The sequence below is a fragment of the Streptomyces sp. NPDC001204 genome (assembly GCF_053598035.1).
Window position 1 is genome coordinate 1 of record NZ_JBSFJL010000046.1, and the last position, 55,532, is coordinate 55,532.

A 55,532-nucleotide genomic window follows, 5' to 3' on the forward strand; every position below is an offset into this window, starting at 1 on the left:
GCAGGCCGAGGGGTGCGGAGGCGGTGACCAGGTCGCGCAGCGGATGCCGGGCGAGGACCGCGTCCACCTCCGGCGTCAACGCCCCCGCCAGCCGGGTCATCACCGGCAGCGAGTCGTCCTCGAGCGCCGCCGCGGCGGCGAGCACGGTGTCCCGCTCCGGCCCCTGCGGCGCTCCGGCCGCCGCCCGGGCGTGCAGAGCGGCCCCCTCCTCCAGCACCAGCCCGGCGTCGATGCCGGCCGGAACCTTGACGGAGGCGACGTGGCGCCAGGTGGCGACCGGATCCGCCCAGGCCTCCACGTGGTACGTCCAGCGGCCGGCCGCACCCGGAGTGACCTCGGCGCCCCAGCGGTCGGTGCCGGGCGCCAGCTCGCGCATCGGCGTCCACGGGCCGGGCCGGCCCTCGGGGTCCGTCAGCACCACGTTCGCGGCCACCGCGTCGTGGCCCTCGCGGAACACGGTGGCGGTGACAGGGAACGTCTCTCCCGCGACCGCCTTGGCCGCTCGCCTGCCGCCCTCCACGGCCGGACGGACGTCCCGCACCGGGATGCGGCCGATCAGCGGGGCCGTACTCGAGGCCGTACCGGCGGCCTGGCTCGGGGTCGAACTCATGGGTGTCACCTCCACCGTGCTCAAGGCCGGGCTCGCGCCCGGCCGGGGAATCGGGTCGTGCCGGGCGGAACCTACCTCCCGGCGCGGGAACGTCTCTGGGCCGCCTTCGGCGGGCCCCGGCGGGGGACGGAGCTCCGGTGGGGCCGGCCGCTCTGCTCCCGCAGGTAGGTGCCGAGGCTGGTGCACAGGTAGCGCTCGGCGGCGTCCGCGGCCTCCCGCGCGCAGCGTTTCCCCATCAGTACGCACAGGGTGTAGCCCGAGTCCTCGAAGGTGGACCGCACCCGGCGGTCGTCGGGCGACGCGAGCATCGCGCGTTCCCACGCCCGGTAGCGGCGCAGATGCCGGGCGACTTCGGCTTTGGCGGGTAGCAGCATGGCGCCGTTCACCTTTCGGATGCGCTCGATGGGCTCGTTTCCCCGACAACCGGGGCGGCGACCGCGCACGCGTGGGCAGCGGTCCCGTTTACGGCGCTCGAGACTTCACTCATGGTGCACGTTCAACGACACAGCGTCCTGTTGGATCTTCAACAAGCGCGGTGACCTGCTCCTGTTGCACGAATGGCGTAGCGCGCGCACATTGGATCTGACTCAGAGGCAACACATGCTCACGTTTCGTGATTTCGGGGCTCCTCGCACCTGCGGGAGCGGAGCGTGGGCCTCGCCGGTGAGGAGCCAACGACGATGAAGACCGCAGTGCCCTGTTACTACCACCTCGACGTGGAAGTCAGCCCGGAACGGGTCGGGCAGGTCAGGCGCATCCTGGCCGCGCACCTGCGTTTCTGGGACCTGGAGGACCTCGTCGACCCCGTGTGCGGGGGTGCCGAGATGCTGCTGAAGGCCATCGACGAGCACGCCACCGACAAGCACACCTCCATCGAGATGTGGTGGACCGGCCAGCACCTGATCACCGCCGTCGGGGAGAACAACCACGACCTGCGCCCCGACCAGGACCTGCGCGGCTGCCTGGCCCGTATCGCGGCGACCAGCGACGGCTGGGGCTGCTGCGCCGCCCGGACCGGCAGCAAGATCATCTGGTTCTCGCAGCGGGCCCGCGCCGGGGTGCGCGTCCCGCTGGTCCCGACGGCCCCGGACCCGACCCTGCGCGAGGGCCTGCAGACGCCGCGCGAGATGCCGGTCACGGCACTGGCCTCTCCGCTCAGCGAGCCGCAGGCCGTGCTGGAAGCGGCCCTGTGACCGGGCGAAGACGACGGAAAGGGGTACCCGTGTGGAGCGGGTACCCCTACCCGCTGGGGGCGGCGTACGACGGGAAAGGCACCAACTTCGCCCTGTTCAGCGAGGTGGCCGAGCGCGTCGACCTGGTTCTGGTGGACGACGCCGGCACCCGTCGCGACGTGCCGCTGACCGAGGCCGACGGCTTCGTGTGGCACGGCTACCTGCCCGGTGTCGGGCCGGGGCAGCGCTACGGATACCGGGTGCACGGGCCGTGGCACCCGTCCGCCGGCCACCGGTGCAACCCGAGGAAACTGCTCCTCGACCCCTATGCCACGGCGGTGGACGGGCAGATCGACGACCACCCCTCGCTGTACGAGCGGGCCGCGCACGGCCCGGACCCGGCCGACAGCGCCGGGCACACCATGCTGGGCGTGGTGACCGATCCGGCCTTCGACTGGGGCGACGACCGTCCGCCGCGGCGGGCGTACTCCGACACCGTGATCTACGAGGCGCACGTACGCGGCCTGACCCGCACCCATCCCGAGGTGCCGCCCGAACTGCGCGGCACCTACGCGGGGTTGGCGCACCCCGCGGTGATCGAGCACCTGACCTCGCTGGGTGTGACGGCGATCGAGCTGATGCCGGTCCACCAGTTCGTGCACGACGGCGTGCTCCAGGGCCGGGGACTTTCCAACTACTGGGGCTACAACACCATCGGCTTCTTCGCACCGCACAACGGCTACGCCGCCGGCGGGATGCGCGGGCAGCAGGTCGCCGAGTTCAAGTCGATGGTCAAGGCGCTGCACGCGGCCGGGCTCGAGGTGATCCTCGACGTGGTCTACAACCACACCGCCGAGGGCAACGAGAAGGGCCCGACGCTGTCTTTCCGGGGCATCGACAACGCCTCGTACTACCGCCTGGTCGACGGCGACTGGGCGCATTACTACGACACCACGGGCACCGGCAACAGCCTGCTGATGCGCCACCCCTACGTGTTGCAGCTGATCATGGACTCGCTGCGGTACTGGATCACCGGGATGCACGTCGACGGCTTCCGTTTCGACCTCGCGGCCACGCTGGCCCGGCAGTTCCACGAGGTGGACCGGCTGTCGGCGTTCTTCGACCTGATCCAGCAGGACCCGGTGATCAGCCGTGTGAAGCTGATCGCGGAGCCGTGGGACCTCGGCGAGGGCGGCTACCAGGTGGGCAACTTCCCGCCGCTGTGGTCGGAGTGGAACGGCCTCTACCGGGACGCGGTACGGGACTTCTGGCGCGGCGAGGAGCACACGCTCGGGGAGTTCGCCTCCCGGCTGACCGGATCCGCCGACCTGTACGCCCACAACCGGCGCAGGCCGCGCGCCAGCGTCAACTTCGTGACCGCGCACGACGGGTTCACGCTGCTCGACCTGGTGTCGTACAACGACAAGCACAACGAGGCCAACGGTGAGGGCAACCGCGACGGCGAGAGCGCCAACCGGTCCTGGAACTGCGGGGCGGAGGGGGCCACCGACGACCCGGCCGTCCTGGAACTGAGGGCCCGCCAGCAGCGCAACTTCCTTGCCACACTGCTGCTTTCGCAGGGAATCCCGATGCTGTGCCACGGCGACGAACTGGGGCGTACCCAAGGCGGCAACAACAACGCCTACTGCCAGGACAACGAGGTCTCCTGGATCGACTGGCGGCTGACCCGCGAGGAGCGGGAGCTCGCGGACTTCACGCGCTACCTGATCGGTCTGCGCAGCGCTCACCCCGTGCTGCGCCGGCGCCGCTTCTTCCAGGGGAGGGCCGCGACCCGCAACGACCAGCCCCTGCCCGACCTGGTGTGGCTGCTGCCGGACGGCCGCGCGATGGCGGAAGAGGACTGGCAGCGCTCCGACGCGCACTCCGTCACGGTCTTCCTCAACGGCGACGCCATCGCCGAACCCGACCGGCAGGGCCGTCCCTTGGTGGACGACTCCTTCCTCCTGCTGCTGAACGGCTACTGGGAACCGGTCGACTTCCGCCTGCCCGGCCGTGCCTACGGCGACCGCTGGACCACGCTCCTCGACACCGCCGAGCCCCTGGGCCCCCCGGACGAGGCCGAGCACAAACCCGGCGGCACCCTCCGCGCCGACCCCCGCAGCCTGATCCTCCTGTCCCGGCCCCCGAAAACCCCCCGCTGACCACAGCCGGGGGTGCGTGGGTTCCGCGGGGGTGCGTGGGTTCCGCGGCCGGTGACCGGTGCCGGTGAGCGGGGCCGGGGTCTTCCGTCCCGTGTGCCGTACCTGGCGGCGGCCGAGGCCTGTCGCCGTGCCGGGGCCGGCGCCATGGGTCCCGAAGCACCCGCACGTCCTCCGACCCGTGCCGCGCACGGGATCTCCGGCTCCGGACCGGAACTCCGTCCGGCCGCCCCGACACGTCGCCCCCCGTCGACCCGAACCGGGATCTGCGGCCTACGCCCGCGCTACGGGTTGCGCGCGGCGGGCTTCGGCGTTGTGCGTGCCGCGATGCCAGGCGCCTGCTCCGGTGCGCCTGACCGCGCGGCACCGCTCGGGCGCTTGCAGCGGCCCGCAGCCTGTGGCCGGTGGTGGGATGGCCCGCCGTTCAGGCTTCGCGGCGGGACGTCACCGTGAACTGGGCGCCGTCCCGGTCGCGGAGTACGGCCTCGTCGGGGCCCTCCCGCAGGACGCTGCCGCCGTGGACCTCGGCGGCGCGGGCGCAGGCGGCCACGTCGGCCACGCGGAAGTGGATCTGCCAGTGCGGGCGGATCGTGGGGTCCGGCGCCGCCTCCAGCGCGCCGGACTCGATGCGTGCCACGACCTGGCCGTGGCTGCGCAGCACCACCTCGTCGCCCTCGTAGCGGACCTCGCAGCAGCCGGGCCGCCGTGAGGCCCAGTCCAGGACCTCGCCGTAGAAGATCGCGGCGTCGAAGGCGTCGCGCGTGTGCAGCCGGATGAAGGCCGGCGCGGCCTTGCGCCAGGTCTCCCAGTCCGTGAAGAGGTCACCCTCCCAGATCCCGAAGGTCGCGCCGTCCCGGTCGGCCAGCAGCGCCGCGCGCCCCGGCGGGAAGGAGATCGGGCCGACCGCGGCCGTGCCGCCGCGTTCCTGCACCCGCGCGACGGCCTGGTCGGCGCTGGGCACGGCGAAGTACGGCGTCCAGGCGACCGCCATCTGCCACATCGCGGCCACCGCGCCGATCCCCGCGACCGGGGCACCCTCCGCGAGCGCGATGCGGAAGTGGTCGCCGAGTCTGGCCGGACGCCACTCCCAGCCCAGCACTGCCCGGTAGAACTCCTCCGTGGCCTGGAGGTCCCGGCTGGTCAGGCTCACCCAGCAGGGCGCGCCGCACACCGAGTGCGTGGAGACGACGTCGGGAGAACTGCCGGAAGGTGTCCTGTCGTGGTTCATGTCCCGTCCTGGTCGTGTCAGACCGGTTTCCACCAGCCTGACACCAGTGTCCGACCGGCGTGCGGAAGACGCCTGCCGAGTACCCGCCGGACGCCGCCGAAACGGCGCGGGACACGGCTGCCCCCGCTCGGCGGGTGAGCCGCGGCGCGGCTCACCCGGCCTCCGCGAGCAGCTCCTCGCGCAGATGGGCGAAACACCCGCTGAGCAGGCGCGAGACATGCATCTGCGAGATGCCCAGCTGTTGCGCGATCCGGCTCTGCGTCATGCCCCCGAAGAACCTGAGGTACAGGATGGTGCGCTCGCGTTCGGGCAGCGCCTCCAGACAGGGCCTGACCGCCACGCGGTCCACGACCAGGTCGAACCGCGCGTCGGCCTCGCCCAGCCCGTCGCCGAGCGCGTAGCCGTCCGTACCGGGGACCTCCGCCTCCAGCGACAGCGCGGCGAAGCAGTCCAGGGCCTCCATCCCCGTGTGCACGTCGCTCACGCTCAGGTGCGCGTACTCGGCGATCTCGGCCACGGTCGGCGTCCGGCCGGGCGTGGTCTGCGCCAGCTCCTTCGTGGCGCGCCGTACCCGGTTGCGCAGGTCCTGGACCCGGCGCGGCACGTGCAGCGTCCACATGTGGTCGCGGAAGTGCCGCTTGATCTCCCCGGTGACCGTCGGCACGGCGTACGCCTCGAACGCGTAGCCACGCGCCGGGTCGTAGTGGTCGACGGCCTTGACCAGGCCCAGCGCCGCCACCTGGTACAGATCCTCCAGGGCCTCGCCCCGACCGCGGAACCGTACGGCGATCCGCTCGGCCATGGGCAGCCACACCTGTACCAGCTCGTCCCTCAGCGCCTTGCGCTCGGCGCCGTCGGGCATGCAAGCGAGCCGCTCGAACGCCTCGGCGGTGTCGGGGGCGTCGTCGTGCGGATGGGCCTTCGTTCTGCCGGTGGTACGCATGAGCTGCGCCTCCCTCAGCAGGTGCTGGATGGACGGACACCTTGGGAGGGGCGGGGCTCGGACCGAACGGAAATGAGCATCGGGGCCCGGCGCGCCGGCTCCCACGGACGTGCCTCCTGTCCGAAGCACTGGACTCGGGATTCCCGAAGTCGGCGATTTCAGAACTGTTCCGGGAATGCGGTGACGATATGCGACCGCACGAATCTCAATTGTTGTCCAGACTCCGGAGAATCGCCACCGGAGGAAATGCGCGCATTTCCATGGCGGTGCGAATGCGGACGCGCCCGCCGGTTCCGTGCCGTGCCGGAGCCGCCTCCGCAACCGCCTCCCGCCCGCCCGCCGCCGCGCCCGGGGCATCCTTGACCGGTTCTTGGGATGCTTACCTCTGCTACAGAGATAATCTGAGGACGTGACCCCGGAGACCTTCCCCGAAGAGCTGGCCGACGCCCTCGTCGGCGTCCAGCGGCTGATCCGCCGACGGCTGCGCGCCGGGATGACCGTGCCCCGGCTGCGCGGCGCCGAGAACGAGCTGCTGCGTCTGGTCGAGGGCCGCCCCGGCATAGGCGTCTCGGAGGCCGCCAAGGAGCTGCACCTGGCGGGCAACTCCGTCTCGACACTGGTCAACCAGCTCGTCCGGGACGGTCAGTTGATCCGTGAGACGGACCCCGGCGACCGGCGGGCCGCGCGCCTGCTGCTGACGGAGGCCGCCAGGACCCGCCTGCGCGACTGGCGGGAACGCCGCGCGGCCCTCGTACGCCATCAGGTGGACCGGCTCGACCAGACGGACCGGGAAGCGCTGCGCGCGGCGGTCCCCGCCCTGCGCAGACTGGCCGAGAACCTGCACGAGGAGGCCGATCGCCCATGACCCGGAACGCTGCCGCCGAGCCGGCCGACGACGCCGTCGCCTGCACCGGACTCGCCTACGCCTTCGGTGACACCAACGCCGTCGACGGTGTGGACCTGTCCGTGCGCCCGGGCGAGGTGTTCGGACTGCTCGGCCCGAACGGCGCCGGGAAGACCACGGCGATCCGCTGCATCACGACCCTTCTGCCGGTCCCCTCCGGCATGGTCCGCGTCTTCGGCCACGACGCCGCCTCCGACCGCATGGCGGTACGCCGCCTGCTGGGCTACGTCCCGCAGCAGTTGTCCGCCGACGCCGCCCTCACCGGCCGGGAGAACGTCACCCTGTTCGCCCGCGTCTTCGACGTCCCGCGCCGCGAACGCGCCGAACGGGTCGCCCAGGCGCTGGCCGCGGTCGGCCTGGCCGACGCCGCCGACCGGCTGGCGAACACCTACTCCGGCGGCATGGTCCGCCGCCTCGAACTCGCCCAGGCCCTGGTCAGCTCACCCCGCCTGCTGATCCTCGACGAGCCGACGATCGGCCTGGACCCGATCGCCCGCACCGGGGTGTGGGAGCACATCGGCGCGGTCCGCGCCGCCACCGGCATGACGGTCCTGGTGACCACCCACTACATGGACGAGGCCGACACGTACTGCGACCGGGTCGCCCTGATGCACCGCGGCCGCATCCGGGCCCTCGGCACCCCGGCCGAGCTGCGCGACGGACTCGGCGAGCGCCGCCGCGCCCGGGGCGCCCCGGCCACGGACCCGCTGCCCACGCTGGAGGACGTCTTCCGCGACGTGGCCGGCAGCGGCCTCGACGACACCTCAGGAGACTTCCGCGATGTCCGAAGCACCCGCCGAACCGCGCACCGCGTCGGCTGACGCCGTCAGCGCCGACGACATCGGGCTGCTGCTGCGGCCCCCGCAGCCCCGCGCCGGCTGGCGGCTGCTGCCCGCCCGGGTCGTCGCCATGTGCGCGGTGGAGCTGCAGAAGCTCCGCCACGACCGCACCGAGCTGTACACGCGCGCGGTGCAGCCCGCCCTGTGGCTGCTGATCTTCGGTCAGACCTTCACCCGCATCCGGGCGATCCCCACCGGCGGCATCCCGTACATCGACTTCATGGCACCGGGCATCATCGCCCAGTCCGCCATGTTCATCGCGATCTTCTACGGCATCCAGATCATCTGGGAGCGCGACGCGGGCGTCCTCAACAAGCTCCTGGTCACTCCGACCCCGCGCTCCGCCCTGGTCACCGGCAAGGCGTTCGCGGCCGGGGTGAAGGCGCTGATCCAGGCGATCGTCGTGATCGCCATCGCCGCCCTGCTCGGCGTGGCGCTGACCTGGAACCCGCTGAGGCTGCTGGGCGTCGCCGCGGCCGTCGTCCTCGGCTCGGCGTTCTTCGCCTGCCTGTCGATGACCATCGCCGGCATCGTGCTCAGCCGCGACCGGCTGATGGGCATCGGGCAGGCGATCACGATGCCGCTGTTCTTCGGTTCCAACGCCCTCTACCCGGTCGCCGTCATGCCCGGCTGGCTCCAGGCCGTCAGCAAGGCCAACCCGCTCAGCTATCAGGTCGACGCCCTGCGCGGGCTGCTGCTCGGCACCCCCGCGCACCTCGCCACCGACTTCGCCGTCCTCGTGGTGGCCGCCGCGCTGGGCATCACCGCGGCCTCCGCGCTGCTCGGCCGCCTGGCCCGCTGACGGCTCCCTGCGGACCGCCCGTCGGAGTGATGTGCGGCACGCCCCGGAGACCGCTTCGAGGGCCCGTCGGTGAATTCCTCCTGTCCACGGCTTGATCAGCGATCAAAGACGGCGAATTCCCCGGCCACGGCGCATTCCTCACATTTGACAGTGCGCTGAGCGCGCGGATAGGAAGCAGCTCTTGGAAGTCGAGAGGTGCATTGTGTACGAGCCGAACGTGGTCGGGGACTGGCAGGAGTACGAGGAGCATGCCGGTCTGCGCGTCCGCGTCCACCGCCTGGAGCGGTCGGAGCCGCCGCGGGGGCGCGACGAGGCCGCCGAGGGACTGACGTACTTCCGCCTCCGCGTCACCGTGGAGAACCGCGGCACGCGGCGCTTCGGCGTCCACCTGGAGGACGGGCAGATCGACGTGCGGATCGGCCCGGACGGGGACGGAGCGTTCGTCGACTGGCGCAACTCGCAGTTCATCGAAGGCTACGACGTCTATCCGCTGCGCCGGGTCACGGCGGTGCTGTACGCGGCGGGGCCGGAGGCCGCCCTGTCCCAGATCGACGCGCAGATCCAGCTGCGGGTCGACGAGGAGTGGACCTCGCGCGCACTGTGGACCGGCTGCGTCGACGGGCACGAGGAGACCGCCGGGACCGGCACGCCCGCGGCCGGCGGACCGGGCGGGCTGGCGCACCAGATCAGCACCTTCCTGCGCGACCAGGCGGGACCGGGAACCGCGGGCTGATCCCGCCGCACTCCGCCGAACCCCGCCGTGCCCCTGTAGCACTCAGCCGCGCCCGCGCTGCACCCCACGGCCCCCGTACCTCGGAGCGTCTCCGCCGTATTCAGCCGCCTCGCCGTACCCTCGGAGCGTCTCCGCCGTATTCAGCCGCCTCGCCGTACCCCCGGAGCGCCCCCGTCGTACTCCGCCGTACCCCCGGAGCGCCTCCGCCGTACCCCGCCGCGCCCGCGTCGTCAGTGCGGGATGCCGTCGATGATCTCCCGGGCGCCCTGGCGGAGCAGGGCGACGGCGACAGACGTGCCGAGTGTGGCCGCGTCCAGCCGGCCCGCCCACTCGTGGGCGTTCAGCCGGATCTTGCCGTCGGGGGTGAACACACAGGCCCGCAGCGAGAGCTCCCCGGCGCGGTCGACGTGCGCGTACCCGGCGATCGGGCTGTTGCAGTGTCCCTGGAGCACATGCAGGAACATGCGTTCCGCTGTGGCCGCGCGATGGGTGCCGGGGTCGCCGAGCGGGCCGACCGCCTCGATGAGTTCGCTGTCGCCCTCCCGGCACTGGAGGGCGAGGATGCCCGCGCCGATGGGCGGCATCATCGCCTCCGGGGACAGCACCTCGCTGATGACGTCCGCGCGCCCGATGCGCTCCAGACCGGACGCGGCGAGCAGGAGCGCGTCCGCCTCGCCCGCGGCCAGCTTCTCCAGCCGCCGGTTGGCGTTGCCGCGGAACGGCACGCAGTCGAGGTGCGGGTGGCCGGCCGCGAGCTGGGCGACACGGCGGATCGAGGACGTGCCGACGCGGGTGCCGGCCGGGAGCTCGTCCAGGGTGAGCCCGCCGGGGTGGACGAGGGCGTCGCGGATGTCGTCCCGCTTCAGGAACGCGGCGAACGTCGTGCCGGCCGGTAGCGGCCGGTCGGCGGGCACGTCCTTCAGACAGTGCACCGCGAGGTCCGCCTCGCCGGCCAGCAGCGCTGCGTCGACCTCCTTGGTGAAGGCGCCCTTGCCCTCGACCGCGGACAGATCGCCCAGCCACTTGTCGCCGGTGGTGCGCACCGGGACCACCTCGGTGCGCACACCGGAGTGCGCGGCGGCCAGTTCGGCGCGGACGCGTTCCACCTGGGCCAGCGCCATGGGGGAGTCGCGGGAGACGATACGGATCAGTTCGGGGACGGACATGCGGGACACCATAGACCTCGCTGCGGGCGACCCGTGCGGTTCAAGACGTTCCGGCATACGGAAGTTGACATGCCGTCACACCATCGGATCGTCGGGCGGGTCCGCCACCGCCGCCTCCTCCGGTGTGAGGTCGGGGCGCAGCCGCAGCCAGGAGGGCTGGCGCAGCATCCCGGCCCGGGTGCGCACGCTGTAGCGGACCTCGCCGACCAGCCGCGGCAGCACCCAGTGCGCCCCGCGCACCGCCGGTACGGGGTCGAAGGGGCACACGTCGGTCGCCAGGGCCGCGAGCAGCGCGGCGAGCTCGGACCGCTCCGCCTCGCTCCAGCCGGTGCCCACACTGCCGACGTAGCGCAGCCGCCCGCCCGCGAACCGGCCCATCAGGACGGCGCCCGGCAGGCCCGTCAGCCGCCCCTTGCCGGGCAGCCAGCCGCCCACGAGGACGTCCTCGCTGCGCATGTTGCGGATCTTGATCCAGGCCCGGGAGCGCACCCCCGGTTCGTACACCGAGTTCAGCCGCTTGCACACCAGGCCCTCGAGACCGTGCTCGCGGGTGGCGGCCAGGGCCTCGGCGCCGTGGCCGACGACCGCCGAGGGCGTCGACCAGTACGGACCCGTCAGGCCGAGGTCCTCCAGGCGCTCGCGGCGCCGGACGTAGGGGAGGGCGAGCAGCGGGCGCGCGCCCAGGTGCATCACGTCGAACAGGACGAGGTGGACGGGGACCCGGGCGGCCCTGCGCGCCGCCCGGCCGGGGGCGTGGGCCAGCCCCATGCGCCCCTGGAGCAACTGGAAGCTCGCCCGGCCCTGCTCGTCCAGCGCCAGCACCTCCCCGTCCAGGATCGCGGGCGTGGCGCCGAGCACCCGGCCGAGGGGCCGCAGTTCGGGGTAGGCGGCGGTGATGTCCTCACCGGAGCGGGCCCGCAGCAGCAGCCCGCCGTCACCGGGCAGGTACGCCACCACGCGCTGGCCGTCCTGCTTCGTCTCGTACGCCCACCGCTCGTCCTGAGCGGCCGGCGGGAGCGGGCCGGTCGTGGCGAGCATGGGCGGGATCAGCGGCAGGGTCACGGCAGAGATGTCGACGAACCGGCATGCCGCCACGCGCGCCCGGCGGCACATTCCCCTGAAAGGGTCCCCGCGGCGGCCTGTGCGCGGATTCGTCGCGAACGGGGGAGTGGAGGCCCTGTCGCCCGGGGCGGAAAACGCTGTCACGATCGGTGGGGACCGTCAAGACGACCATCGGAGCGCGCGGATGACGACGGACACGGGCACAGCGGGCGGGCGCGGGGCCGGCGGGATCGAGGTGAGGCCGGTCGCCGGGTCCATCGGGGCCGAGGTCACCGGAGTGGATCTGGCCGGGGGGTTCGACGACGCCGTGGCCGCGGAGATCCGTGCGGCGGTGCTGCGCTGGAAGGTGGTGTTCTTCCGCGGGCAGCGGCTGGACCACGCCTCGCACGTGGCCCTCGCCCGCCGCTTCGGCGAGCCGGTGGTCCTGCGGCGGCGCGGCGGCGCGTCACCGCAGGACGTCCCCGAGGTGGAGACCACCGCGGACCGGCCGGAGCTGGGCGGGCGGTTCGGCATGGACCACGAGGAGTGGCTGCGGCGCCGCCGGCACACGCTGCTGCGCGGCTGGCACTGCGACCACGGAGCCCGCGTCGACCCGCCGGCCGCGACCATCCTGCGCGCCGAGACCGTCCCGCCGTACGGCGGCGACACCACCTGGTCCAACCTGGCCGCCGCGTACGCCGGGCTGTCGGAGCCGGTACGCGCCTTCGTCGACGGGCTGCGCGCCGAGCACCGGCTCGGGGTCGGCTACCAGCCGCGGCCCGGGGACGACGCGTATGCCCGTCACCTGATGGACCATCAGATCGCCACGGTGCACCCGCTGGTACGTGTCCATCCCGAGACGGGCGAGCGGCTGCTGTTCGTCAACGGCTACTACGTCGAACAGATCGAGGGCCTCTCCCGGGCGGAGAGCGCGGCGATCCTGGAGATGCTGCTGGAGCAGGCGGTCCGGCCCGAGTACACGGTCCGGTTCCGCTGGGAGCCGGGCAGCGTGGCCTTCTGGGACAACCGGGCCACCATCCACCTGGCGCCCGGCGACAGCGCCCACCTCGGCTTCCCGCGCATCATGCACCGGGTGATGCTCGCCGGTGACGTACCACTGGGAGTGGACGGCAAGCCGTCCGAGCCGATCACCGGCAGCGAGCCGGGCCGCTGGTGACCGGCCGGGGCGCGGCCGGTACGCCGGCGGTCAGGTCAGGGGGATCGTGACCTCGTCCTCGACGGGCGGTGCCACCTCCTGGGCGCGTCCGCCGGTCGCCGCGAAGCAGCGCAGCCGGACCGCCTCCCCTGTGACGTCCAGACGCAGGAACGACTTGAAGAACGGCGGGCTGTACGTGGCCGAACTCGGCGAGAACAGCTGGGTGTAGAGCTTGCGCACCGGAAGGCGGAAGCGGGCCCGGCGTTCCGGGCGGCGGCCGGCGCCGAGCAGGCTCGCCACCAGGCGGACGCGCCGGGTGACCCGTACCGGCGCGCCCCCGGGGCGGACGGACGGGACGCCGAGCCGCTCGGCGACGACGGCCATCGCCTCGGCCTCGCTGAGCGTGAGGAAGCGGCGCAGTCGCAGCCGGCGGGCGTACACCCTGCTGTAGAAGGCCAGGGAGTCGCCGCGCAGCGGATAGCAGCGGAAGTCCGACTCGGTGACGTTCGCGACGGAAACGCGCGGGATGGTGTGGGTGGCGTGCATGAAAGCGCCCCCGCCGCCGGAGACGACGTACTGGACGGTGCGGCCGTCCACGTCGACCGGATAGCGCTGGTAGTTGTGGATGTCGCCGCCGATCGCCGCCACATAGCGGTGCACGGGGTCGCGCACGATGTCGTCGACGGTGCCGCCGCCCTCGATGGGGCAGGGATGGTGCTCGCCGTCCACGTACAGCGGTGATCCGGTGAGGAGGATCTTCGGGCGGGGTCCTCGCGAGACCTCCCGCAGCCAGGCGCCCTGCTCGGCGTCGATCGTGCCGAGCAGGCCGGTGTCGATGCCGACGATCCGCACCGGACCCGCGTCGATCGCCCAGTACGGGCCCGGCTGGACGGCCTGTTGACCCGGTTGGGACCTCAACTTCCTGGCCTCGGTCAAGCTTTGCTCGTCCGTGGGGCGTGGCTGGTGCCACAGCAGCGCACGCCACCAGGAACGGCCGAGCGGGCGGGGCTTCGGCTCGGGCGGCAGCGGCGGGGCGTCGTCGCAGAAGACGCGCATGAAACCGCCGAGGTCCTCGTACCAGTCGTGGTTCCCCGGTATGGCGTAGATCGGCGCGGGATAGTCCTGGTACGGGCGGAAGAACTTGGTGCCGTAGTCGTCGGTGCTCCCGACGGGATAGATCACGTCACTGGTGATCACGGCGAACGACGTTTCCCGACCGGCCTCCAGAAGGCCGGGTACGACGGCGTACTGCGAGTCGTCGCCCGCACCGGTGTCCCCGATGACGAGGAAGGAGAAGCGGTCCCCCTCCGGTCGCCGTATCACCTTGTCCGCCGGGGCTCCGGCCGCCGTCCGCTGCGCCACCCACCGGTCCCGGGTGCGGCCCGTGGGGTCCCCGAACCAGGAGGCGACCACCCCGTTGCGGGCGGCCCACAGGACGCGCGGGTCGAGCCAGGACAGCTTCCGCACCCTGGCGGGGAGTAACTGCCGGTACGAGCCTGGTTCGGTGGCCGTCCAGCCGGCGCCTTCGACGGTATCGCGTGAGGAGTTGGACACGCGGTGCACCGTAACAATGATCAAGCCCTGCGCACGAGAGGGGTCCGGCGATCGGGCGCCGGACCCCTCCGTGGCCAACTCGCGTGCTAGTCCAGGGGGTCGAGGGTGAGGTAGGCCCGCTGCGGATCGCCGTCGTGGACCAGGGACTCCTGGTTGCCGACGTCGTCGAAGGCGAACGCGTAGGCCTTGGAGTCGGCCATCCGGTCATGGATGATCCGCGCGTAGTGGTTGGTCACCGGGTCCTGGTAGAAGTTCGCGGCCGTGGCGTCCGGCTGGTCGGGGTTCACCAGGAGCGTGGACCGGTTGAACGCGGCGCACAGCGTGCGGGAGATGGGACCGCGTACCGCGTCGTTCGGGGCGTCCAGCAGTTTGTGGCAGCCGAAGACGCTGTCGGCGTCCGGCTTCTGGAAGCTGGTGACGACGGCGCCCGAGGCGTCGGTGAAGTTCATGACGTCGCCCGAGACCCGGCCGTAGTAGCGGGTGCCGGGCTGGTCCCCGAACGGGGTGACGGTGAGCGTGGTGCCGGCGTACTTCTGCCAGACCCGGTTGACGTAGTCGTCCATCACGCCGCCCGGCAGGGCGCCGTTCTCCATGCCGTGCCCGGGTGAGAGCGCTCGCAGCACGGTGCCGTCGGACCGGGTCTGGACCAGACCGCCCCAGCCGCCGGGCTGCGCGCGCAGGGCGTCGAACACGGCGTGGTAGCCGCCCGGCTTGAGGCGGCCGATACTGACGGTGCTTCCGTCGGCGCGCCGGACACCCACCGAGTACGGCACCGAGAACATGTCCACCTGGGTGCTGTTGAGCCACAGACCGGCGTCGTTCAGTGTGTACTCGGACCAGTTGAAGAGGATGTCGTGGTTGGGGTCGCTCGGGTTCTGCACGGCGGGCTGGACCAGTCCGCCCGTGGTCAGCCTGAAGTCGAGTTTCCGGCCGTAGGAGAAGTAGATCCGCCCGGAGAACTTGGGGATCCGGATGGTCGCCGACTGCCCGGCGGCCGGCCCGGGGATCGAGGCGTCGGGGGCGGGAGTCGGCGGGTTCCCGCCCGCGGGCCACGGGTGGAAGGCGCCGTTCGCGTCGGCCCAGCCCTGCTGACCGGTCGTCAGGGACGTGCCGATGTCGTAGATGTACAGCTGCTCGCCGCGGGCGGAGTCGTTGGTCACCTCCAGCGGGATCGTGTCGGGCACCGCCGCCTCGGCCGGGGCGGGGGCACCGAATCCGAGCAGCGCGCCGACGAGGGCCGTCGCCCCTGTCGCCGCGAGCACCTTGAGTCTGCTGAGCATGCTCCACCTCCGTGGGGGTTGGGGGATACGGAGTTGGTTGGTCCGTACCTGAAGTGAGAGCGCTCTCAGAATCCCGTCCAGGGTGCGTACATGTCAATCAGGGCCTCGTTGTGCGGCACGCCCGGGGCGTCTCGCGGCGGTGGCGGACCCCCGTCGCCCTCCGGCCGCCCGCCGTTCGCGCCGGGTCCCTCACTCGAACCGTGAGGTGTCGCCCGCTCCCCGCCGTACGATCTCCGCCTCGCCGCCGGAGAAGTCGATGACCGTGGTCGGCTCGGTGCCGCAGTCGCCGGAGTCGACCACCGCGTCCAGCACGTGGTCGAGCCGGTCCTTGATCTCCCAGCCCTGCGTCATCGGCTCCTCCTCGTCGGGCAGCAGCAGCGTGCTGGACAGCAGCGGCTCGCCGAGTTCCGTGAGCAGGGCCTGGGTGACGACGTGGTCGGGGATGCGCACTCCGACAGTCTTCTTCTTGGGGTGCTGCAACATGCGCGGCACCTCCCTCGTGGCGGGGAGGATGAAGGTGTAACTGCCGGGCGTGGACGCCTTGATGGCGCGGAAGACGTCATTGTCGATCCGCACGAACTGGCCGAGTTGCGCGAAGTCCTGGCACATCAGGGTGAAGTGGTGCCGGTCGTCCAGCTGCCGGATCGTCCGGATCCGCTCGATACCGTCCCGGCTGCCCAGCCGGCAGCCCAGGGCGTAGCACGAGTCGGTCGGATACGCGATCAGCGCGCCGTCGCGCACACTGTCCGCGACCTGACGGATCGCGCGCGGCTGCGGATTGTCGGGGTGCACGTCGAAATACTTCGCCATCCGCCGAGCTTATGCCGAACCCCACCCACCACGTCGCAGGCCCCTGCCAACACCCCCTGCGCGCCGCCCCACCGCTCCGCGACCCACCCGCACCCGACACGCCCCGGCCGCAGGCCGGCCGAGACCGAGCCGTCGGCGCCGCTTGCTCCGCGCCGGTGCCGCTCGCGCGGGCCGCGGGGGCTGTGCCGCGCCCGCCGCGCCCGGCGGCGTTGCATCGTGCAGGCGGTGGTCGGCTGCGCGCGCCGCGGGTGCCCCCTTGCGCGGGCCGCTCGCGCCTTGGCGCTCGCATCGCGCCAGGGCGGCGGGCCGGTGTCCGCCCTGTGCTCCGTCGCTGGTGCTGCGGTGTCAGCCGCGGCTGTGCTTCTTGGGCAGCGCCGCCTGCGCCGAGCTGTCTGCACGGTGCTGCTCCGTCCCGCTCCTCCCCGCGGGCTGCGGTGGGCGGCACCGGCCGGGCTGGGCTCTCCGTGCCGTGGCCGGCCCCGGGCCGTGTCGCTGTGCCGCTCGCACAGGCTGAGCGGTCCGCTCCGTGCCGTGCGCGCCGCACCGAGCCTCACCTACCGGAGCTGAGCTGCCCGCCTATCGGCGCCCCGGCGCTCGCATCGCGTCCAACTGCGTCGTTTTGCGCGCCGCTGTGACGTGTCGTTGGCGGCGGATGCGCCTCTTGTGCAGAGCCGCCTGCGCCGAGCGCCTGTGCTGTCTGCATGGCGCTGCTCTGTCCCGCCGCCCCGCGCGGGCCGCTGGGCGCCGCCGGCCGGGCTGGGCTCTCCGTGCCGTGGCCCGCGCCGGGCCGTGTCGCTGTGCGTGCTGTGCCGCTCGCGCGGGTCGGGCCGCGCCGGTGGGCTGAGTAGCCCCCACTGTGCCACCCGCCGAGCCGTGCCCGGCGTTCGCCCGCCTCGTGTCCGTTACCTCGGCGTCCCGTCAAGCTGCCCCGTGCCGGTGGAGTCGTATCCGCTTCGAAATCGTGGGCGTACTTCCCGGGAACGGGGGAAGCAGGCTTCACGTGGCGCTCGGGAGCTGTCCCCCCGGCCTCGGGCGCGTGGCTTCGCCGGTTGTTCGCCACCCCCCCCTCGTGAACAACCGGTGAAGCCGCCCTCCTGACCGCTCGTCCGATCGTGCGCGTGCCCGGGGCCGGAGTGAAGAGGCACCGCCTGGTAACGTCCAAGACCGAAAACGCCGAGGTCAAGGCCACGGACAGGCGACGGATGAGGAGAGGGCCGACATGGCCGGGCGAGAGGACGGGTCCGCCGGAGCACCGGGACGGGACGACCGGGCGTCCTGGGCCGAGGAACTCCTCGACCAACTGCGACCGACCGGACGGGACGTGCGCAAGGTCGTCGCCTGGCTCGCCGCGTCCGTGCACGGGACCGGCTGCCTGCTGGACGGCACCGGCACCCTGCTCGCAGGGGAGCCGGTCGCCCTGGACGAGAACGTGGTCGAGGACGTCGTCACCGGCCGGTTCGCCTCCGCCGCGCTGGAGGGCCGGGGACACCACGTCCGCTTGGTGCGCGTGGGAGGCCCGCGTCCCCAGTCGGCCCGCGTCCTGGCCGTCTCCCGCGCCGAGCCCTTCGACCGGCAGGCCGCCGAGATGGTCACCCACACCGCCGGAGTGCTCGAACTGCTGCTGCGGGCCCACGAGTCGACCGTCGCCGGGCACCGGCTCGAAAAGGCGACGGCGGCCCTGCGGCTGGCCATCCTGCAACTGCTGATGGTGGAGGACACCGTCTCGGCCCGCCGGGTGGCCGCGGGCCTGTGGCCCGGACTCCTCGACACGGACGCCGCCTGGGTCTACGTCGTCGAAACCCGCCGCGACGAACGGCACCGGCTGGCCGCCGAATGCCTGGACGCCACCGGGGAACGAGCCCTGGTGGTGCTCTGCCCGGCGGTGGACGAGCACGTGATCGTGCTCGCGCCGCTGGAGACCGACGGCCGCAACCTGCGCTCGCTGGTCGGCGCGCGCGAGCGCACCTTCCTCGGTGGCAGCACCCGGCACGGCCTGGCCCGGACCGCCACCGCGTACGGGCAGGCCGTGAGCGCCCTCGCGGTCGCCCGGTTCCGTCCGGAGGGGGCCGCCGTGTACGCCGAACGCAGCCACCCCGAGCGCCTGATGGACCCCGAGGCACTGCGCGCCTGGTCCGCCCGGCTGCTGCGGCCGCTGGACACACTGGCGCATCACACACGCGCCGAACTGCTCGCCACCACCCGGCTGGGCCTGGAGTTCACCGCCGTGAGCGCGGCGAAGGTCCTCGGGGTGAGCCGCAACACGGTACGGGCCCGTATGGAGCGGGTGGAGGGACTGGTCGGCGCGGACTTCGGCAGCCTGACGGACCGGGCCGCCGTCCACCTCGCCCTGAACACCCAGGCCGGCCTGGACGACCAGCCGGCCGTCGGCCCGGCGCCGCGGACGGGCTCGGTACGCCTCGGCGACCTGCTGACCGGCCCGGCGCTGCACACCTGGGCACGCGAGCTCCTCGGCCGTCTGGCGGCGGACGCGCGAGACCTGCGCGGCACCCTGCGCACCTGGATCACCGCCGGCGGAAACGCCGAGCGCGCCGCGCAACTGCTCGGCATGCACGCGCAGACCGTCCGCGAGCACGTCCGCGGGGTGGAGCCCGTCCTGGAACGCCAGCTCCTCGCCGCCGGCAGCGACCTGTACGAGGTCGTCCTGGCCCATGTGGCGGTGGGCGACCTCCAACCGCCCGCCCTCGGCGCGGAGTGAACGCGGGCATTCCGGACTCACTTGTGCACGGGTGAGCCCTCCGCCGGGCCGAAGGGGCACCGGCGCGGTACCCAACGCCTGTCCTGTACACATAGGTTCGACGAGCCGCGGACACGGGACCGGAACGGGGGACCGGTCCCGTGCCGTCGGGCGCCCGGGCGCGGGTCAGCGCACCGCACGGCGCCCGCACACGGCGAACTCCGCGCCGCGGGCCGCCCCAGGACTCCTGGGGCGGCCCGCCGTCGAGCACCGCGCCCCGCCGCCGCGGGAACGCCGGGCACTCAGCCGTCCAGTCGCACCGGCACCTCCTGCCAGCCGAAGGCGATGAAGGACGGCACCTGGCGCAGTTCTTCCGCGCCGACGGCCAGACGCAGACCGGGGAAGCGGTCGAAGAGCGCGGGCAGCGCGGTCAGGGCCTCCATACGGGCCAGTGGCGCCCCGATGCACCGGTGCACGCCGATGCCGAAGCCGAGGTGGTCGTCGGCACTCCGCGCGGCGTCAAAGACGCCGGCGTCCGGGCCGTAGTGCGCCGGGTCCAGCCCGGCGGCGGCGTAGGTCGTGATGATCGCGTCCCCCGCCGGGACGGTGACGTCGCCGACGGTCAGGTCGCTCACCGCGAACCGCAGGGGCAGGGACGCGATGGACGGGTGCACGCGCAGCGTCTCGTCGACGACCGCGTCCCAGCCGGTCTTCCCGCCGCGCACCGCCTCCGCCTGCCCGGGGCGGGTGAGCAGCGCGACGATCGCGTTGCCGATGAGGTTGACGGTGGTCTCGAAACCGGCGCCGATCACCAGCAGCAGCGTGTAGAGCAGTTCCTCGTCGCTGAGCCGGTCCCCGTCCTCGTCCCGGACCCGGATCAGCTCGGTGGTCATGTCGTCGCCCGGGTGCTCGCGCTTGTGGGCGATCAGCCCGCCCAGCACCGCACCGATCTGCCCCTGCACGAACGCGGTGTGCTCCGGGCTCGGATCGGAGGTGTCCATGATGGCCGTGACCAGCCGCGAGGTGTCCTCCCGCAGTTCGTTCGGTACACCGAACAGCTCGCAGATCATCCGCATCGGCAGCGGATGCGCGAACTCCTGCCGGAGATCCACCGTCTCACCCCGCGCCCCGGCGGCCGCCAGCTCCTCCAGCAGCTCCGCCGTGATCGCCTCCACCCGCGACCGCATCGCCTCGGTGCGCCGGTGCGTGAAGCTCGGCGCCACCAGCTTGCGCAGCCGCGCGTGGTCGGGGCCGTACGTCGACAGCATGTTCACCACGCCCACCCAGCCGAGGATCCAGCCCCACGAGGGGTTCTGGCCGACCTCCGCCCACTGCCTCCAGTGCTTGCGCGGGTCCTTGCTCACCCGCGGGTCGAGGATCAGCTCCTTGAGGGTGTCGTAGCCCGTGGGCGCCCAGGCGGGGATGCCGCCGGGCAGTTCGACGGGCACGATCGGGCCCAGGGCGCGCAGACGGGCGCTCTCGGCGGCGATGTCGGCCCCGAACGGGTCGAGGGCGATACGGTCGGTCACGGTCACGTCGGCTCTCCAGGCTGGTCGGGGGAACGGGGGCTGAACCGCACGGGCAGGGACGTCAGCGAACGGTGGAACGGGCCGGGCCGCCAGGTCAGCCGCTCGCGGGGCAGGACCGGCTCCAGGTCGGGCAGCCACTGGGTGAGCCGCTCGATCGCCTCGGTCGCGATGAGCAGCGTGGGCTGCTTGACCGGGCAGGCGTGCGGGCCGGCCGACCACGAGAGGTGCGAGGCGTCCTTCGGGTGGCGGCCACCGGTGGCCTCCCGCTCGGCGAAGTGGGCGAGCGCCCCGTACGAGATCACGACCGGTACGGCGGCCCGGATCCAGACCCCGTGGAAGGTCATGGACCGGCGCGCGAAGTGGATGCCGTAGTTGGCCAGCGGGGTCTCGTGGTGCAGCACCTCCACCACGGCGTCCATCACCGGACGGGCCCCGCTGGTCAGGGTGGAGTAGTAGTCGGGGTTGCCGAGGATCCGGGACAGCGCGTTGGACACCAGGTTCGCGGTCGGCTCGTGGCCGGCGCCGAGGGTGAGGAAGACCTGCCAGGTGACCTCCTCCGGGCTGAGCCCCGCCGGGTGGTCGAGCAGCAGGCTCGGCAGGTCGTCGCCGCGCCGTTCGGTCTTCGCGGCGATCAGCTCCAGGACGTACCCGGCGTACTCGGCCTCGCCCTCGGCCGCCTGGTCGCCGCCCTCCATCATCTTGCCCAGCGCCTCGTTCAGGCGGTCGCTCGCGTCTTCCGGCAGCCCGAACAGGCTGTTGAACACGAGCGCCATCAGCGGGCGCGCGAAGTCGGACACCAGGTCGGCCTCGCCGCGCGGCCCGATCCGGCCCACCAGCAGGCGCACCGCCCGGTGCACCCGCGCCCGCAGGTCGTGCGGTTCGAGGCGGTCGAAGGTGTCCATCAGCGAGCTGCGGTAGCGGACATGGGCGGCGCCGTCGGCGAACAGGGTGTTCGGCCGCCAGCGCATCATGCCGAGCACCGGCGAGTCGTCGGGGACGGTCGCCTCCCACGGCCGCGGGTCGTGCGAGAACGACTCGGTGTCGTGCAGCACATCCAGGGCGGCCCGCCGGTCCGTGACGACGTACGCGGGTACGCCGGGCGCGAGTTCGGCCCAGCCCACCGGGCCCTGGGCGCGCAGGGCGGCGTAGTAGCGGTGGGGGTCCAGGGCGAAACCGTCCTCCCACAGCCGTACCGGAGCCGAGTGCGAGAAGGCCCGCCGGCCGGGGGAGTGGGTGGTCACCGGCGCTCCGAGGGATGGTCGATCAGATACTGGACCAGAGCGAGCAGCGCGTCGATCGAGGAGTCGGCGTCCCGGGCGTCGCACGTCACCATCGGGGTGGTGGGCTCCAGGTCCAGGGCCGCGCGCAACTCCTCGTCGCTGTAGTGGCTCGGCGAGTCGGGAAACGCGTTGAAGGCCACCGCGTACGGCAGCCCGCTCTCCTCCACCAGCCCGAGCACGTCGAACGATGCGTCGATACGGCGGCTGTCCACGAGCACGAGCGCCCCCAGGGCGCCGTGGGTGATGTCGTCCCACAGCGGGCGGAACCGTTCCTGTCCGGGCGTGCCGAACAGGTACAGCACGATCCCGCCGGGCAGGCTGATCCGCCCGAAGTCGATGGCGACCGTGGTGGTCGCCTTCTCCCGGACCCCGGCGAGGTCGTCCACCCGCGCGGACGCCTCGGACAGGGTCTCCTCGGTGTGCAGCGGGCGGATCTCGGAGACGGAGTCGATGAGGGTCGTCTTGCCCACTCCGAACGGGCCCGCGACGATGATCTTCACCAGGTCGCGGGCGGTGTCGGGCAGGTGGATGCCGCTAGTGCTTGAGGGCGCGGAGGCCATCGGCCACTCTCTTCAGCAGGTCGGGGTCGAACCGTTCGGCGGGCGGGATCGGCGCGCGCGCCAGCACCAGGTTCCGGTCGATCAGGTCGCCGGCCAGGACGCGGAGGGCGGAGACCGGCAGTTCGAGCAGCGCCGCCGCCTCCACCACCGTCAGCGAACCGTCGTCCAGGACGTCCAGCAGGGCCAGTTGGGCGGCCGGCAGGCCCGCCGGCGCGGACCTGCCGACAGCGGTGAGCACCGAGAGCCGCTCCAGGTGCGGCCGGCTGGGCCGGGCCACGCCGCCGGTCGACAGGTACGCGGGAACCAGGGGACGGCCGCCACGGCGGCCGGTCATGCCGGCGCGCCGCCGTCGGATCCCCGGGTCGCGGCGGCCATCGCCTTCTCGCCCATCCGCGCCACCTGGGAGTGGACGCGGTGCGCCAGAAGGTCCAGGCGGACCTCCGGATCCCCGTACGCGGCGACACACGTGCCGTGGTCGGTGGGGACGATCAGGACGTAGCCGTGGTCGGACTCGACGACCACCTGTCGCACCTCGGCCCGGTCCTGGTCCGCGAACGCAGCCGCCGCGGTGCGGCACGCGCCCTGCACGGTGCTGGTGATGGCGGCCACCCGCTCCGCCGAGGGCTGCGAGAGCGCGTCCGTGTACCCGGTGGCGAGTCCGTCGCGGGTGAGCAGGACGGCGGCCACGACATGCGGCACCTCGAGGATCGGGTCCAGCACCCATGCCGTGTCGCCTGCCTGACGGCTGGTCATCGAGCCGCTCCCTTTTCATGGTCGTTGTGTTCGTTCTCCACTGCGCCCGCGTCGCGCGGGCCCCCTGCCGAGCCTGAGCCGCCCCGGCGTTTCGGCCCGGCCTCCCCCGCCCCGTCCCGGGCCGAGTCCGTCCCGGCGGACGGAGTGCGGGAGTCCGTCGTCTTCGCCGTGGCGGACCAGCGCTCGGCTTCCCCGGGTTCCCGTGGGGCGGTTCCGCCGCCGGTGCCGGGGCGATCGTGTGCGGCGGGCCCGACCGCCTCGGGCGCCGGCCGCCCTCCGGAGGCTCGGCTCCCGGTACTCGCGGGCGTTGTCCCGGCATTCGCGGGCTTTTCCCCGGCGTTCGCGGGCTTTTCCCCGGTGTTCGAGGGCGCTCCCCCGGCGTTCGCGGGCGTTCCCCCGGCGGGTCCGCCGTCGTCGGCCGCCCGTGTCCGTGCCGCGGGTCCGGTCCCGGCGCGCGCGGCCGCCGGGTCGGTGGCGCCGCGGGCCGCCGCCGTGGCGGACTGAAGACCGCCGAGCACGGCCGCGGCCTCCTCCGGCGTGCGCGCCGAGAGGTGTGGTCCGGACGCCGTCGCGGGCGCAGCGGTACGGCGGGAGCGGCGGCGTCGCTGCGGCAGACCTCCGCCCGTGTCGCGCGGAGCCCCACCGGCCGGAGCGGCGGGCCGCGGCTCGCCGCCCTGTTCCGTGCCGTGGGAGTGCCCGGTGCCGGCACCGTCCGGCGCCGGGGCCTGGCGGTGCTCCGGCGCGGCCTCCCGCGGCGCGGTCCGGCCGTGCGGGAGAGGGGACGCGGGCCGCGGGGTCGCGTCGTGGTGCGGATCCGTGGCCCGGTCCGGCGCTACGGGTTTCAGGGTCGAGCGGGGCGCGCTGGCCGCCGGCGGCCTCTCGACCGGGTCGATACGGGTGAGCAGATGGCTCGCGACCCGCAGGACCGCGCGCACTCCTCCGTAGGGCGAGGGCGAGGACACGTCGACGCCCAGGTCGAACTGCCGGGTGAGCTGCCCGATCGCGGCGAGCCCCATGCGCGGCGGGTCCCCGAGATCGGTCAGCAGGATCGGCTCGCCGCCGGCCACCAGCCGTTGCGCGCGGGCCCGTTCGTCCCGCGTCATGCCCAGGCCCGCGTCGTCGACGGTGACGCAGACCCCGTGGTGGACGTGTTCCAGGTTGACCAGGACGTCGGTGTCCGGCGCCGAGTGGCGCAGGGCGTTGTCCAGGAGTTCGGCCACGATGAGGGCGACCGGCTCGACGGCGTGCGAGACGAGCGCGGTGCCCTCCTGGAGATGGTTGTGCACCCGCACCCGGTGGTAGCCGGCGAGCCGTGCCTGGCCGCCGGTCACCGCGTCGACCAGGTGCGACTCCTCACGCGCCAGCCCGACCCAGGCCCCGCACACCACCGCGGCGACCTGGGCCCGGCGCAGCGACTGCTCGTTCTCGTGGTCGAGCGTGAACAGGGTCTGCGCCAACTCGGGGTCGTCGTAACGCTGTTGCAGACCGCGCAGGGCGTCCTGCAACCGGTACAGGGCGGCCTGGATCTCCCGGGTGGCGCCGCGCATCCCGGCCTGGGCGGCGGAGTCGATCCGGGTGCGCTGAGCGAGCAGTTCGGTGCGCAGGGCGCTCAGCACGCCCTCCAGCGCGACGCCCAACGGCGTCCCGGTGGTTCCCGGCTCCAGCGGACCGGGCACGACGACGTGCGGATGCGCCGTCCGCCGGGCCGCGGCGGGGATCCGCTCCGCCGCCAGATGGTCCACCTCGGCGGTCAACGTCCCTTGTACGTCCTCCAGTTGCTGGAGCAGGGAGGCGATCCGGTCGCGCTGGACGGCCTGCCTGCGCCGGGACCGCAGCAGGCCGCCGCCGAGGGCGAGGGCGGACAGTGTCCCGGCGGCGAGACCACCGGCCACCAGGCCCGGCATTTCGATCATGGGAGGCGGTTCCAGGAGACGTCGGGAAGGGCCGGGTCCGTGACCCTGCCCCTAGGCGTTCGGAGCACCGTACACGCTGTCATCGACCGAACTCACACGGTGGGCGACAACTTCTCCACAAAACTGCCCAGTTACTGTTCGTTTCCAGGTCAAGTGTCTGAATTGCCCATACAGAAAAAGATAGTTGATGGACCGTCAAGTAACTTGAGTCTCAGGCGCGAACAGTCTCCCGGTCTCAATCGGGCCTCAGGTCAATCGCGTCTCAGGTCGCTAGGGCCGAGGGCAGGACCGCCTCGACGGCCTCCGCCGGTGTCGCCGCCTCGGCCGGCCCGTGGATCCCGCCCGTGGCGGACGGCGCGCCCGGCAGGGCCCAGCTCTCCAGCAGTACGACCGGCTTGCCCGCCCGCAGAGCCAGCGCCACCTCGCTGAGCGTGCCCCAGCCGCCGCCCACGGCGACGAGCGCGTCGCAGGTGTTCACGAGCAGCCCGTTGCGCAGCTCGCCCAGGCCGGTCGCCACCGCGAGGCTCAGGTGCGGGTTCCCCGCGGCCCGGTCCCGACCCGGCAGCAGGCCGACGACGGTACCGCCCGCCGACGTCACGCCCCGCGCGCACGCCTCCATGACCCCGCCCAGGCCCCCGCACACCACGACCGCTCCCCGCCGGGCCAGAAGGACTCCCACCTGCCGGGCGAGTTCCGCCTCCCGCTCGGAGGCCTCTCCGGGCCCGGCGACGGCTACACAGGGACGCATACGCCCATGGAACGGCCCCCGAACCCCGTCGGCAAGGCGGGCACCGGCCATACGACCTGCTCGCCCGCGAGAGCACCGAGGCCGAGCGGCGCAACCCGCGTTCCAAGGCCGCCTACGACCGCGCCGACCACTTCTTCGGCCGGGTGCCGATGACCTGGATGAACAAGACCGCCGGCGCCTGCCCCCCGCTACCTGGAGCTGCACCGCAACCCGGGACCCGGAGCCCGAACCGCTGACCATCGGCAGGGCGATCGGCCGCGGCATCCCGGCCGACGCCTACGGGCTCCCCGCCGACCTCGCCGACCGGCTCCTCGGTCGTGCCCACCTGCACCTGGTGGACATGGGCGGCGTCGGCGCCCAGACCGGGATCGACACCCACCGGTTGCCCTGGTCGGCCAGCCGCCTCGGCGCCCGCTCCGAGTACCGCTTCGCCGCCCCGCCGCCCCGGCGCCCCGGTGACCCGCCGCCCCGGCGCCCCGGTGCCCCGGTGCCCCGCACCGGCATCGAGTCGGCGGCCGCCGCGGACGCCGAGCTGAAGGATCTTCCTCCACCTCTACCTGGCCAACCGGGGCATCCTGCTCACCCCGTTCCACCCGTTCCACGACATGGCGCTGATGTGCCCCGACACCACCGAGGAGGACGCCGACGCGCACACCCGATCTTCGCCGCCGCCCTGGCCGAACTGCACGGCCGACCGCAGGGCCTACGCTGGTGCGATCCGGCCGGAGAGGGAGAGCGACGCACGTGGACGACATCGACCGGGCCATCCTGCGCGAGTTGCAGACCGACGGACGTATCGCGTACGCGGACCTCGGCCCCAAGGTCGGTCTGTCCGCGTCCGCCGCCCGCCAGCGGCTCCAGCGCCTGCTGGACTCCAAGACCGTCCAGGTGGTCGGCGTGACCGATCCGATGGCCATGGGCGGACAGGCCATGGCGCTGCTCGGCATCGGCGTGGACGGCGACCCGCGGGCGGTCGCCGACGAACTGGCCGGGCGCCCCGAGGTGGTCTACTCGGTGCTGACCTCCGGCGGCTTCGACCTGTTCGCCGAGGTGGTCGCGCCCGGCCCGAGGGATCTGCTGGACTTCGTCAACGACGTGGTCCGTCCCATCGAGGGCGTCCGGCAGGTCCAGTCGTTCCCGTACTTCGGCATCCACACCCACCGGTTCCTGTGGGACGTGGGCTGAGCGGTCCGCCCCCGGTCGGGGGTCAGCCGTCCTCCGGCGGGTGGGGCACGAGCACGAGCATCGTCACGTCGTCACTGAGGGTGCCGCAGTGCGCGAGGAGGTCGGCCATGACGTGGTCGGCGAGTTCGGCCGGGTCGACGGCGGCGAGCCGGGGCAGCCGGTCGAGCAGGGGGTAGAACACTCCGGCCGCGTCCCTGGCCTCGGTGACGCCGTCGGAGGCGAGGAACAGCACATCACCGCGGCGCAGGGGCAGGACGTGCCCGCCGCGCCGCGGGACGCCGTCGGACAGGCCGAGGCCGAGGGGCGTCCACGGCACGAGGCAGACCTCCTCGGCGTGCCCGTCGCGCAGCAGCACCGGCGGGGGATGGCCGCAGGTGACCAGCCGCACCGACCGCGCGTCCCCGTCGAACTCCAGCAGCACGGCCGTCGCGAACAGCTCCGCGTGCCGCACCTCCAGCGAGTCCACCACCAGCCGGCGGTCCAGGGCTGCGGCCACCCCCGGCAGATCCGTCCGGTCGAGCACCGCCTCCCGGAAGCTGCCGAGCAGCGAGGCGACGGTGGACACGGCGGCCAGGCCGTGCCCCTGCACATCGCCCATGACCGCCCGCACCCCCTGGGGCCCCCGGCGCACGTCGAAGAAGTCCCCGCCGACCAGAGTGCCGCGCTGCGCGGCCCGGTACAGGCCCGCGCACCGCACCGGACCGACCCGCGCGGGAAGCGGCGGGACGAGGGCACGCTGCGCGGCCTCCGCGACCGTGCGCTCCAGGTCGAGCTGCGCGTCCCGGCGGCTGCGCACATAGGACAGGAACACGCTCAGCACGGCGACGAAGGTGACGGTCTCCAGGTCGGTGTTGCCCGGCCGGTTCAGCTGGAAGGCCGGCACGCTCAGCAGGGTCACCACCGTGGTGCCCAGCAGCGCGGTCGCCACCGGCCCGTACGACAGCACGGCCAGCGGCGGTATCGCGCCGAGCAGGAAGCCGATGTCGAGCGGGTTCGGGCTCAGCAGCGTGACCGCGCACACGAAGAGGACCAGCACGACCGGCAGCACACGTATCCAGCGGGGCGGCGGGGCGCCGTGCAGCCAGCCACGCCGGTGCGGGTCCCGGCGCCGGACCGGGGCAAGCAGCTTCACCACATGACCACGCTGCTACGCCGGACCCGGTACCGCACGCCGGAAGCCCGGCCCGCCGGGAAGTCAGTCCGCGTCGCGCGCCAACTCGGCCTCCGCCGCCGCGAGTATCTCGGTGACCCGCAGGCCGAACGCGGCGTCGCACGGGTGCGGGCGCCCGGTGCGCGCGGCGGCGAGCAGCGCGTCCGCCGCCCGGCCGTAGGCGGCGACGGCGTCCTCGGAGCTCTCCGGGAGCAGGGTCACCCCGGCCTCGCCCCGCAGCTCCACGGTGGCCCCGGCCGCCGCCGGGGGAGCGGTCAGGCTCAGGGTGAGGGTGCTGGACGCGCCGCCCACGTGGTCGAGGACCGCGTGCACCGTGTCCCCGGGGCCGTGCGCGGCGGCCGTCACACGCCGTACGTCGCCGAGGACCGGCAGCAGCACCGACAGCGCGTGCGGGCCGACGTCCCACAGCGCGCCCTTCTCCCGCCGCCACGGCGAGGCGGCGAACGGGTTGTCGCCGGTGAACACGGCGCCCAGCCACCGTGCGCGTGCCGTGAACCAGTCCCCCCGGGCCGCCTGCTCGGCGATCCAGGCCCCCGGTTCGGGCTGGAAGCGGGTGGTGAAGAAGACCACCGAGGCCACGCCGGTCTCCCGGACGGCCCCGACCACCGCGCGGCCCTGTTCCACCGTCGCGGCGAGCGGCTTGTCGAGCAGCAGATGGCAGTGGGACCGCGCGGCCCGCACCGCGAGGTCGGCCTGCACGTGCGGGGGCAGCGCGACGGCGACCGCGTCCACCTCCGCCAGCAGGGCGTCGAGGTCGTCGTAGGCGTGCGTGCCGTGTCGTTCGGCAAGATCCTTGGCAGCGGCCGTGCGCCGCCCCCATACGCCGGCGAAGTCCAGCTCGCCGTGTTCGCTCAGGGCGGGAGCGTGGACCATCCGTGCCCAGGGGCCGGTGCCGAGCAGTCCGATGCGCATACCGGTGCCTCTCCACTGTGCCGGACAGAGTGACGGCCGGCCGTACGGGCCGGTCGTCACCGAGCGTGTCACAGGAACCGGGTGCCCGAGCAAGCCCGCGGACGAAAGCGGGCATGGATCGGGCCTGGCGGGCGCGGCCCGGCGTACGCCCGCCGGGCCGGGGCGCACGCCGGCTCAGGCGGCCCGCCGCCGCTCGTCGGCGGCGGCCGGGTCCGGTGCGGGCGCGACCGGGCCGGCATCGGACCCGGTGCCGCGGCGGCCACGCGGGAGCAGCCGCAGATGTGCGCGGCGCCCGGCATGGCGGCCCCGCGTCGGAGCCGGATCCAGCATCCGCTCCTCCACGCGGTCCATGACCACCAGCAGCACGGACACGAGCGGCAGCAGCAGAACGGCGACGAAGACCATGACACCCCCTTGTCCGACAGAGGATCCGGGTGCTCGATCCGGGTGCTCCGAACCGGGCGGATGATGAGTGCCGTCCGGTGAAGAGTTCGTGAGGATCGGGACAGACCGTGATGCCCTCCCGGGCTGTCGTTCGTCCCCGGGCTGGTATGGGAAGACGCGGCTTCCCTAGGATGTACTCTCAGTCGGACCGGCCCAGTTGGCGCGGTGGAATCGGCGAATCTGGGGGACTGATGCCTGCGGAGAACCAGCTGTCCACGAACATTGACGAGAACGTGCCGACGGCTGCGCGTATGTACGACCACTACCTGGGCGGCAAGGACAACTACGCGGCCGACCGGTCCGCGTGCGAGGAACTCGACAAGGTCGTCCCCAGCACCCGCCGGCTCGCCCTGAACAACAGGCGCTTCCTGCAACGGGCCGTCCGCACGCTCGCCGAGGAGCACGGGATCCGGCAGTTCCTGGACCACGGCTCCGGTCTGCCCACCCAGGACAACGTGCACCAGGTCGCCCAGCGCGTCGCCCCCGAGTCGCACGTGGTGTACGTGGACAACGACCCGATGGTGCTGGTCCACGGCCGGGCCCTGTTGCAGCAGGACGAGCGCACCGCGGTCATACACGCCGACCTGCGGCAGACCGACGAGATCTTCTCGCACCCCGAGACCCAGCGCCTGATCGACTTCTCGCAGCCGGTGGCCGTGCTGTTCAACTCGGTCTTCCACTGCATCCCGGACAGTGACACCGACGGTCCGCTCGCCGTGGTGGAGCGGGTACGGGAACGGCTCGCGCCCGGCAGCATCATGCTCATGTGCCAGCTGGTCAGCGAGGACCCCGAGGTGCGGGCCTTCGTCACCGACTTCATGGACAAGGCCACGCAGGGACATTGGGGCCGGGTGCGCCAGGAGAAGGACGTCGCCGAATGGTTCGAGGGCCTGGAGCTTCTCGAGCCGGGCCTGGTGGAGGTGTCCACCTGGCGGCCGGACTCCGAGGTGGCTCCTCGTCAACTCACGCATGAATGGGTGGAGTTCGGCGGCATAGGCCTGATCCGCTAGCGGATCGGCGTACGGCGGCACCACCACGGACGGGCGACGCCCCGCCCAGGACCCGGACACCGGGTCGTGGACGGGGCGTTCGCGTTGACCGGGCCTTCGCCTCGGGCTGATCGCCTTCTGGCTAGGACGCGGACGCGTAACGGTCGTTGGCGGTCTTGCGCAGCAGTGCCAGGGTCTCCTGCGGCGTGAGCGCCTCGTCGGCCAGCCGGTCCAGGGCGATCCGGTACTCCTCCGTCTCGTCGCGGTCCTCGAGGAAGTTGGCGCTTCTGATGTGTTCGAGGTAGACGACGTCGGGCAGGTCGAGGCCGCCGAACCGGAGATACGTGATCGGGATGGCGGGCGCGGACGCGTTCGTCACGTCCAACGGGACGATCTGCACGGTCACGTTGGGGCGCTGCGCCATGGTGACGAGGTGGTCGAGCTGCTCGCGCATGACCTCGCGGCTGCCCAGAACACGCAGCAGGACCGATTCGTCAATGACCGCCCACACCTGCGGCGCGTCCTGTCGCAGCAGCAACTGGGCTCGCCGCATGCGCAGTTCGACGCGCCGCTGTACCTCGCCCGCCGAGGCGGTCGGCAGACCCCGCTCCACCACGGCCCGGGTGTACGCCGCGGTCTGGAGCAGACCGGGAACGTACTGGATCTCGAAGGTGCGGATCGCGGCGGCCGCCTCCTGGAGGCCGACCAGCCGGTCGAACCACTCGGGCATCAGCCGCTTGTCGTAGCGCTGCCACCAGCCGGGCTCGCCCGCCCGCCGCAGCAGCCTGAGCAGGACCGAGGACTCGTACTCGTCGGTGCCGTACAGCTTCAGCAGGGCGCGGACGTCGCCCTCGGCCGGAGGGCGGCGTCCCTTGCCCGATTCGATGCGCGAGAGCTTCGCGGCGCTGAACCCGAGTTCGCGCGCCGACTGCTCCTGGGACAGGCCCGCGTCCTCGCGGAAGCCCGCCAGCTGGACGCCGACCAGCATCTTCAGCAGAGTCGGGGCCGGCTCGGGCCGGTCCAGATAGGGCTCGAGGCGGGAGATGCGATGTGGCTCGGCGGACATCCTGACTCCCAGTAGACCGGCAGACTGAAAAGTCACCGTACCGCACCGTCCGGCTGCGGAGCGCGCTCGCCGGGGGAAGTCGCCAAGTTCGTTCCGCTTCACAGCAGATGGTCGAACTCGCCCTCCTTGGCGCCGGCCAGGAACGCGGCCACCTCCGCGGGGGTGTACACCAGCGCGGGGCCGTCGGGGTCACGGGAGTTGCGCAGCGCGATGTCCCCGCCGACCAGAGTGGCGACTTCCACGCAGTTGCCTTCGGCGTTGCTGTGCCGGCTCTTCATCCAGCGGGCGTCCAGCGAACTGGCCCGCACTCCGTTCCGCACTGGTGGCACCGCGGTCTCCTTGCTGTTCACGTTCGCACGTCCGCACGCACTTTCACGAGAAATTTCGCGTGCAATTGCACGCGGACGCTTTCAGCGTGGATAATAGCCGGGGCGTCAACCCCCTGTGGACGCCGTTCGGTGACGTCGCATCAGGGAGATGCCGTGCCCTCACCAGTGAGTCGAGAGCTCGAAGTGCCGAGCGCGGCCGCCGTGATCGCGCCGTGGGCGGAGGGGACCCACGGCGCGCTCGCGGCCGCAGCGCTGCGGATCGACTGCGGACGGGAGGGATTCGCCCGGGCTCGCGCCTTCACTCGCGAGACCTTGGACAGATGGTCGGTCGGCCACCGCGCCGACGACGCCGCCGTCATCGTCACCGAGCTCGCGGCCAACGCGGCGACGCACGCGGTGCCGTACGCCCCGCCCGGCGACACCGCCGTGTGGCTCGGACTCGCCGTCGACGGCGAACAGTTGATCATCACGGTCTCCGACCCCTGCCACGGCCGGCCCATACGCCGCACTCCGGCCGGCTTCAGTCTGCTGGAGCACGGCCGGGGCCTGTGCATCGTCGACGCCCTGGCCGAGGAATGGGGCTGGACCCCGAGGCCCCCGGCGGGCAAGTCGGTCTGGGTGAAGCTGTCGACGCGTCCGCCCCACTGAACTGCCGTTCCCCGTACGACCGCCGCCGGAAAGGACGACGCCATGCGCACCGTACCGACGGAACAGACCGGCACCCAGCGCACCGACCGCGCGACCCCGTTGTCGGCCCTGGGGCAGGTGCCCTGGAGCGACATCAGGGACTCCACCGGCTCCGCGGCCGCCATCCCCCTGCTGCTCCACAAGGTGGCCTCGCGCGACGCCCGCACCGCCCGCGCCGCGCTGGACGATCTGCGCGGACGGATCTGCCAGTTCGGGTTCGTGGTGGAACAGGCCACCGCCGCCACGGTTCCCTTCCTGTGGGAGCTCGCCCACCTCCCGGGCGTGACCTGCCGTCCGCAGATCATCCAGCTGCTCCGGAGCATCGCCGACGCCCGCCAGTGGGAGAGCGTCGCCGCTGTCTACCCCAAGGTCCTCAACCACCGGGAGAACCCGGTGATCTGGGAACGCAGGGCGCGGCAGGCCGTGCGCGCCCGGCGCGGCGCGCTGCCGGCGCTGCTGGCCGACCGCGACCGCGACATCGCCGCGGCCACGGCGGAGCTCGCCGACGCGCTCTCCGACTGAGTCCGGTCCCCGGGGACCTCCGGGCGGCCCCGACCGCCCGGACCGACTGCACGGATTCGGCCACCAGCACGAAGAATCACTCACCGAGTGGGTCCGTGGCCGCAGGCCGTCCGCCCCGAGCGGCTCACGGCGCGGTGTTCTCCTGTTCGCCTCCTGCGTGGCGCTCACCCAGTCATGGCCGTGGGGCCGAAAAACACCTATATTGCGGATACCTCTGCCGGGTCGTGCGGCGCCCTGCTGCCGCAGACGGGAGCTGCCCGGAAAATGTGCGGCCGAGTGTTCAGCGGAGGTCCCGGTGAGCGTTGTCCGAACGATCGAGAACTGGCGCGAGCGCGGGGCGTGCCGCTTCGAGGATCCCGAGTTGTTCTTCCCGCTCGGGGAAAGCGGTCCGTCCACGCGTCAGATAGAACAGGCCCGCGCGGTGTGTCACCGGTGTCCGGTGCTGCGCGAGTGCCGGGCCTGGGCTTTGCGAAACAGCGAGTACGACGGCGTGTGGGGTGGCATGACCGCCGGGGAGCGCCGCGCCGCGGCGCGACACAGGTCCGGGGACCGCGGCCGGTAGAGCCGGCGGCGCCCGGAGGCGAGCGGTGGCCGTGCCACCGGAAATCGACTGAATTCGGTCAAACATATGCCCGCGAGTCGGTCGCCGTGCATGGCACGGCGTGCCGCGGGCATACGGAGCAAAAATCGAGAGAGGGGCGCTCCGTGCTGGTTCCGGACCCGAAGGTCGTCAGGACGTTGCTGACGCGGTACGCATCGCTGAAGATCGCTCAGGCGGAGAGGGAGCGGGCCGAGACGGCCCGGGAGCTGGAGGACGTCAGCTACACCTTGTGCGTCATGATGGGGACCACCGGCATCCACGAAGCCATCGGCAGGGCGGACGCCCTGCTGCTCGCCCCCGGACGGACAGTGGACGCGGATGTGAGCACCGACGCCGACGGGGACGGTGCCCTGCCCCTGGCGGTCTGATCCAGCGGCAGACGTACGGGCGCCTCCCTGGCACGGCGTGCCGCCGTCAAGGAGTCGCCGTACGCCTGCCGTTGGCGTGTTCGCACTCCCGCGGACCGGGGCAGGCCAGCCACTCGGCGATGGTCCGGGCGATCGGCTGGCCGGTCTCCACCTCGACGAAACCGAACTGGCCGGACTGGTTGCACTCCAGGAACCACCACGTGCCGTCGGCGTCCTCGGCGAAGTCGAAGGCGCCGTAGGCCAGTTCGGCCTGCCGCAGATAGGCGAGCACCGCCGCGGCCACACGCGGCGGGACCTCGGCCGGCCGCCACGGCGTCCCGGACGTGGCGAACCGGACGTCCACCTCCTCGGGGTCGGCGTCCGCCGGGGCCGCCTTGCGTGCGGCCAGCAGCGTGTCGCCGACCGCCGTCAGCCGGATGTCGGCGCGCTTGGCGATCCTGCGTTGCAGCAGGGTCGGGCCGTAGGCCACCGCGCCGAAGTCCGCGTCCGGGGCAACCCGGCTGGTCGGCACCGCCCTCGGCGGCTCCTGCGGATGCGCGCCGGAGACCGGCTTGACCACCAGGTCCGGGAACCGCTCGGCGAACTCCCGGGCGGCCTGCGGGAAGGTGGTGATGAGCGTGGCCGGCACCGGCAGGCCGCTGCGCTGGGCGAGCCGCAGCTGCCAGGGCTTGTGCCGGGCCCGCCCGGCCGCGTCCGGATGGTTCATCCAGCGGGCTCCGCAGCCGCGCAGCATTCCGTACAGCGCCTGTGCCGCCTCCTCGGTCAGCCACGCGGACGGCTGGTTCGCACGGGCCGCCGGAGTTCCGGGTCTGCGCACCCAGACCGAGCGCAGGCGACTCACGCTCACCAGCCGTCCGCCCACGGACAGATGGCCGTCGAAGGAGCCGTGGACGTACTCGCCCGACAGGGCGGCGCCCGTGGTCAGATCGGCCGGATCCAGCCGGACCACCGGAGTCGAGGAGGCGTTCAGGTGCATCACCACCATGTCCGCCGTCACGTCCTCCTCGCCGGTGAGGATCAGTACGGTCATCTCCGCGGCCGTGTTCAGTCGTCGAAGTGCGTCTTGGAGCCCGCCGTTGAGGTCGTGGTGCCCAGCTCTCTCAGCAGCGCGTGGTCGGATGCGGCGATCCGTCCGTCCATGAGAACGTTCAACTGCAGCCCGGAGTCGTAGGCGTACGGCGTGGCGGCGTCCCGTTCCACTGCCGGACGAGCGTAGTTGAGCGCGAACGGTTGCATCGTCTCTCCCCTGTCGGTGCAGCCGCGACCAAGCGGTGGTGCTGCTTGTGGCGTCGCTTGGCCCGCTGACTTCGTTTCGGGTTCCCGAGACTTATACGAATCGAACGAGTGAATGGTTTCCTTACGGAGCGTAGTCCTTGGCGTCCGGCTGTCCGCGACGCCCGAAAAGTCCGGGTCGCCGCGCCAGGGCGGGCAACTGGTCGCCGCCGGCGGCGTGCAGTGAACGCAGGGCCAGGAGCAGGACGCCGATGTCGTCGAGGTACACCGGGTCGGGCAACAGGTCCGTGGGCAGGACGAGATAGAGGACGGCTCCCCAGAAGACCCAGCGCGGTCCCGTCGGAAGGCCGGCACGGCGCAGCTCCCGCCGGGTGCGCACCAGACGCCTGAGCAGTACGACGGCCATGGCCAGCACGGCGGCCAAGGCCAGCGCGACGGCCGCGATGACGGCGGTCATGAGCAGCACCTTCGCGGTGGAGTCCACGGTTCGTGCCCTTCCTCGTCGTGCCGCTCACCGGCGCATCTCCTTGTCTGATGCCCGGCTGCGGCGTTTCCATGAGCGGATGTCACCCCGCTGCGTCGTCCCGGTGGCGCGCCCGGCGACAGCCCCCTTGTAATGGCGGGGTAAAGGCGTGTCGCGCTTCGGGGGTGCAGGAGCGGCCGCACCCCTGCCATGGAGCCCAGCATGACCACCCGCTCTTCACCATCCCAGACGAACCAGGCCGTCATCGACTTCACCGACGAGATCCACTGGTCCGGGCCGCCCGGCGGCATGGCGGGACGCGGCGACGGCGAGTGCGCGGCCGGTGATCCGGTCGGCGGCCTCGTCCGGGCCGCGGTCGACGACCGGCCTCTGGAGGAGGTCCTCCGGCTCGTCACCCTGCTGGAGGGATCGCCCGAGCACACCGAGGCCGTCCGGCACGCCCTGCGCGCCGTCGCCCTGCACCGGCCCGTGGAGGACGTCGCCCGCCTGGTCGCGGAGCTGACCCGGCCGCCGCGGCCGGCCGACGGCGCCGACGAAACGATCCGCGCCGCGGTCGGCGGCCGCTGCGTGGAGGACGTCACCCGGCTGGTGGTGCTGCTGCACCGGCCGCCGCAACTGCCGCACTGCGGCCGGGCGGCGATCCGCGCGGCCGCGGCGGGCCGCACGGTCGAGGATCTCGTGGAGCTGATCGGTCGGCTGGCACGGGAGCGGTCCGACGAACCGTACGACGAACCGGGTGCGACGCCCGGCGTGGCCGCGGGCGAGGAGCAGACGGCCGCCGGCGAGCCCGGCGAGCGGCCCGCAAGGCCCGCCTTCTGGCCCAGCTGGATCGCCGCGGCGGCCCTCGTGGTGTGCGGCGCGGCCTACTTCCCGCTGCGCTGGCAGGGGGTCCCCCTGCTCGTCTGCCTCCTCGCCCTGACCGTGTCGGGGCTGTGCGGGCTGCTGGCCGTGTTGCTGGCCCTGCGCGCCGGAGTGGCGGCCCTGGTGGCGGGAGCGGTCGTCCCGGCGGTGCTGGCCGGAGTCGGCTATGTCCAGGGCAGGTTCGCCCCGGCGCAGGTCTCCCGAGCCCTGGCGATCACGGTGGCACCACCGCTGAGCGCCGGACTCACCGCGGTGTGCGCGTCGCTGGCCAGTCTGGCCGCGCTCTCGCTGCTGCTCATGGTGCAGGCGGCCGAGCGACATCCGCCGCCCCGGCCGGCCGGACTGGGCTCACGGGCCGTCAACCCGCCTGCCCCGTGAACCCCTTGCCCGGTGCCGGGAAGGGCTCGTTCGGAAACGAACACCCGTGGCCCGGCGGACGGCGCCGCCCGCGAGGGAGCCGCTCCGCCGCGGCGCGTCCGGGCGGCCTCCCGGACGTGCCGCCGCGCGGACCGCGTGTCCGCGCCGCGGCGCCCGGCGGGTCCGGGCATCCGTGCCGCTGTGGACCGGGTTCAGTCCCCGGTCCGCGGCTTCGAGCCTCCGGCCGGTGGGGACGTGCCGGCGTCCCCACCGGCCGGAGATCCGCCGTCGTCGTCGGGGGCCGCACCGGCCTTCGGCCGCCGCTCGGGCGTGGCGCCCGGGCGCAGCGACAGGGCGGAGCCCTTCAGACGTCCCAGTCCGCGTGCCAGCTGCTGGAAGGGGGACCCCGCGGCCGTACGGGCCTGCTTCCCGGCGGTCAGCGTGCCCCCGGCCTCCGACTCCCGGTACACGGCGAGGGCCTCGTGGGCGCGCTCGGCGGCCTCCCGGTACAGGTCCCGGGACTTCGTCATCGCCTCCAGGGCCTCGGAGTACATGGTGACGAGCTCGCGCGCCCGGGCGAGTTCTTCCTCCGGGGTCAGTAGCTGCCACTCCTCGCGCAGCGCGGTGAGGGCCCGGTCGGCGCCGTTCGGCAGGGGCCTGGGCAGCGCGGCGAAACGCTTGACGGCGTCGATGAGTTCGGTGGGTTCCGTGCCGTCCAGGAAGACGCTGCGCACCGAGAAGTCCTGGGCGTCGTAGCCGGGTGGCGGCGGACTGCCCGGCAGGACCAGGGCGCCGCCGCGGGGCAACCGGACGCCGAAGTCGTCCAGCACCCAGTTCACGGCCCTGAACCGGTGCGGCGCGGCCCGGTGCTCCACCACCCGGTGCCGCAGGCCCTCGGGCAGCACCCGCACCACCGCCGCCCGGCCGCGCTCGTCGGGCGTCATGGCCTCGTGGACGACGACGTGCAGGGTCCAGGTGTCCCGCGCCGCGTGCCGCAGTACCCGCCGGAGCTCCTTGTCGTCGTCCGGGAGGGGAGTGACCTCCCCGAGCCGCAGCCCGGTGACGGCCTCGTACTCCCAGCCGGCGTCGGGGCCCTGCGGCCAGAACATGGTCGCGGGGGAGGGCCACCGCGGGTCCCACGGCTGCTCCGCCTCCGCCATCAGCACCCACTCGCGCCCCAGTCCGGAACCGGAGCCGGCGAGGGGCGACAGGGCGAGCCGGGCCCGCACGGTCACCTCGCCGGGCACCAGCCAGCGGGCCTCGAAGACCTTCTCGCCGCCGGGGCCGCTGGGCTCCGGTTCGAGGTGGTCGTGGATGACGTCGTCGGCCTTGAGCCGCTTCAGGTGGCGCCGCACGACGTCCTCCGCGGCGGGCCCGGTGTGGCGGCCGCGGGCCGGCCACACCGTGGGCGGGGTCGCGGGGCGGGGGGAGGGAGAGTTCGACATGAGCCAATCTGAGAGCGAGGACGGCGGGTGCGTTCAGTATCGCCAAGCCGGATCATGCCCGGTCGTGCGGGGTCGGCGCCCGTCCCGCCGTGGCGGCGGGGCCGGTCGCCCACGGCCGTGCGCGTGCCGTGGCGGGGCGTTCTCCGTGGTCAGCCGGTCTGGGCGAAGGCCCGGCCGGCCGGCCGGTGACGTCCACGGCGAGTACCCGGAGGGCGGCGGCACGGCGTTGACGCGGGCGCCGGAGCCGGGATCTCCGGCCGGGCCGACGTCCTCCTGCCGCAGGGCCCCGGCCCACGGCCGTCCGGCTCACGGTCCGTCACCTCTCCTTGCGAGACGTCACCCGTGCCGCCTTCCCCGTTCGGAGCATGTCACCCCCTGTGAGACTGACAGTCCTACTGCATTCGGCCTGCATTCGGCGGTGGAACGGTGTTCTGCGGCGCCCGGGACCCTCACCGTGGGAACGCCCGTGTTCTTCGAGCGACAGGAGTTCTCCATGAGGATCAGAATGACGGCTGCCGCGACCCTGGCCGGTGCGGCCCTGATGACGTGCGCGGGAACCGCCGCGGCCGACGCCGACGCGACCGGTACCGCCCTCAACAGCCCGGGGGTGCTCTCCGGCAACGTCATCCAGGTCCCCATCGACCTCGGCCTCAACCTGTGCGGCAACTCGGTCAACCTGATCGGCCTGCTCAACCCCGCCGCCGGGAACGCGTGCGCGAACAGCTAGGGCGACCCCTGGCGGGGCGGTGCGCGTCCGGCGCACCGCTTCCCGTTCCGGCTCCACACGCCGTCCGCCGGGCGGTCCCTGCCCGGCGGACGGCGGACGGCGGGCAGGCTGGCGTGCGGACTACGCGCCGCTCGCGCGGAGCATGTCCTCGCGTTCGACGATCTTCACGCGCTCGCGGCCCTGCGGTTCGCCCAGGGCCTTCTCCGCGGCGTCCAGCCGGTACCAGCCCTCCCAGGTGGTGAAGCGGACGTTCCGCTCGGCGAGGAAGGCGTCGACGGCCTCGGGGGCGGGCGAGGCGGGGGTGTCCAGGCGCCCGTTCGCGAAGTCGTCCAGCAGGTTGGCGACCGTCTCGTTGGCGTCGCCCTTGGTGTGGCCGATGAGGCCCACGGGGCCGCGCCGGATCCACCCGGTGACGTACAGGGACCGCACGTGCTCGCCGGACTCGGCGACGATCCGGCCGCCCTCGTCCGGGACCGTGCCCGACTCCAGGTCCCAGGGCAGCTTGGGCAGCTTGTCGGAGAGGTAGCCCACGGCCCGGTACACGGCCGTGACGTCCCAGTCCTTGAAGGTGCCGGTGCCCTTGACGTTGCCGGTGCCGTCGAGCGCGGTGCGCTCGGTGCGCAGGCCGACGACCCTGCCGTCCTCGCCGAGGACCTCGGCCGGGGACTCGAAGAAGTGCAGGAACAGCTTGTGCGGCCGGTCGCCGGCGTCGCGGATCGCCCAGTTCTCCAGCGTCTTGGCGACCATGTCGGCCTGCTTGTTGCCGCGCCGGGTCGCGATGGAGCCCTCGTCGTAGTCGATGTCCTCGGGGTCGACGATGACCTCGATCGACGGGGAGTGGTCCAGCTCCCGCAGCTCCATCGGGCTGAACTTCGCCTGCGCCGGGCCCCGGCGGCCGAACACGTGGATCTCCACCGCCTCGTTGGCCTTCAGGCCCTCGTGCACGTTCGGCGGTATCTCGGTCGGCAGCAGCTCGTCGGCCGTCTTGGCCAGGATGCGGGCCACGTCGAGGGCGACGTTGCCGACCCCGAGCACGGCGACCTTCCGCGCCGTCAGCGGCCAGGTGCGCGGCACGTCCGGGTGCCCGTCGTACCAGGAGACGAAGTCCGCGGCGCCGTACGAGCCCTCCAGCTCGATGCCGGGTATGGGCAGCACCCGGTCGGCCGTCGCGCCGGTGGAGAAGATCACGGCGTCGTAGAACGCGCGCAGGTCGTCCAGGCTGATGTCGCCCGGGTAGTCGACGTTGCCGAAGAGCCGTATCTGCGGCTTGTCGAGCACCTGGTGGAGGGCCGTGACGATGCCCTTGATGCGCGGGTGGTCAGGGGCGACTCCGTAGCGGATCAGGCCGAACGGGGCCGGCATGCGCTCGAAGAGGTCGATGGACACGCCCGGCTCGGTGGCCACGTCGGACTTGAGGAGGGCGTCGGCGGCGTAGATCCCGGCGGGGCCGGCTCCGACGATGGCTACCCGCAGGGGGCGGGGCATGATCAGGTTCCCTTCGAGCGAGGACGGTCGACTCGTCGGCAACCTTAAACTAAGGCAAACCTAAGTTGGTACGCGGGTCCGGTCTATGGGCCCATAAGGTCGATTTATGGCTTGCCCGACGGCAGGACGGCACGGCGCCGGTCGGGCATGGTGGACCTGTGATCGGGTTGGCTGCGTGCTTCGCCGTCATGGGGGCCGCCAGCAACGCCATGGGCACGGCCTTCCAGCGCAAGGCGGCCTCCACCGTCGCGCGCGGCGGCGGACTGCGCCTGCTGCTCGCCCTGGCGCGCCGCCCCGCCTGGCTGGCGGGCATCGGCGGGGTGATGGGGGCCGCCCTGTTCCAGGCCCTCGCGCTGGTGAACGGCCCGATGGCGCTCGTGCAGCCCCTGTTCATCCTGGAACTGCCCTTCGCCCTGCTCATCGCCGCTCCCCTGATGCACCGCAGGCTGCCCCGCGCGGGCTGGTGGGGTGTGGCGGGCATGGTCGGCGGCCTCACGCTGGTCCTGGTCTCGGCCGCGCCCTCCGGGGCCCGGGACCAGGCGTCCATGATGCGGTGGGTCCCGGCCCTGGCGGTGTGTCTGGGGGCGATGGCGGCGGCGGTGGTCCTCGCCCGGCCGGGACGCCCCTCCCTGTTCCGCGCCGCCGTGCTGGCCGCGGCCGCCGCCATCGGCAACGCCCTGACCGCCGCCCTGCTGAAGTCGGCGGCCGGCACCCTGGACAGCTCCGGCCTCGCGGTCTTCCTCACCACCTGGCAGACGTACGGTTTCGCCCTCACCGGGGTCGGTGCCCTGTTGCTCCTGGAGAACTCGCTCCAGGCGGGCTCGCTGGCCGCCTCCCAGCCGGCGCTGACGCTCGGCGACGCGACGGTGAGCCTGCTGCTGGGCGTCACGCTCTTCGGCGAGCAGATCCGCACGGGCTGGTGGCTCCTGCCGGAGCTGATCGGTGCCGGCCTGATCCTGTGGGGCGTCCTGCGCCTCATCCACGTGGTCCCGCACGCCCAGCAGACCCTGGCCGGCGACGGCCGGGCGGCCGGCGGTCCCGTCGGCCGCCCCGCCCCACCGGAGCGCGCGTCCGGGTCCTGAGGTCCGGTCGGGGCCGTGGTTCAGCGGGTGGTCAGCAGGCCCTGCCGCAGCCGGCCCAGCAGCCGGTTGAGCAGGCGGGACACATGCATCTGGGAGATGCCCAGGTGCTCCCCGATCTGTGCCTGGGTGAGTTCCTCGACGAACCGCATGTGGATGATCAGCCGGTCCCGCTCGTCGAGTTCCGCGAGCAGCGGAGCCAGGCTGTGGATGTCCTCCACGAGTTCCAGGCCGGTGTCCTCGGCGCCGATGAAGTCGGCGAGGACGTTCTCCCCCTCCTCGCTGCCGCTGACGGCGGCGTCCAGGGAGGCGGAGGTGTAGCCGTTGGAGGCCACCATCGCGTCGACGACCTCCTGCTCGGGCAGGTTCATCAGCTCCGCGAGCTCCGCGGTCGTGGGCTTGCGACCCAGCCGGCTGCCGAGCTCCTCGGTGGCCTTGGCCAGCTCGACGCGGGCCTCCTGCAACCGGCGCGGGACGTGCACGGCCCAGGAGGTGTCGCGGAAGAAACGCTTGATCTCACCGACGATGTACGGCACGGCGAAGGACGTGAACTCCACCTCGCGGGCGAGCTCGAACCGGTCGATCGCCTTGATCAGCCCGATCATGCCGACCTGGACGATGTCCTCCATCTCCTGCTGGCCCCGGCTGCGGAAGCGGCCGGCCGCGTAGCGGACGAGGGACATGTTCATCTCGATCAGCGTGTTGCGGGCGTACTGGTGCTCGGGCGTGCCCTCCTCCAGCTTCGCCAGCCGGTCGAAGAACAGGCGCGACAGGGCCCGCGCGTCGGTGGGTGCGACCTTTGAGGGGTCGGCCACCTCCGGCAGCTCCGTACGAGCCCGAGTCGCCTTCGCCTCCGTGGTCACCGCCATCATGCGGCCCTCCCTCTCAGCCGGAACATCTTCGGTACGCGTCCACCTTGTTGATCAAGGCGGACGCCGCAGCGCCTACCCCCGTGCGTAAACCTCACACCCATATATTTCCCCCTCTCACGCCGGCGCGCCTGCCGAGCCGGGGTGGGAGGGACCGCCCGGTGGGGTGGTGCCGCCCAGGTGCGGCACGGCCGGGCCGGCTCACGGGAAGCGCCGGGCGATCTCCTCCGGACCGTCGAGGAGGAGCGTGCCGCCCGGGACGTACAGCCGCTGGGCCGGCGACGGGTTTGAACCCTCGGATCGCGTCAACGGGCACTGTATGGCCCAGCCGTGTGGAACGCGCGCTCAGCCTGCCGCCGGGCAGCGAACGCGACGCCGCGGTCCACCACGCCCGCCAGGCGGTCAGGCGGGTCCGCCGCGCCGCCGGGGCGGCCCGCCCGGCACTGGGCGACGCGGCCGCGCACCTGGGCCGACGGGCCGAGCCAGTGCGGCCGTATTCGACGGCGACCGGCGGGGAACGCGGCCGGAGCGCGCCGATTCCGACCGCCGGTGCGTGCTTCGGCGGCGACCGGGAGGAGCCTTCGCGAACGAGGAGCCTTCGTGAACAGGGACGCGCGGGCAGGCGGACGCACCGGCGACACGGCGGGACTCGATCCGAGGCGCTGGAAGGCCCTGTGGGTCACGCTCGCCACCGGATTCATGAGCCTGCTCGACGTCACGATCGTGGCCGTGGCGCTGCCGTCGATGCAGCGGGACCTGAGCGCTTCGGCGGCCGCCGTGCAGTGGGTCGTCTCCGGCTACGCCCTGTCGTTCGCCCTCGCCCTGGTCCCGGCGGGCCGGCTCGGCGACGCGATGGGACGGCGCAGGATCTTCCTGTGGTCCCTGGCCGGTTTCGTGGTCTGCAGCGCGGGAGCGGGCGCCGCGCCCACGATCGCCTGGCTCGTCGTGGCCCGGATCGCGCAGGGCGCCTGCGCGGGCTGCCTCGCCCCGCAGAACTCGGCGCTGATCCAGCAGATGTTCCGCGGGGCCGAGCGAGGCCGCGCCTTCGGTCTCTTCGGCGCCACGGTGGGCATCTCCAGCGCGGTGGGACCCGTCACCGGAGGCCTGATCCTGGCCCTGGCGCACGGCACCCAGGGATGGCGCTGGATCTTCTACGTCAACGTGCCGATCGGCGCGGTCGCGCTGCTGCTGGGCCTTCGGCTGCTGCCCCGCGTGGCGCGCGGCCGCCGGGAGAGCCTGGACCTGCCTGGCGTGGTCCTGCTGGGCGCCGGGGTGCTGGGCCTGATGCTGCCCCTGGTGTTCGCCGACAGCGGGGGACTGCGCCGGCTGTGGTGGCTGTTCCCGGTGGGCCTGGCGCTCCTGGCGGCCTTCGCCCGCTGGGAGGGGTGGGTCGCGGCGCGCGACGGCCGGCCGCTGCTGGATCCACGGCTGCTGACCTGCACGCGCGGCTACGCGGCGGGCACGTCGCTGGGCGCGCTGTACTTCGTGGGGTTCAGCGGGGTGTGGCTGGTGTTCGCCCTGTTCTTCCAGGACGGCCTCGGCTACGAGCCGTTGGACTCCGGTCTCGCGGTGACCCCGTTCGCCATCGGATCGGCGGCCGCGGCGGTGGTCTCGGGCCGGCTGGTGGAGCGGTTCGGGCGGCTGCTGACCCTCTGGGGGCTCGTCACCGTCGTCGTCGGGCTGGGGGCCACCGCGCTGATCCTGCGGTCGGCTCCGCCGGGCGCCGAGGCGTGGTGGGCCGCGCCCGCCCTGTTCGTGGGCGGCGTGGGCAGCGGCTGTGTCATCTCCCCGAACGTGACCATGACACTGAGTGACGTGCCGGTGCGGATGGCCGGGGCCGCGGGCGGCGCCCTGCAGACCGGACAGCGGCTCGGGGGCGCCGTGGGCACGGCGGCCCTGCCGGGCCTTTACTACATGGTGCTCGCGGCGAACGGCAAGAACTACCACGATGCCGTCGCCCTCGCCGTGGGCTGCGCCCTCGTGGCCCTGCTGGGGGCCCTGGCCCTCGCCGTCCTCGACCTCCACCACGACCGGCACCCCCGCGGCCGGCGCGATGCGCGCCGGGTCCGAACCGAGCACACCCGTGCGGGCCACGGCTGACCAAGGCCGGTCACTCGTCGTGATCGGTAGCGTGATCGGGAGGTTTGGCCGCCGCCCCGCCGAGCACCCGGAACATGACACCGACAGCGATGTGCTTGGAGTGAGCGACAGTGGCTGGTGACCAGAAGGGCAAGGCCAAGAAGGAACAGATGAAGGGCAAGGCCAAGGAGACGGTCGGCCGCGCGGTGGGCAACGAGAGGATGACCGCCGAGGGGCAGGCCGAGAAGGCCAAGGGCAACGCCCGTCAGGCCAAGGAGAAGACGAAGGACGTCTTCAAGGGTTGACCCCGGACGGCGAGGACGACGATCCGAGCGTCCTCGGACGCCCCCGGAGTGTCCTCGGATTCGGCCGAATTCGGAGACTGCCCTCGGACGACCCGAGCGCCCTCAGCGGGACCCCTGCTCGTCGAGCGAGGGTCCCGCCGGCGTCTTCCCGGCCAGTGGGGCCGGTCGCCGGACCCCTTCGTCGGGCAGCCGGTGACGGCCGCGCAGTGCCGAGGCCACGGCGGAGACGAGGGCCATCGCGGCGGCGACGCCGAAGACGATGGTCAGACCGTGGTGGAAGGGCCCGGAGACCAGCTGCGGAAAGAACGTGTGCCCGGTCAGGGCCTCCTGCTGCGCCGCGGGCAGCCGGTCGAGCGTTCCGCTCGGCCCGAGCAGGTGCTGTACGGGGTTGTCGCCGAGGAACGTGGCGAACAGCGTGCTCACCGGCGGCAGCGAGGCGGCGTGCTCGGCCGCGGCCGCCGGAACGCCGTGCGCCCGCAGCCCGTCGCTCAGTGCCGACGGCAGGGAGGACGCGAGCCCCGAGATCATCAGGGAGAAGAACACGCCGATGGACAGGGCGGTGCCGGAGTTCTGGAAGGTGGAGCGCATGCCCGAGGCCACGCCCCGGTACTCCGGAGGCACGCTGCCCATGATCGACGATGTGTTGGGCGCCGAGAACATGCCCTGGCCGAAGCCGCTGACCAGCAGCAGCACCGCGAACGGCCCGTAGGCGAAGTCCACCGGCAGGGCCAGCAGACCGAGGAAGGACGCGGTCACCAGCAGCAGGCCGGTCGTGGAGAACAGCCGGGCGCCGAACCGGTCGGAGAGATAGCCGGAGAGGGGACCGGCGAGCAGGAACCCCAGGGTCAGCGGGAGCATGAACATGCCCGCCCACAGCGGGGTGTCCTCGAAGTCGTAGCCGTGCAGGGGCAGCCAGATGCCCTGGAGCCAGATGATGAGCATGAACTGGAGCCCGCCGCGCGCGATCGCGGTGAGCAGCGCGGCCAGGTTGCCCGCGGCGAACGCCCGCATCCGGAACAGCGCGAGGTGGAACATGGGCTCGGCCACGCGTGTCTCGATGAAGCAGAACAGGATCAGCAGGAAGCAGCCGCCCACCAGTCCGGCGAGGACCCACGGGTTGCCCCAGCCGGTGGCGTTCCCGCCGTAGGGCTGGATGCCGTAGGTGATCGCGGCGAGCAGGAACCCGGCACCCGCAGCGAAGGTGAGGTTGCCCGGCCAGTCCACGCGGCCGCGCCGTCCTGGGGCCGTCTCCCGCAGGCTCAGATAGGACCAGATGGTGCCGCCCACGCTGATCGGGACGCTCACCCAGAACACGGCACGCCAGTCGACGGTGGCGAGCAGCCCGCCCGCGAGCAGCCCGAGGAACTGGCCGGCCAGCGCGGTGATCTGGTTGACGCCCAGGGCCATCCCGCGCTGCCTGGCGGGGAAGGCGTCGGTGAGGATGGCGGCCGAGTTCGCGGTGAGCATCGAGCCGCCGAAGGCCTGCACCACCCGCCACAGGATCAGCCACAGCGCACCGGCCCCGGCCCTGAACGGGTCGAGGGACAGCGCGACGGAGGCGCAGGCGAAGACCAGGAACCCCAGGTTGTAGATGCGCACCCGGCCGAACATGTCGCCGAGCCGGCCGAGTACGACCACCAGCACGGCCGAGACCAGCAGGTAGCCCAGGATCATCCACAGCAGATAGCTGATGTTGCCCGGCGCGAGCGGATCGAGCCCGATGCCCCGGAAGATCGCCGGCAGCGAGATGATCACGATGGAGGCGTCCATCGTGGCGATCAGCACTCCGAGTGTGGTGTTCGACAGGGCGACCCACTTGTAGCCGGGGCCCACGGCGGCAGGCGTGCGGGGGGTCACAGCCGTTCCGCCAGCCGGTCGAGCAGGGGCAGCGCGGCGGCGAGCGTGCGCTGTTCCCGCGGTGTGAACTCCGCGATGACGTCGGCGAGCCGGCGTACGGACTCGGTGCGCCGCGCGGCCAGCATGTCGCGCCCGGCGGCGGTGACGGCCACCACGCTGCGGCGCCGGTCGACGGCGTGGGGGGAGCGTAGGACCAGGCCGCGCTGTTCGAGGGCGGCGAGGGTCGCCGCCATCGCCTGCGGCCTGACGCGTTCCAGTTCGGCCAGCGTGCCCGGCGAGTCCGGGCCGTCGGCGGCCAGCCGGGCCAGCACCGACATGCCGGACAGCGACACGTCACCCACCGCGTGCGCCTGCCGCAGCCGCCGCGTGATCCGGGCGACGGCCACGCGCAGATCGGAGGCTAGGGGAGCCGTGCCTTCCGGGGCTTCTCGGCCTTCGTGGCCTTCGTGGCTTTCCGGGCTTGCCGGGGGGCCGGCCGTGCTTTCCGGGGGGCCGGCCGTGGTGCCGGCACCGACCTGTTCGACGTCCACGTAGTAACAATAGGTTTATCAGTCTGGACTGTTGAACCAAGCGTTGGTAATCGCTGGGCCATGCACGTACATGGGACGCGGTCAGCGGCTCGCGGCCGCGGGTCCCTCGTCCCCCGAGTGGCACCGCGGGTGCGGATCAGCGGTCCCGGAAGACCTCGGCGGCCTGGAGCCTGCGCAGTTCCTCGACGATGCGCCGCTGCCGCCGGGCCCGTTCGAGCAGGTCGTCGAGCTGCTGCCGGTCCAGGCGCGTGTCGCGGTCGGCGAGCCCGCGCAGGACCTCCCAGACGCAGGCCTTGCCCTGCACGCCCATCTGCAGCAACTCCAGCTCCAGCAGGGAGGTCAGCGGAGAACGCCGCATCAGGCCGCCGTTGCTCTTCAGCCGCGCGGCCCGCTCGCCGAGGCGGCCTGCGTACACCTTGTAGCGCCGTACGGGTATCCGGAGCCGGCGCATGATCTCCAGCAGGCTCCTGCGGTCCTCGGCGATCTCGGCCGCGATCGGGCCCAGAGCCTCGCCGATCTCCGAGCCCCGGCACGCCACGGCGAGGTGGCGGGAGCGGTCCGTGCCCGCGGTGGCGCCCGCCAGGTGGTCGTTGAGATAGATCCCGAGCAGGTCGTGACCGGACTGCCCGGTGAACACCGGAAGGCGGGCCCCGGCGCGGGCGTTCTCGTTCATCGCGTGTCCTCCTCGTCGCGGGAGCCGCGGCCTTTCGCCGGTCAGTCGCGGCTCTCGCCGTTCATGCGCCGTTCCGGGCGGGCAGCTTGGCGCGCAGGCCGCCGACCGCGGCGGCCGGGCGTGCGGTGGCCCGTACCGAGCGGCGCACCAGGCGCGCCTCGCGCCGCAGCTCGTGGGCCGTGTGGCGGCCGCGCCACAGCAGGGACGGCGCGCCGCCGGTGTCGTCGGCCGCGATCAGCAGACCGCCCAGCATGGACAGGTTCTTCAGGAAGTGGATGCGCTGCTGGACGCGCCCGGCGTCGTCCTCCGCCTCCCAGAAGCGGTGTCCGGCCAGGGTCGTCGGCACCAGCGTCGCGGCCAGGGCCACGGCCGACAGCCGCGGAAACCGCCCCAGGCCCAGCAGCACGCCCGCCACGACCTGGACGCCGCCGCTGAGCCGCACGACCTGCTCGGTGCGGTCCGGCAGCACCGCCACCCGCTCGGTGATCGGCCGTACGACGGGTTCGGCGACCGCCACCACCGCCTCGGGACTGCGGAGGGAGTTTATGCCTCCGGCGACGAACATGGAGGCGAGCAGAGGACGCCCGGTCACGCGCAGCAGACTCATGATCCTCTCCCAGGGGTGTGAGGGGGTGAGGGGGTGAGGGGAGTGACAGGTGTATGCGGCGTCAGCCGGGTTCCCGGGCGACGCGAGGACAATCGGGCCGGGCGTGATCCGCACCCGCTCGGCGGTGTGCCGGCGCCCGGCGCGGGAACCCGGCGGCGGTCCAGCGGTACGACCCGCAACGCCACCAGCAAGGAGCCCTGTCATGGGACACGGCGGAGACGTCATCCGGGAACTGACCACCGACCACCGTGAAGTGGAGGAGATCTTCGCGCAGATGGAGGCCCTCCCGACGGGGCACGCGCGGCGCAAGGACCTCGCCGACCAGGCCACCATCGAACTGGTCCGCCACTCCGTGGCCGAGGAGATGTACCTGTACCCGGCGGTGCGCCACTACGTCCGGGACGGCGACGCGATCGCGGACCGGGAGATCCAGGACCACGCGGATGCCGAGCGGACCATGAAGGACCTGGAGGGCCTCGGCGCGGACGACCCGCGGTTCGACGAGCTCGTCGGCCGTCTGATGCGGGAGATCCGCGAGCACGTCACCGACGAGGAACAGAACCTCTTCCCGCTGCTGCGGGAGGCCACCGGGCCCGAGGACCTGGAACAGCTGGGCGAGAAGGTGCGCTCGGCGAAGAAGACCGCGCCGACCCGGCCGCACCCCGCCGCTCCGGACAGGCCGCCCGTGAACAAGCTCCTCGCGCCCGGTACGGGACTGGTCGACCGGATCCGGGACGCCGTCACAGGACGCGGCAGGACCGGCTGAGGACCGCCGCCGGGCCGGCAGCGCTCAGCCGGCCGGCAGCGCGCAGACCACCTCGCTCACGGGGCCGTCAGGACCGTCACCGGCCGACGGCCCCGCGGTCGTGCCCCTACGCGCCCCTGTGCCACGGGCGCACCCGGCGGACCGTGCCCGCGACCCGTACCCGAGGTCCGTACCGACGGTCCGGGTCCGCCGCACCCTCGGTCCTCGCGCCCGGTGGGCGCGAGCCATGCGGACCCCCGCCGCAGCCGCTACCTTCGACGAAGGCGCGTCGGAATCCTCGGGGGAGGGCCCGTTCACCCCCTGGGAGGCGATGTGAGCCCGCACCACGCACAGGAGCACACGGGGGACACGGAGGGCAGGGCAGACCCGGGCGCGGAGCGCGCGGAAAAGGGCTCCGGGCACGGCCCGGCCCGCAGGCAGTTCCTCGGCCTGTGCGCCGGGGCAGGACTGGGCGCGGCGGCCGTCGCCTGCGACCACACGTACGCGAACCGGCCGTCCCCCGCGACGGACCGCCGCCGCCCCGAGGCGGACCGGGACCGCCCGGGAACCCGGGACTGGCGGATCGGCTCCCTCGGCCCGCCGGACGCGGTGGCCGGCTACACCGACCGGATCAGCGTCGCCCCGGGCCAGGAGTTCGGCCTGCACGTGTCGACCACGGCGTCCTCCTTCCGCGTCTCGGCCTTCCGCGTCGGCTGGTACGGCGGCAGCCACGCCCGGCTCGTGTGGCGCTCGGCGCGGGTGCGCGGACGCGCGCAGCCGGCCGCCCGGACGCTGTCCGCCACCCGCACCGTCCGCGCCGACTGGCCGCGCACCCTGGCCTTCGGCACCGAGGACTGGCCCGAAGGCGCCTACCTGCTGCGCCTCGACGCCGACAACGGCCATCAGCGGTACGTCCCGCTCATCGTGCGTTCCACGCACGGCGCCGGCCGCACCGTACTCCTGCACGCCCCGGCGACCTGGCAGGCGTACAACCGCTGGGGCGGCTCCAGCCTGTACTCCGGCGCCTCCGGCGCGTACGCGACCCGCTCCCTGGCCGTCAGCTTCGACCGGCCCTACGACGCGAACGGCGCCGAGAAGTTCCTGGTGTACGAATGGGCGGCCGTCGTCCTCGCCGAACGCCTCGGCATAGCCCTCGCCTACACCACCGGCACCGATCTGCACCACGACCCCGGCGTCCTCCGGGGCGCCACCGCGCTCGTCTGCCTGGGCCACGACGAGTACTGGACGCCCGAGCAGCGCCGGCACGTCGCCGGGGCCCGCGACGCGGGCACCAACGTGGCCTTCCTCGGCGCCAACACCTGCTTCCGCCGGGTCCGCCTGGAAGCGGGCGGGGCGGAGGCCGGGCGCACCGTGGTCTGCTACAAGTCCTCCTACCGCGACGACCCCTGCTACCCGACCCGCCCGGCCCTGGTCACCACCGACTTCCGGCAGGCCCCGGGAGCCGACCCCGAGTCGTCCCTCACCGGGGTCCTGTACGAGGGATATCCGGTGGACGCCCCCTACGTCGTGCACGCGGCGGACCACTGGCTGTACGTGGGCACGGGTGCCCGCCCCGGCGAGAGCTTCGACCACCTGGTCGGAGTGGAGTACGACCGGGTCACCCCTGGCTCGCCCGTGCCCGAACCGCTGGAGATCACCGCGCACTCGCCGCTGGTGTGCGCCGGCGCCCGCAGCCACAGCGACTCGGCGTACTACACGGTGCCGAGCGGGGCGGGCGTCTTCGCCACCGGCACCATGCGCTGGGTGGAGGCGCTGATGGCCGGCACCCCCGAGGGGGGCCGCGACCACGGCATGGACGCCCGCACCCGGGCCTTCGTCACCCGAACCACGGAGAACCTGCTGCGCGCCTTCGCCGAGGGTCCCGCGGCCCGGCACCGGCCGGCACCCCGCCCCAACACGCGGCTGGTGTACGGGACGCCGGGGTGACCCGCTCTTTGCGGCCGTACGGGTCAGCGGGCCGCCAGGGCCGCCTCCAGGGTGGGGTAGCAGGGTATGAGCGTGTCCACGCCGACGAGTTGGAGCACGCGCAGGACCGCCTCCTGCGGTGCGGCCAGGCGCAGCCGGGTGCCGCCCGCCTGTGCGGCCTGGTGGGCGGTGATGAGGGCGTTGATGCCGCTGGAGTCCATGAAGGTCACGTCACGGAGGTCGACCACCGTGCCGGGCGCGGTCGCGGGACAGGACAGCAGGGCGTCGCGGAGATGTGCGCTGCCGTCGAGGTCGACCTCTCCGGCGAGGGCCACGACACAACTGCCGTCGTCGGCCGTGGTACGGGTGATCAGCAGCCGCTCGGGCACCGCCGGTCCCTCGGTCTCTGCCACAGTGCCCTCACTTCTCGTGAACATCTGGCCATGGACAGGACGATGTTGGCCGTGATGTCAGGGCTTTGTGAAGCCCATGGTGAGCGGGCGTTCGTGAAGCCCGGCGGGCATCGCCCCTCCCCGGCCTGGCGCACCACCCCTCACCTCGGTAAAGAATCCGCTCCGGCAGTCCTGGCGCAGCGGGTCGCTACCCGCCGATGCCTGCCCGCGATGCTGGGATGAATCCGGCAGAGCGGGAGAAAAACGGTAGAAAACGGGAGAAAGGGGCCGCAATGGAAGGTGAGTTGGTGTCGGACCCCGGGAGTGCCGCGACGGATCGCTTCGCACTGGCCCGGCGGGCGGTCGCCGCGATCGGTACGACCCTCGACGACCGCAGGACGGCGGCCGAACTCGCCGCCTTCCTGGTCGACGAGCTGTGCGACTCCGCGACCGTCGATCTCTACGGCCCGCAGGAGGGCCACCGCGAACCGGGCGAGTCCCTGCGTTCCGCCGCCGTGGCCGGGCGGCGCGACCTCCTCGACAGCCTGGAGAAGGCCCCGCGCGACCAGGTCTCCGTCCGCGCCCTGGACGCGGGCCACCCGATCACGGCCTCGTCCACCCACGGCGGCCCGGCCCTGGCGACCCTCTCGGTGCCGCTGCTGGCCTGGGACCGGGTCTACGGGGTCGTGCTCGTCCTGCGGGCCGGCCGTCCCTTCGACGACCACGAGACGGCGGCCGTCCACTACGCGGCACGGCTGGCCGCCGCGCACATGCGGCACGCGGAGGAGCAGCGCGAGGCCGGGCCGAGGGTGTGGGACCTGCGGAAGGTGCTGCCGGCCGACCCGGAGCGCACGCACCCCGGCGTGGAACTGGCGGCCCGTCACGTGCCCTGCGGCACGGGCGGGCGTGTGGGCGGCGACTGGTGCGAGACGCTGCACCTGCATTCCGGCCGCGTCCTGCTGGTCGTCGGTGACGTCATGGGCCACGGCCTGGACGCGGCGGTCGACATGAACGCCTACCGCTCGACGCTGCGGTGCGTCGCCTCCACCGACCTCGCGCCGCACGGCATCCTGCGCCGGCTGGACGCCATGATGTCCGCGGAGAGCGGCCGCCGCCCGGCGACCTGCCTGCTGGCCCTGCTGGACCCGGCGGACGGAACGGCCCTGCTCGCGAGCGCGGGGCACCTGCCGCCGGTCCTCTTCCGCCAGGACGGCACGGCCGGGCCCGTAGCGCTGCGGGTCGGGCCCCCGATCGGCACCGGCCCCGGCACCGGGCTCGCCGCCCACGAGGCGACGAGGCTGCCCCTCGCGCCGGACGACACCCTGGTCATGTTCACCTACGGGTTGATCGAGCGGCGCGGCGAGGACATCGACACCTCGCTCGCCCGGCTCTCGGGCCTGCGGACGGGGCCCGGTACGGAAGCCGGCGCACTCCTGGACGGCATCCTCGGCGCATTCCCGTGCGCCCCCGGATCCGGCCAGTCGGACGACGACGTCGCGGTGCTCGCGGCCCGCCTGCGCCCTCGGCCGTGAGGGGCCGTGTGGGCTGCCCGGCGTCCGAATGATCCGTCGTGCACGCGGAGAGATGATGACGTTGCCTCGCTGTCCGGCGGGCAGCTGCCAAGAGCATGTCAGCGCTACTGGCGGACCACCAGGCTTCAGGCTCCCTTCTGAGCAGGGCCCGAGCTGGGCCCTGAGCAGGGCCTGAGCTGGGCCGATCAACCTGCCGCCGCCGTGAGCGCGGTCCCCCGGCCGCCGCGCTCGCGGCGGTCGACAGGTCAGGACAGCGCCAGCATGAGCGCGGCCGCCACGGTGAGTGCCGCCAGCGGCAGCATGACCAGGCGTGCGCGTTCCCACCAGACCGTCCGGCCGTCGCCGCTCCGGAGCCAGGGGCGATCGACGCGGAGCCCGGCGTCCGGAACGGTGAGGGCCCGGCCGGAGCCGAGCAGCGAGCGGCACCAGGGGCATTCGCCGTCCTCCCACGCTTCCATGCCGCGCTCAACGACACCCCCGGGGCCGGGCAACGCCCACGCCCACCATCGTGATGCCGCCGTCACCGAGCCGTGAGCAAGTGGTGCCCCGCGCGGTCCGGGCCGGGCCCCGGGGAACGGCACGGTCCCTTCTCCGTCCGGACTCACAGGCCCGGGAGCCCGCGCGGCACCGGCACCGCGGGGACCGCGGGCACGACCCGCGCCGCGACTTCCGGCGGCGGCTCCCCGGAACCGACGCCCCAAGGCCGCAGCAACGGCGTGACAGGCTCCCGCCCCGCGGACGCCACGGCCGGTGGCGGCGAGCCGGCGTCCGCGAAGGACGCCCACTGCACTTGGGACGGTTCGGGCGCGTGCCGCCCCGTGGCCCGCGGTGGCGCCAGGTCCACCGCGCGGGACGGCGAGTGGACCGGTGACTGGTTCGAGGGCCCGCCGGTCAGTTCCGCGTAGGGCTGTTCCGCGGGGAAGTGGCCGGGCGAGCGCGGCACGGCCCGAGAAGTGCTCTCCATGCCGGAGCAAACGGCGCTTGCGCCGCCTGCGTACGCCTCGTGCAGCAAGCCCTCACCACATCAGGTGAGGGACACCGCTCGAACGGCCGCTTACGCTCATGCGACAAGCAGCCCAGTGCGGCAGCCCGACGGGCCCTCCCCGGCCCCGTCAGTTCTTCCCGGGGGTCAGTTCGGCCAGCAGCAGGGTCCGGTCGTCCGTGACGTCGTCGGCGCCGTCCTGACCGGAGCCGGCCAGCAGCCTCCGGCACAGCGACGGCAGCGCGTCCGGGTGCGCGGCGTCCGGTACGTCGTCGGTCACGGCGTCCAGGGCGCCGGCGAGGCGCGAGATGCCCTGGTCGATGTCATGGGTGCGGGACTCGACCAGACCGTCGCTGTAGAGCAGCAGCAGGGTCGGCTCGGACAGGTGCAGCACGGTCGGCTCGTAGTGGCCCGTGGCCAGCCCCAGCGGGAGACCGGCGGAGGCGAGGGCGACCGGCGCCGCCGGGCGGCCGGGACCGCGGATCAGGGGCGGTGGATGGCCGGCGCCGACGAACGTGCAGGTGTGCAGTTCCGCGTCCCACTCCGCGTAGATGCAGGTGGCGAAGGAGGCGCCGGGCGTCGTGCCGGCTACGGCGTCCAGCCGGTCCATGAGTTCGGCCGGGCTGATGTCGAGCGCCGCGAGGGTGCGGACGGCGGTCCGCAGCTGGATCATGGCCACGGCGGACTCCGGCCCGTGTCCCATGGCGTCGCCCACGATCATGGCCAGTCGCCGGTCCCCCCGGGGCAGTACGTCGTACCAGTCGCCGCCGATGACGTTGTCCTGCCCGGCGGGCCGGTAGCCGTGCGCGACCCGGCAGCTCTCGAAGGACTGCCCGGTCTCCGGGAGCAGACTGCGGCGGATGGCCAGCGCCGTGCGGCGTTCGCGTTCGTAGCGGCGGGCGTTGTCGAGGGCGACGCAGGCCCGGGCGCCGAGCGACTCCACCGCCACCGCCTCGCCGCGGGTGAAGGGGTCCTTGTCCGGACCGCGTGTGCAGGCGATGAAGCCGACCGCCGCGCCGCGCAGCCTCAGCGGGACGATGAGGAACGAGGCGCTGCGCAGCAGGGCGTCCACGCCGGCGTCGTCCGGGCCGGTGCTGCGCAGCCTCTCGAAGGTGTGCCGGTCGACGCCGTCGAGCAGTTGGGTCTCTCCGGTCGCCACGGCACGCGCGTACGGCGTGTGGCGGGGGAAGACCAGCACCTCCCCGACCGGCAGCA

General features: G+C 73.1%; 57 protein-coding genes (1 of these 57 running past the window's edge). 22 read left to right on the forward strand and 35 right to left on the reverse strand.

The window, feature by feature from the left end; all coding sequences use genetic code 11:
- Together ACWC91_RS37990 and ACWC91_RS37995 are read right to left on the reverse strand one after the other, a co-directional pair.
- Positions 1–610, reverse strand: a 610-nt coding sequence (locus tag ACWC91_RS37990; RefSeq protein ID WP_376501209.1) for a maltotransferase domain-containing protein, incomplete at its 3' end; no start/stop codon positions are given.
- Between the two features lie 71 nt (positions 611–681).
- On the reverse strand, positions 682–984 hold the full coding sequence (locus ACWC91_RS37995) for a DUF5133 domain-containing protein (protein WP_225079422.1): 303 nt from the start codon (positions 982–984) through the stop codon (positions 682–684).
- A gap of 306 nt (positions 985–1,290) precedes the next feature.
- Between ACWC91_RS37995 and ACWC91_RS38000 the strand changes: the two genes are divergently transcribed.
- Together ACWC91_RS38000 and glgX are read left to right on the forward strand one after the other, a co-directional pair.
- Positions 1,291–1,803 carry a pep a2 gene (locus ACWC91_RS38000; protein ID WP_225079423.1) on the forward strand — a complete coding sequence of 171 codons (513 nt, stop codon included), beginning with the start codon at positions 1,291–1,293 and terminating at the stop codon, positions 1,801–1,803.
- Positions 1,804–1,832: 29 nt separating this feature from the next.
- Positions 1,833–3,944: a glycogen debranching protein GlgX gene (glgX, locus tag ACWC91_RS38005; protein ID WP_374114063.1), complete on the forward strand. Its 2,112-nt coding sequence runs from the start codon at positions 1,833–1,835 to the stop codon at positions 3,942–3,944.
- A 421-nt stretch (positions 3,945–4,365) separates the two neighbouring features.
- Here glgX and ACWC91_RS38010 read toward each other — a convergent pair whose 3' ends face one another.
- Positions 4,366–5,169 carry a VOC family protein gene (locus ACWC91_RS38010; protein WP_225079425.1) on the reverse strand — a complete coding sequence of 268 codons (804 nt, stop codon included), beginning with the start codon at positions 5,167–5,169 and terminating at the stop codon, positions 4,366–4,368.
- Positions 5,170–5,320: 151 nt separating this feature from the next.
- Positions 5,321–6,112, reverse strand: a complete 792-nt coding sequence (locus ACWC91_RS38015; protein WP_225079426.1) for a SigB/SigF/SigG family RNA polymerase sigma factor — start codon at positions 6,110–6,112, stop codon at positions 5,321–5,323.
- A gap of 409 nt (positions 6,113–6,521) precedes the next feature.
- Here ACWC91_RS38015 and ACWC91_RS38020 point away from each other — a divergent pair, with 409 nt between their 5' ends.
- From ACWC91_RS38020 to ACWC91_RS38035, 4 genes are all read left to right on the forward strand, one after another.
- Positions 6,522–6,977, forward strand: a complete 456-nt coding sequence (locus ACWC91_RS38020; RefSeq protein WP_225079427.1) for a MarR family winged helix-turn-helix transcriptional regulator — start codon at positions 6,522–6,524, stop codon at positions 6,975–6,977.
- Complete coding sequence (locus ACWC91_RS38025) at positions 6,974–7,837, forward strand: ATP-binding cassette domain-containing protein (protein WP_225079428.1); 864 nt, start codon at positions 6,974–6,976, stop codon at positions 7,835–7,837. Before ACWC91_RS38020 ends, ACWC91_RS38025 begins: the two co-directional genes overlap by 4 nt.
- A complete protein-coding gene (locus ACWC91_RS38030) occupies positions 7,797–8,657 on the forward strand; it encodes an ABC transporter permease (RefSeq protein ID WP_225079429.1) in 861 nt (286 codons plus the stop codon). Before ACWC91_RS38025 ends, ACWC91_RS38030 begins: the two co-directional genes overlap by 41 nt.
- Before the next feature lie 202 nt (positions 8,658–8,859).
- On the forward strand, positions 8,860–9,390 hold the full coding sequence (locus tag ACWC91_RS38035; protein ID WP_388481088.1) for a hypothetical protein: 531 nt from the start codon (positions 8,860–8,862) through the stop codon (positions 9,388–9,390).
- A gap of 230 nt (positions 9,391–9,620) precedes the next feature.
- On the opposite strand, the gene hemC is transcribed toward ACWC91_RS38035, so the two are convergent.
- Together hemC and ACWC91_RS38045 are read right to left on the reverse strand one after the other, a co-directional pair.
- On the reverse strand, positions 9,621–10,556 hold the full coding sequence (hemC, locus tag ACWC91_RS38040) for a hydroxymethylbilane synthase (RefSeq protein WP_450643727.1): 936 nt from the start codon (positions 10,554–10,556) through the stop codon (positions 9,621–9,623).
- Between the two features lie 75 nt (positions 10,557–10,631).
- A complete protein-coding gene (locus ACWC91_RS38045) occupies positions 10,632–11,618 on the reverse strand; it encodes an ATP-dependent DNA ligase (RefSeq protein WP_281157169.1) in 987 nt (328 codons plus the stop codon).
- A 184-nt stretch (positions 11,619–11,802) separates the two neighbouring features.
- Here ACWC91_RS38045 and ACWC91_RS38050 point away from each other — a divergent pair, with 184 nt between their 5' ends.
- The gene (locus ACWC91_RS38050) at positions 11,803–12,774 is read left to right on the forward strand and encodes a TauD/TfdA dioxygenase family protein (protein WP_450643728.1); all 972 of its coding nucleotides are present in this window, start codon (positions 11,803–11,805) and stop codon (positions 12,772–12,774) included.
- A gap of 30 nt (positions 12,775–12,804) precedes the next feature.
- On the opposite strand, the gene ACWC91_RS38055 is transcribed toward ACWC91_RS38050, so the two are convergent.
- The 3 genes from ACWC91_RS38055 to ACWC91_RS38065 form a co-directional block, all read right to left on the reverse strand.
- On the reverse strand, positions 12,805–14,307 hold the full coding sequence (locus ACWC91_RS38055; RefSeq protein WP_281157171.1) for a metallophosphoesterase family protein: 1,503 nt from the start codon (positions 14,305–14,307) through the stop codon (positions 12,805–12,807).
- An 86-nt stretch (positions 14,308–14,393) separates the two neighbouring features.
- On the reverse strand, positions 14,394–15,587 hold the full coding sequence (locus tag ACWC91_RS38060; protein WP_450643729.1) for a glycoside hydrolase family 64 protein: 1,194 nt from the start codon (positions 15,585–15,587) through the stop codon (positions 14,394–14,396).
- A gap of 189 nt (positions 15,588–15,776) precedes the next feature.
- A complete protein-coding gene (locus tag ACWC91_RS38065; protein ID WP_172633114.1) occupies positions 15,777–16,397 on the reverse strand; it encodes an L-threonylcarbamoyladenylate synthase in 621 nt (206 codons plus the stop codon).
- A gap of 1,219 nt (positions 16,398–17,616) precedes the next feature.
- Between ACWC91_RS38065 and ACWC91_RS38070 the strand changes: the two genes are divergently transcribed.
- The gene (locus tag ACWC91_RS38070) at positions 17,617–19,113 is read left to right on the forward strand and encodes a helix-turn-helix domain-containing protein (protein WP_225079436.1); all 1,497 of its coding nucleotides are present in this window, start codon (positions 17,617–17,619) and stop codon (positions 19,111–19,113) included.
- Between the two features lie 281 nt (positions 19,114–19,394).
- Here the strand turns inward: ACWC91_RS38070 and ACWC91_RS38075 are convergent, their stop codons facing one another.
- From ACWC91_RS38075 to ACWC91_RS38105, 7 genes are all read right to left on the reverse strand, one after another.
- Positions 19,395–20,627, reverse strand: coding sequence for a cytochrome P450 family protein (locus tag ACWC91_RS38075; protein ID WP_281157500.1), 1,233 nt, complete (start codon positions 20,625–20,627; stop codon positions 19,395–19,397).
- Complete coding sequence (locus ACWC91_RS38080; RefSeq protein ID WP_281157501.1) at positions 20,624–21,862, reverse strand: cytochrome P450 family protein; 1,239 nt, start codon at positions 21,860–21,862, stop codon at positions 20,624–20,626. Before ACWC91_RS38080 ends, ACWC91_RS38075 begins: the two co-directional genes overlap by 4 nt.
- Complete coding sequence (locus tag ACWC91_RS38085; RefSeq protein ID WP_281157502.1) at positions 21,859–22,461, reverse strand: GTP-binding protein; 603 nt, start codon at positions 22,459–22,461, stop codon at positions 21,859–21,861. The genes ACWC91_RS38080 and ACWC91_RS38085 overlap by 4 nt, the downstream gene beginning before the upstream one ends.
- On the reverse strand, positions 22,436–22,795 hold the full coding sequence (locus ACWC91_RS38090) for a DUF742 domain-containing protein (RefSeq protein ID WP_281157503.1): 360 nt from the start codon (positions 22,793–22,795) through the stop codon (positions 22,436–22,438). Before ACWC91_RS38090 ends, ACWC91_RS38085 begins: the two co-directional genes overlap by 26 nt.
- Entirely contained in the window at positions 22,792–23,214 is a 423-nt protein-coding gene (locus ACWC91_RS38095) for a roadblock/LC7 domain-containing protein (protein ID WP_225079441.1), read from the reverse strand. The genes ACWC91_RS38090 and ACWC91_RS38095 overlap by 4 nt, the downstream gene beginning before the upstream one ends.
- A complete protein-coding gene (locus ACWC91_RS38100) occupies positions 23,211–25,127 on the reverse strand; it encodes an ATP-binding protein (protein ID WP_376501199.1) in 1,917 nt (638 codons plus the stop codon). Before ACWC91_RS38100 ends, ACWC91_RS38095 begins: the two co-directional genes overlap by 4 nt.
- 262 nt (positions 25,128–25,389) lie before the next feature.
- Positions 25,390–25,875 (reverse strand): TIGR00725 family protein, encoded by a 486-nt coding sequence (locus ACWC91_RS38105; protein ID WP_225079443.1) that lies wholly within the window; start codon positions 25,873–25,875, stop codon positions 25,390–25,392.
- Positions 25,876–26,619: 744 nt separating this feature from the next.
- Between ACWC91_RS38105 and ACWC91_RS38110 the strand changes: the two genes are divergently transcribed.
- Complete coding sequence (locus tag ACWC91_RS38110; RefSeq protein ID WP_281157562.1) at positions 26,620–27,060, forward strand: Lrp/AsnC family transcriptional regulator; 441 nt, start codon at positions 26,620–26,622, stop codon at positions 27,058–27,060.
- A 22-nt stretch (positions 27,061–27,082) separates the two neighbouring features.
- Here the strand turns inward: ACWC91_RS38110 and ACWC91_RS38115 are convergent, their stop codons facing one another.
- The 3 genes from ACWC91_RS38115 to ACWC91_RS38125 all read right to left on the reverse strand — a co-directional run bounded on the left by ACWC91_RS38115 (position 27,083) and on the right by ACWC91_RS38125 (position 29,548).
- Positions 27,083–28,195 (reverse strand): PP2C family protein-serine/threonine phosphatase, encoded by a 1,113-nt coding sequence (locus tag ACWC91_RS38115; protein WP_450644534.1) that lies wholly within the window; start codon positions 28,193–28,195, stop codon positions 27,083–27,085.
- Between the two features lie 60 nt (positions 28,196–28,255).
- Positions 28,256–29,143 carry a Gfo/Idh/MocA family protein gene (locus ACWC91_RS38120; RefSeq protein WP_450644532.1) on the reverse strand — a complete coding sequence of 296 codons (888 nt, stop codon included), beginning with the start codon at positions 29,141–29,143 and terminating at the stop codon, positions 28,256–28,258.
- 174 nt (positions 29,144–29,317) lie between these two features.
- Positions 29,318–29,548, reverse strand: a complete 231-nt coding sequence (locus ACWC91_RS38125; protein WP_376501194.1) for a hypothetical protein — start codon at positions 29,546–29,548, stop codon at positions 29,318–29,320.
- A gap of 230 nt (positions 29,549–29,778) precedes the next feature.
- Between ACWC91_RS38125 and ACWC91_RS38130 the strand changes: the two genes are divergently transcribed.
- Positions 29,779–30,597: an SAM-dependent methyltransferase gene (locus tag ACWC91_RS38130; protein WP_225079447.1), complete on the forward strand. Its 819-nt coding sequence runs from the start codon at positions 29,779–29,781 to the stop codon at positions 30,595–30,597.
- A gap of 121 nt (positions 30,598–30,718) precedes the next feature.
- On the opposite strand, the gene ACWC91_RS38135 is transcribed toward ACWC91_RS38130, so the two are convergent.
- Positions 30,719–31,642 (reverse strand): helix-turn-helix domain-containing protein, encoded by a 924-nt coding sequence (locus ACWC91_RS38135; RefSeq protein WP_225079448.1) that lies wholly within the window; start codon positions 31,640–31,642, stop codon positions 30,719–30,721.
- Positions 31,643–31,740: 98 nt separating this feature from the next.
- Complete coding sequence (locus tag ACWC91_RS38140) at positions 31,741–31,971, reverse strand: DUF397 domain-containing protein (RefSeq protein WP_141364546.1); 231 nt, start codon at positions 31,969–31,971, stop codon at positions 31,741–31,743.
- Positions 31,972–32,124: 153 nt separating this feature from the next.
- Between ACWC91_RS38140 and ACWC91_RS38145 the strand changes: the two genes are divergently transcribed.
- From ACWC91_RS38145 to ACWC91_RS38160, 4 genes are all read left to right on the forward strand, one after another.
- Positions 32,125–32,619, forward strand: a complete 495-nt coding sequence (locus ACWC91_RS38145; RefSeq protein WP_225079449.1) for an ATP-binding protein — start codon at positions 32,125–32,127, stop codon at positions 32,617–32,619.
- Positions 32,620–32,661: 42 nt separating this feature from the next.
- Positions 32,662–33,180: a hypothetical protein gene (locus ACWC91_RS38150; RefSeq protein ID WP_281157478.1), complete on the forward strand. Its 519-nt coding sequence runs from the start codon at positions 32,662–32,664 to the stop codon at positions 33,178–33,180.
- 313 nt (positions 33,181–33,493) lie between these two features.
- Complete coding sequence (locus tag ACWC91_RS38155) at positions 33,494–33,742, forward strand: WhiB family transcriptional regulator (RefSeq protein WP_225079523.1); 249 nt, start codon at positions 33,494–33,496, stop codon at positions 33,740–33,742.
- A gap of 143 nt (positions 33,743–33,885) precedes the next feature.
- Positions 33,886–34,149 (forward strand): DUF5133 domain-containing protein, encoded by a 264-nt coding sequence (locus ACWC91_RS38160; RefSeq protein WP_281157479.1) that lies wholly within the window; start codon positions 33,886–33,888, stop codon positions 34,147–34,149.
- Positions 34,150–34,195: 46 nt separating this feature from the next.
- On the opposite strand, the gene tgmB is transcribed toward ACWC91_RS38160, so the two are convergent.
- From tgmB to ACWC91_RS38175, 3 genes are all read right to left on the reverse strand, one after another.
- On the reverse strand, positions 34,196–35,179 hold the full coding sequence (tgmB, locus tag ACWC91_RS38165; protein ID WP_225079452.1) for an ATP-grasp ribosomal peptide maturase: 984 nt from the start codon (positions 35,177–35,179) through the stop codon (positions 34,196–34,198).
- 14 nt (positions 35,180–35,193) lie between these two features.
- Positions 35,194–35,385, reverse strand: coding sequence for a putative ATP-grasp-modified RiPP (gene tgmA / locus ACWC91_RS38170; protein WP_141364557.1), 192 nt, complete (start codon positions 35,383–35,385; stop codon positions 35,194–35,196).
- A 121-nt stretch (positions 35,386–35,506) separates the two neighbouring features.
- Positions 35,507–35,866, reverse strand: a complete 360-nt coding sequence (locus ACWC91_RS38175; protein ID WP_225079453.1) for a DUF1232 domain-containing protein — start codon at positions 35,864–35,866, stop codon at positions 35,507–35,509.
- Positions 35,867–36,067: 201 nt separating this feature from the next.
- Here ACWC91_RS38175 and ACWC91_RS38180 point away from each other — a divergent pair, with 201 nt between their 5' ends.
- On the forward strand, positions 36,068–37,105 hold the full coding sequence (locus ACWC91_RS38180) for a hypothetical protein (RefSeq protein ID WP_225079454.1): 1,038 nt from the start codon (positions 36,068–36,070) through the stop codon (positions 37,103–37,105).
- Positions 37,106–37,296: 191 nt separating this feature from the next.
- Here the strand turns inward: ACWC91_RS38180 and ACWC91_RS38185 are convergent, their stop codons facing one another.
- The gene (locus tag ACWC91_RS38185; protein WP_225079455.1) at positions 37,297–38,529 is read right to left on the reverse strand and encodes a hypothetical protein; all 1,233 of its coding nucleotides are present in this window, start codon (positions 38,527–38,529) and stop codon (positions 37,297–37,299) included.
- A 493-nt stretch (positions 38,530–39,022) separates the two neighbouring features.
- Between ACWC91_RS38185 and ACWC91_RS38190 the strand changes: the two genes are divergently transcribed.
- Complete coding sequence (locus ACWC91_RS38190; RefSeq protein ID WP_225079456.1) at positions 39,023–39,256, forward strand: chaplin; 234 nt, start codon at positions 39,023–39,025, stop codon at positions 39,254–39,256.
- Positions 39,257–39,376: 120 nt separating this feature from the next.
- Here the strand turns inward: ACWC91_RS38190 and ACWC91_RS38195 are convergent, their stop codons facing one another.
- On the reverse strand, positions 39,377–40,741 hold the full coding sequence (locus ACWC91_RS38195) for an FAD-dependent oxidoreductase (RefSeq protein WP_450643415.1): 1,365 nt from the start codon (positions 40,739–40,741) through the stop codon (positions 39,377–39,379).
- 158 nt (positions 40,742–40,899) lie between these two features.
- Between ACWC91_RS38195 and ACWC91_RS38200 the strand changes: the two genes are divergently transcribed.
- On the forward strand, positions 40,900–41,823 hold the full coding sequence (locus tag ACWC91_RS38200) for a DMT family transporter (RefSeq protein WP_225079458.1): 924 nt from the start codon (positions 40,900–40,902) through the stop codon (positions 41,821–41,823).
- 20 nt (positions 41,824–41,843) lie between these two features.
- Here ACWC91_RS38200 and ACWC91_RS38205 read toward each other — a convergent pair whose 3' ends face one another.
- A complete protein-coding gene (locus ACWC91_RS38205; protein ID WP_225079524.1) occupies positions 41,844–42,689 on the reverse strand; it encodes a SigB/SigF/SigG family RNA polymerase sigma factor in 846 nt (281 codons plus the stop codon).
- A gap of 600 nt (positions 42,690–43,289) precedes the next feature.
- Here ACWC91_RS38205 and ACWC91_RS38210 point away from each other — a divergent pair.
- Positions 43,290–44,789 carry an MFS transporter gene (locus ACWC91_RS38210; protein ID WP_225079459.1) on the forward strand — a complete coding sequence of 500 codons (1,500 nt, stop codon included), beginning with the start codon at positions 43,290–43,292 and terminating at the stop codon, positions 44,787–44,789.
- Positions 44,790–44,899: 110 nt separating this feature from the next.
- Positions 44,900–45,073 carry a CsbD family protein gene (locus ACWC91_RS38215; protein ID WP_225079460.1) on the forward strand — a complete coding sequence of 58 codons (174 nt, stop codon included), beginning with the start codon at positions 44,900–44,902 and terminating at the stop codon, positions 45,071–45,073.
- 102 nt (positions 45,074–45,175) lie between these two features.
- Here ACWC91_RS38215 and ACWC91_RS38220 read toward each other — a convergent pair whose 3' ends face one another.
- The 4 genes from ACWC91_RS38220 to ACWC91_RS38235 all read right to left on the reverse strand — a co-directional run bounded on the left by ACWC91_RS38220 (position 45,176) and on the right by ACWC91_RS38235 (position 48,740).
- The gene (locus ACWC91_RS38220; protein ID WP_450643416.1) at positions 45,176–46,930 is read right to left on the reverse strand and encodes an MFS transporter; all 1,755 of its coding nucleotides are present in this window, start codon (positions 46,928–46,930) and stop codon (positions 45,176–45,178) included.
- Positions 46,927–47,316, reverse strand: a complete 390-nt coding sequence (locus tag ACWC91_RS38225) for a MarR family winged helix-turn-helix transcriptional regulator (protein WP_376501184.1) — start codon at positions 47,314–47,316, stop codon at positions 46,927–46,929. Before ACWC91_RS38225 ends, ACWC91_RS38220 begins: the two co-directional genes overlap by 4 nt.
- A 280-nt stretch (positions 47,317–47,596) precedes the next feature.
- Entirely contained in the window at positions 47,597–48,133 is a 537-nt protein-coding gene (locus tag ACWC91_RS38230) for a hypothetical protein (protein ID WP_225079462.1), read from the reverse strand.
- Between the two features lie 61 nt (positions 48,134–48,194).
- On the reverse strand, positions 48,195–48,740 hold the full coding sequence (locus ACWC91_RS38235; protein ID WP_376501182.1) for a DoxX family protein: 546 nt from the start codon (positions 48,738–48,740) through the stop codon (positions 48,195–48,197).
- A 202-nt stretch (positions 48,741–48,942) separates the two neighbouring features.
- Here ACWC91_RS38235 and ACWC91_RS38240 point away from each other — a divergent pair, with 202 nt between their 5' ends.
- Together ACWC91_RS38240 and ACWC91_RS38245 are read left to right on the forward strand one after the other, a co-directional pair.
- Positions 48,943–49,506: a hemerythrin domain-containing protein gene (locus tag ACWC91_RS38240; protein ID WP_225079464.1), complete on the forward strand. Its 564-nt coding sequence runs from the start codon at positions 48,943–48,945 to the stop codon at positions 49,504–49,506.
- Between the two features lie 312 nt (positions 49,507–49,818).
- A complete protein-coding gene (locus ACWC91_RS38245; RefSeq protein ID WP_450643417.1) occupies positions 49,819–51,432 on the forward strand; it encodes a N,N-dimethylformamidase beta subunit family domain-containing protein in 1,614 nt (537 codons plus the stop codon).
- Positions 51,433–51,455: 23 nt separating this feature from the next.
- Here the strand turns inward: ACWC91_RS38245 and ACWC91_RS38250 are convergent, their stop codons facing one another.
- On the reverse strand, positions 51,456–51,824 hold the full coding sequence (locus tag ACWC91_RS38250; RefSeq protein ID WP_450643418.1) for an STAS domain-containing protein: 369 nt from the start codon (positions 51,822–51,824) through the stop codon (positions 51,456–51,458).
- Between the two features lie 287 nt (positions 51,825–52,111).
- Here ACWC91_RS38250 and ACWC91_RS38255 point away from each other — a divergent pair, with 287 nt between their 5' ends.
- A complete protein-coding gene (locus ACWC91_RS38255) occupies positions 52,112–53,335 on the forward strand; it encodes a PP2C family protein-serine/threonine phosphatase (protein ID WP_376501175.1) in 1,224 nt (407 codons plus the stop codon).
- A gap of 245 nt (positions 53,336–53,580) precedes the next feature.
- Here the strand turns inward: ACWC91_RS38255 and ACWC91_RS38260 are convergent, their stop codons facing one another.
- The 3 genes from ACWC91_RS38260 to ACWC91_RS38270 form a co-directional block, all read right to left on the reverse strand.
- Positions 53,581–53,793, reverse strand: coding sequence for a hypothetical protein (locus ACWC91_RS38260; RefSeq protein WP_225079468.1), 213 nt, complete (start codon positions 53,791–53,793; stop codon positions 53,581–53,583).
- 143 nt (positions 53,794–53,936) lie between these two features.
- Positions 53,937–54,299, reverse strand: coding sequence for a hypothetical protein (locus ACWC91_RS38265; RefSeq protein WP_281156892.1), 363 nt, complete (start codon positions 54,297–54,299; stop codon positions 53,937–53,939).
- 148 nt (positions 54,300–54,447) lie between these two features.
- A protein-coding gene (locus ACWC91_RS38270) for a PP2C family protein-serine/threonine phosphatase (RefSeq protein WP_450643419.1) crosses the window boundary here: on the reverse strand, positions 54,448–55,532 show its 3' portion. 163 nt of this gene lie beyond the right edge of the window; the window shows 1,085 of its 1,248 coding nt (coding positions 164–1,248); the start codon falls outside the window, past its right edge — the gene reads right to left on this strand; the stop codon is at positions 54,448–54,450.

Bases quoted from the DNA above. Each gene is read 5' to 3' on its own strand.
- ACWC91_RS37995 (WP_225079422.1), bottom strand. From the start codon at position 984: ATGCTGCTACCCGCCAAAGCCGAAGTCGCCCGGCATCTGCGCCGCTAC.
- ACWC91_RS38000 (WP_225079423.1), top strand. From the start codon at position 1,291: ATGAAGACCGCAGTGCCCTGTTACTACCACCTCGACGTGGAAGTCAGC.
- ACWC91_RS38010 (WP_225079425.1), bottom strand. From the start codon at position 5,169: ATGAACCACGACAGGACACCTTCCGGCAGTTCTCCCGACGTCGTCTCC.
- ACWC91_RS38015 (WP_225079426.1), bottom strand. From the start codon at position 6,112: ATGCGTACCACCGGCAGAACGAAGGCCCATCCGCACGACGACGCCCCC.
- ACWC91_RS38025 (WP_225079428.1), top strand. From the start codon at position 6,974: ATGACCCGGAACGCTGCCGCCGAGCCGGCCGACGACGCCGTCGCCTGC.
- ACWC91_RS38030 (WP_225079429.1), top strand. From the start codon at position 7,797: ATGTCCGAAGCACCCGCCGAACCGCGCACCGCGTCGGCTGACGCCGTC.
- hemC (WP_450643727.1), bottom strand. From the start codon at position 10,556: ATGTCCGTCCCCGAACTGATCCGTATCGTCTCCCGCGACTCCCCCATG.
- ACWC91_RS38050 (WP_450643728.1), top strand. From the start codon at position 11,803: ATGACGACGGACACGGGCACAGCGGGCGGGCGCGGGGCCGGCGGGATC.
- ACWC91_RS38060 (WP_450643729.1), bottom strand. From the start codon at position 15,587: ATGCTCAGCAGACTCAAGGTGCTCGCGGCGACAGGGGCGACGGCCCTC.
- ACWC91_RS38065 (WP_172633114.1), bottom strand. From the start codon at position 16,397: ATGGCGAAGTATTTCGACGTGCACCCCGACAATCCGCAGCCGCGCGCG.
- ACWC91_RS38070 (WP_225079436.1), top strand. From the start codon at position 17,617: ATGGCCGGGCGAGAGGACGGGTCCGCCGGAGCACCGGGACGGGACGAC.
- ACWC91_RS38085 (WP_281157502.1), bottom strand. From the start codon at position 22,461: ATGGCCTCCGCGCCCTCAAGCACTAGCGGCATCCACCTGCCCGACACC.
- ACWC91_RS38090 (WP_281157503.1), bottom strand. From the start codon at position 22,795: ATGACCGGCCGCCGTGGCGGCCGTCCCCTGGTTCCCGCGTACCTGTCG.
- ACWC91_RS38095 (WP_225079441.1), bottom strand. From the start codon at position 23,214: ATGACCAGCCGTCAGGCAGGCGACACGGCATGGGTGCTGGACCCGATC.
- ACWC91_RS38100 (WP_376501199.1), bottom strand. From the start codon at position 25,127: ATGATCGAAATGCCGGGCCTGGTGGCCGGTGGTCTCGCCGCCGGGACA.
- ACWC91_RS38105 (WP_225079443.1), bottom strand. From the start codon at position 25,875: ATGCGTCCCTGTGTAGCCGTCGCCGGGCCCGGAGAGGCCTCCGAGCGG.
- ACWC91_RS38120 (WP_450644532.1), bottom strand. From the start codon at position 29,143: ATGCGCATCGGACTGCTCGGCACCGGCCCCTGGGCACGGATGGTCCAC.
- ACWC91_RS38125 (WP_376501194.1), bottom strand. From the start codon at position 29,548: ATGGTCTTCGTCGCCGTTCTGCTGCTGCCGCTCGTGTCCGTGCTGCTG.
- ACWC91_RS38130 (WP_225079447.1), top strand. From the start codon at position 29,779: ATGCCTGCGGAGAACCAGCTGTCCACGAACATTGACGAGAACGTGCCG.
- ACWC91_RS38135 (WP_225079448.1), bottom strand. From the start codon at position 31,642: ATGTCCGCCGAGCCACATCGCATCTCCCGCCTCGAGCCCTATCTGGAC.
- ACWC91_RS38150 (WP_281157478.1), top strand. From the start codon at position 32,662: ATGCGCACCGTACCGACGGAACAGACCGGCACCCAGCGCACCGACCGC.
- tgmB (WP_225079452.1), bottom strand. From the start codon at position 35,179: ATGACCGTACTGATCCTCACCGGCGAGGAGGACGTGACGGCGGACATG.
- tgmA (WP_141364557.1), bottom strand. From the start codon at position 35,385: ATGCAACCGTTCGCGCTCAACTACGCTCGTCCGGCAGTGGAACGGGAC.
- ACWC91_RS38180 (WP_225079454.1), top strand. From the start codon at position 36,068: ATGACCACCCGCTCTTCACCATCCCAGACGAACCAGGCCGTCATCGAC.
- ACWC91_RS38185 (WP_225079455.1), bottom strand. From the start codon at position 38,529: ATGTCGAACTCTCCCTCCCCCCGCCCCGCGACCCCGCCCACGGTGTGG.
- ACWC91_RS38190 (WP_225079456.1), top strand. From the start codon at position 39,023: ATGAGGATCAGAATGACGGCTGCCGCGACCCTGGCCGGTGCGGCCCTG.
- ACWC91_RS38195 (WP_450643415.1), bottom strand. From the start codon at position 40,741: ATGCCCCGCCCCCTGCGGGTAGCCATCGTCGGAGCCGGCCCCGCCGGG.
- ACWC91_RS38205 (WP_225079524.1), bottom strand. From the start codon at position 42,689: ATGGCGGTGACCACGGAGGCGAAGGCGACTCGGGCTCGTACGGAGCTG.
- ACWC91_RS38230 (WP_225079462.1), bottom strand. From the start codon at position 48,133: ATGAACGAGAACGCCCGCGCCGGGGCCCGCCTTCCGGTGTTCACCGGG.
- ACWC91_RS38235 (WP_376501182.1), bottom strand. From the start codon at position 48,740: ATGAGTCTGCTGCGCGTGACCGGGCGTCCTCTGCTCGCCTCCATGTTC.
- ACWC91_RS38240 (WP_225079464.1), top strand. From the start codon at position 48,943: ATGGGACACGGCGGAGACGTCATCCGGGAACTGACCACCGACCACCGT.
- ACWC91_RS38260 (WP_225079468.1), bottom strand. From the start codon at position 53,793: ATGGAAGCGTGGGAGGACGGCGAATGCCCCTGGTGCCGCTCGCTGCTC.
- ACWC91_RS38265 (WP_281156892.1), bottom strand. From the start codon at position 54,299: ATGGAGAGCACTTCTCGGGCCGTGCCGCGCTCGCCCGGCCACTTCCCC.